The sequence below is a fragment of the Ketobacter sp. GenoA1 genome (genome assembly GCF_003671475.1).
Classification (GTDB): domain Bacteria; phylum Pseudomonadota; class Gammaproteobacteria; order Pseudomonadales; family Ketobacteraceae; genus Ketobacter.
This window is the reverse complement of record NZ_RCHM01000009.1, coordinates 633,769-691,439: the sequence shown is the minus strand read 5'-3', so window position 1 is coordinate 691,439 and position 57,671 is coordinate 633,769. Positions and strand designations below refer to the sequence as shown.

Here is a 57,671-nt window from a genome sequence, read left to right as displayed (position 1 = left end):
TCCACCATCGGCCGCACCCTGGCCCGCGCCCTGGAAGCACAATACTGCGCCGACATGATGGTGGACGACTGGACCGAACTGATGGGCAACATCAAGAACGGTGACACCACCACCGCCAACATGGAAAAGTGGGACCCAAAAACCTGGCCCAAGGAAGCCAAAGGCGTGGGCACCGTGGCCGCACCCCGTGGCGCACTGGGGCACTGGATCAAGATCAAGGACGGCCGCATCGAGAACTACCAATGTGTGGTACCCACCACCTGGAACGGTTCGCCCCGCGATCCTGCCGGCAACATCGGTGCCTTTGAAGCCAGCCTGATGAACACGCCCATGGAGCGCCCGGATGAGCCGGTGGAAATCCTGCGCAGTCTGCACAGTTTTGATCCCTGCCTGGCCTGCTCCACTCATGTGATGAGTGAAGACGGTCAGGAACTGGTTCGGGTCAAGGTTCGATAAACAGACTACGCGAGGAGAGCTGCCATGACGATCCAAGACACCGCCTACCGGTCCGAACCCGCCGTCTATGTGTACGAGGCCCCCATCCGCATCTGGCATTGGGTTAATGCGCTGGCCATTACGGTACTGTGTGTGACGGGCTACTTTATCGGTAGCCCGCTGCCCACCGTGGCCGGCGAAGCCAGCGACCACTTCCTGATGGGCTACATCCGCTTCGCGCATTTCGCGGCAGGTTACATTCTGGCCATTGGTTTTCTGTTTCGTATCTACTGGGCTTTTGTCGGTAACGAGCACGCCCGGCAATTGTTTCTGCCCCCATTGCTGAACCGGCATTGGTGGTCGGGCGTCCTGCATGAGGCGAAATGGTATGCGTTTCTCACCAAAGAGCCGCTGAAGTACGTGGGCCACAATCCACTGGCACTATTGTTTATGCATTTCATGTTGGTGTGGGGAACCGTTTTTATGATCTTCACCGGATTTGCCCTTTATGGAGAAGGCACCGGCATGGGCAGCTGGCAGTACCAGTGGTTCAGCAGTTGGATCATCCCCCTGTTTGGCCAAAGCCAGGATGTCCACACCTGGCACCACCTGATCATGTGGGTGATCATCTGCTTTATCATCATGCACGTGTATGTGGCAATTCGCGAGGACATCATGTCCCGCCAATCCATGGTGAGCACCATGATCAGTGGCTGGCGCACCTTCAAGGACAACCGGAAAACAGACGACGACATCTGATTGTTTTATCAGCCTTATTCCGTTACCTTCACCGGCCTTTCTGTAATACACTCCGCTAACAGAGGTGACCACTGGGCACCTCTGTAAATCGTGCACCTCTGTAAATTTTATAATCACAATAAATAAAGCGAGAACAATCGATGGAACGATTATCCAAAACGCCACGCTATGTGTATTCAACTTTATTCGCAATGGGAATATCCGCCTGTGGTGGATCATCCCTGTTGTGGGAGGCCACCTACGATTCCGCGGACGCCAACATCGCGGTGGATGCCGCACTGGATGCGCAAGGTAATCTTTATGTAGTGGGCAGTCACCGCGCCCAGCCACAGGATGCCAATTTCGATTACAGTGGCCTGATTGTTAAGTACAACAGCAGCGGCGACCTGGTGTGGCAAAACAGCCTGCCCGGAGTGACCCACGTTCACGACATCCTGCCCGTGGATGACAATCACATCCTTATTGAAACCACCAACGACTGGCTGACCGGAATACAACTCTCCGGCAGTTTCCACCTGGCATCGGCGGCCGATGGCAGCCCGCTGCAACAGCTCAGCAATGAAGATACAACTCTCTGGACAGAAGCAGCCCTGGATCAGGGTCGAATCATTCTGTTGAATCGATACCGATTGGATAACGATATTGCCAGTGAGCTACAGCAATTTGATGTGAACGGCAATCTCACCAACAATCTGCCGCTGACCGGCACTCCCTTGCAGATCGCCGCCATGCCGAACGGGGGCTTGTACTATCTGGGCGACAACGAATGGCAATCAGGCATGCGATTACATGCCCTGGATGAAAACCTGAACCTGATGTGGAGTTCTGTTGAACTCAGCAGCCTGAACGGGCTCTGCGGACGATTTGCCGGATTCAATCCGGTATCCATCACAACGGACAACAATCAGGATATCCTGATCAAGTGTTCCAGCGGCCTGGTGAAGTTGTCTGCGCAAGGTGCTTTGTTGTTTACTTCCGATTACTCCGATTTAATGCGCGCAGAACCCGATGCCAATCCTGAGTTACTGGAATTTGAATTGGAACCCAGCTTGATCACAGTCGATAACAACAACGACATTTTCATCAGCACCACCCGGGCCAATTACCTTGCGGGCCAAATCGGAAACCTGCAGACCGGCAACTTCAGCCTGTTGAAAAGCGATACGCTGGTGATGAAAATCAGCGGCGCAACCGGTGAGCGAATCTGGAGCGATGATGTTAACGGTTACCTGCTTGGCAGCGCCAATGGGGTCACCAGCGACTTCTACTATCCTCTGGCCATGTCCATCATCGAGGGTGAGCTGCAGGTCACCTTGCGGGGATTTCGGGGCAACTACACCGGTGTCGTCAGCGCTGACGACAGCGCCCTCACCTATTGTTCCGAGTTTACCGATCTCTACTATCCGTTGAACACCTGCGCACTGGATTCCGTTGCCAACGCCTACGCCAGGACCCTCTTTTTTGACTTGGGTGACGGCATGCGCCGCAACGGGCCCAGCTACAATGAAGATTATCCCAGCACCGCCCTGGTGGGCACCGACAACACCCTGTATATGATCGGTGACAGCACCTGGGAAGGCGCCAAACAGTACATTGAACTGAACGCGCTGGGACAAGCCATTCTGAGCGATGCCGGCTGGGCGGAGCAGCGGGACAGCGACAGCTCAATCTACATCAAGAAACACCAACTGTAAGCGGCAGCATCGGGGCAGGTTACGCCTGCCCCCGAAGCGGGCCCAGGTTCAGCGGCAAACCCAGTGATAAGCGAAGCATCACGCACAAACCACCCAATGCCTCGCTGTCGGCAAGCTCTATCCTTGCACCCAGAATATCCACTATGAGCTTGACGATGGCCAACCCCAACCCGGCGCCGGGCACATCCGTACCGGTCAAGCGGTAGAAGCGGTTGAATATCCGCTGCCGTTCAGACTCCGGCACGCCCGGCCCACTGTCTTCCACCATCACCACAATCTGCTCATCGGCCTGCCGGGCAGTCACCTTCACCTGACCCCCAACGGGAGAATACTTGATGGCATTTTCAATCAGGTTTTTCACTACAACAGACAACAACTGAGGCACGGACTGAACGGTAATGTGTTGCCTATCGCAATGCAGTTCCAACTGTACCTGCCTGGCGTCAGCCAGTGGATACAACGCAGCGATTTCTTCCCGCAACAAGGGCACCAGATCCACTGCCAGCGGCTCGTAAGGCAGTTCTGTCTGTTCCAGTTTGCTGAGTGTCAGCAACTGTTCCATCAGACGGCTGGCGCGATCAATGCCCTGGTTCAATTCCTGTAAATAATGTTCACACTCGGCACTGCTGCCGGCGTTCAAGGCATTTTGGACATTTACTTTCAACACCGACACCGGTGTACGCATTTCGTGGGAGGCCATCGCGGTAAAGCGCCGCTCCATCTCGATGGAGTGCCGCACCTGATCAAATAGATGATTCAGGGCCTGCACCACCGGCTGGATTTCTTCGGGCACGCTTTGCATCTGGATCGGGGTAAGATTATCTTTGCCCCGGCTGCGGATATTGCCGGCCAATTCACGCAACGGCTCCAGGCCATGCTTCAGAATCCAGAGCAACAAACACAGCAATACCGGCAGGCTCACCAACAGGGGAACCATATAACTGGCCAGGATTTCTTCCGCCAGCTCATCCCGTATATCCGCCCGTTCTCCGGCCGTGAAGCGATACGGCCCTTCTTTTAGGGTAAACAAGTACCAGAGGTAACCATCAACTCGCACAGTGGTATAGCCCTGCGCGGGCGCCTGGTTCAAACGCAGCATGGACTCATCCGATTCAAACAGCACCACTTCCTCTTTGCGCACCTGGAACAACACTTTACGCTCATAACGATGGCCATAGAGTGTACGCTCCAAATCGGAATCAACTTCAGGTGGCGCAACGGGCGGCGTGGCAACTGTGTCCGGCTGTTGCTCCAATGCGGCATGATTTTGGCCCACCCGCTTAAACGAGGATTTCAACAGCCTGGCGGTTTGTGCCAGTTCGGCATCAAACAACTCATCCACTTCATGGCGTGCCTCGAAATAGCTTGCCGTCATGGCCAGCAGAAACGCGGCGGTAAGCACCACGGATACAGCCACCATCAGGAAGCGCCGTATGGATCCCATCAGGCTTTCTCTACCAGATAACCGACACCTCGAATGGTGCGAATCAAATCATTGCTGAATTTTTTACGCAGATGATGGACGTGCACCTCGATCGCGTTACTGGCCACATCCTGCCCCATGTCGTACACCGCCTGTTCCAACTGATCCCGGGTCAGCACGCGACCGGTATTGGTCAACAGCTCCTGCAGCAGCATATACTCGCGCCGGGGCAGCGTGACGTCTGCGCCGTGATAAGTTACCCGCATGGCATCCGGGTAGAGCACGATATCGCGATAGAGGATGGTGCGATCAGCCCGTCCGCTGCGGCGCCGCAGCAAGGCCCGAATGCGGGCCATCAGTTCATTCGAATCAAAGGGTTTGGCAAGGTAATCATCGGCACCATGATCCAGCCCTCCCACCCGATCGGCGATGCTGTCACGGGCAGTCAGAATAATCACCGGTGTGGTGCAGCCGGCTTTGCGCATCAACTTCAGCACATCGGTGCCGTCCATGTCCGGTAAGCCCAGATCCAGCACCACCAGATCGTATTCCTCCTCATCCAGACACTGCAGGGCACTTTGACCGGCCGACATCCAGTCCACCGAGTAGCCCTGTTTTTTCAGCCCCGCCAGAACGCCCCGCCCCAGCATGGCATCATCTTCCACCAGCAATAAACGCATTAACCTGCCTTAATGTAATTTTTTCGCCACGATTTCCAACTTGGCCAGGATTTCCCGGCGGCGACCCTCATCGGCCAGCGGGCGATCAGCACGGGGGGCAGCCTGCATGGCCTTGTCAAAGTATACTTTAGCTTTGCGGTAGTCACCTTCCTCCAGCCAGTAATCGCCGTAAAAATAATTGCTGTCGATCCCTGCAGGGTCAATTTTTACCGCCTGTTCCAGCATTTCACGGGCTTTTTTATCGTCGCCGAAGGCAATGGGCCAACCGGGCACCTGATAATATAAACTGCCCAGTGACGTGTAGGCGGAACCCGCCAGCGCCTGCGGATCAATCCGCAGGGAACGCTCAAACAGCCCACGGGCTTCTTTCACCAGGCCCAACGCGCCCAGCCCGCCACGGGCACCGGCCCAGGTGGACACCACAATGCCTTTCCAGATCAATGGCTCCGCCCGATCGGGGTGGGCCTGAATCAGGCGCTCTGCCGCCACCGCCAGTTGTTCGAAGGCCTTCTCCCGTTGCGGTTCCGGTATTTCATAGTTGATGTGTGCCCAGCGTTGCTGGATCGACAGCAATTGCTGATCAAAATCAGTGGTTGCGGCCAGGGTGTGCAGCGAAATCAGCATCAATAACACACTTAAAAAGCAGTACCTTCCCATGACTCATGTCTCCTTTTTCAGATAGCGTTGAATGGTAGGGAGTTGTTTGATCAGGGCCTGATCCACCAGTTTGGAAAACACGCCGTTCACCACCACAAACAGCTTCTCAGGCCAGCCCAGGAACAGTTTCAATCGGTTGTGTTGCATCGCCTTCACAATCTGCTGCGCCACCCATTCCGGCTCGTCCATGGCCACCCCCAACGCCTGATTCATCGCGTTGACGGCGGGCCCGTTCATGCTGGTGCGGGTTGCCCGTGGCGCCACATAAAATACCCTGACCGGGGTATGGGCCAGTTCACGCCGCAGGGCTTCGGTGTAGCCACGCACACCAAATTTACTGGCACAATAGGCGGAAAATCCCGGATAACCGATGCTGCCAAAGGTTGATCCAATATTGACGATCGCAGCCTCCGGCCGCCGCCGCAACTGGGGCAGCAAGGCGGTGGTCAACAGCAGGGTTCCTTTCAGATTGATATCCAGGATTGACGCCAGTTGCGCGCTACTCACCTGATCGCAGGCAGCAAAACCATTGACCCCGGCTGCATTGATCAACACATCGATATCCTGATGTTTGGCCAGCACAGTGCGCGACTGTTCCAGCAATCCTTCTGCTCCCAGATCAAGTTCCACCGCCACCACTCTGGCACCACCATCAGCCAGCTCAGCCGCCTGCTGCTGCAGCGCAGAGAGATCCCGCCCGGCCAACAGCAACTGTGCACCCTGCTCCGCCAGCAATCGGGCAATCAGCCTGCCGATGCCGCCTGTTGCTCCGGTCAGTAACACTTTTTTATCACGCAACTGCATGGGATGAACGCTCCCTGTTGGCGGGGGTTTCCTGTGCCAGGGGAATACTGCGCAACATGTCGCCGTACAAACGGTAGACGATGTTGGCGCTGTGAATAATTGCCTGTTGATCCCCAGGCTGGGTTACCTTGTCCATCAGTGAGCGAAAGAACTCAAAGTGATCCTGATCCAGCTCACCATGGGAATACAGATAGCTGAATGCCTGATCCGGCAGTTCCAGTTTCTGTTGCACAATCTTTCCCATCTGGGTGGCCAGCTTGATACTGGTTCCTTCCAACACCATCACCATGCCGAAAAAGGCCATCGGGTTTTGTCTTTCGATTTGGTCGTACAGAAAGGACACCATCAGTTCGATGGAGAAATCAGGCACACCGTTTCTAACGGCTTCCTTGTCTCCTCCGCAGGCTGCAATGTCGTTCAGAATCCATTCCTGATGCCCGTATTCGTCTTCAATGTATTCCGCCAATGCTTTACGGACCCATTCCTTTTCCTGCGGCAAACGCCCTCCGCACGCCATCATCAACGGCACGGTATGTTTAACATGATGGAACGCCTGCTCAAGAAAATAGCGGTACCCGGTCAGTTGAAACCGGCCCTCGGGAACCGCTTCAATCACCGGCGCGGACAGTAAATACCCGCGGGCACGCTCTGTCTGTTGATTGAGTTGTTCAAAGAAAGACATAACAGGTTCTCCATTGTGTATGCGGTTACGATAGTGTTGCTGAATCCTGGATCGACAATTGCGGCCGTTGGCGGTTGCCAAGCCATTGGCGGGAGAAAAGGGTTCGTCGGCGGCCAGGGCCCGCCCCACCCGCGCATAATTCGGCAGACGCTGATTCACTTCTGCAATCGCCGCTGCCACGTCCGTCCACTGAAAGCCGGTACGCACCGTGATGACGGCCACGTTTTCCGGCATCGCCTCGCCAAACAGCGCTGCCTGAGCAATGGCAGGATGCGAACTCAGCTCCGCTTCCACCCACTCCGGGTTGACGTTGCGGCCATAGGCGGTGATGAACAGATTTTTCTTGCGGCCTTTGATGTAAACGAAGCCTTCTTCGTCCTGCCGGCCAAGATCACCGGTGGCAATCTCCGTGGTGGAGGGCGCTTCACCCAGATAGCCCAGCATGACAGCGCCGCGCACCCGGATTTCGCCTGAATCGTCGAACAGCAATTCCACGTGATTCAGGGGTTTGCCCACTGATCCCGCGCGCCGGGCCGCCGGCCGGTTCAGGCACACCACCGAACCGCATTCAGACAGGCCATAGCCCTCATAAACCGGCAGGTTCAATGCGGCAGCACGACATAATAAGCCCTGCGCCACCTTGCCTCCCCCCACCGCCACGAATTTCAGATGGGAGGGTACCGGCACACCTTTTTCACAGGCCAGCACCAGCGCCATCAACAACTGGGGAACCAGGATGCAGGCCTGGGGTTGAACCCGCTGCAACTGTTGTAAAAAGGCAAACACATTAAAGTGCGTGGCACCGTTAAAACCCAGCTGTGCCAGAGGCACAATATGCACGGTTACCTGCTGTAGTATCGGTGCATAAACTCCTGCCACGTTCTCCAGCAAGGTGGCAAAAGGCAACACGCTTAAGTGGCTCTTGATTGCCACGTCGGCCATGGCATCGGCTATGCCCAGGGCGGTTTTTTCCAGCGTTTGCAACCCCAGACGAACGCCTTTCGGGGTACCGGTGCTGCCCGAAGTGAAGGTGACTTTTTCATAGGATTGAATCGTGGCGGCCTTCGCTGGAAGCACGCCCAGGCGGATGCCCGGAGCAGAGCTGAGCGGAAGCACGGCATCGAGCGGGATCATCTCGGCAAAATGATCCACATCGGTTGTCTGCCCCAACACCAGGCTAATGTGGGCCTGAGCAATAACGTGATCCAACTGCTGTCGGGAAAAGAAGCCGGGAATGGGCACCACTCTCACCGCCAAGCCCAGCAGCGCAAGATCGCAGACCACCCAGGTCAGGCTGTTGTCCCCCACCAGGGCAATGGCCCGGCCTGCATGGTTCAATAGTGCCTGGCGCAGTTGAATCACCTGCTGATGCAACTGCCCCCAGTTCATGTCTGTTGACTCATTACTCAGCGCAACGCCGTCGGCGTGGTGTTGGGCCAGCCAACCCAATCGCTCAAGCAATAAGGACATGGTTCACCTCCACCCGCTGGTAAGCGCAACGCTGCAGCAAGCCCGACTGCCTGACCCGGCCCAACCCCTGCGCGATGTCACCCACCATGACAACGGGGCAATGGGCATAGTAAGAGCCCCAATCCGCCCCGGCATCGGCCAAGCAGGCCGGATCAGCCGGCGCAAGGGAAAGCGGACTTATACCCAGGCGGTGAAACACATTCACCACTTCCGTGGTACCGGTGCACGCCAGCCAACGGGCACCCCAATCCTGCAACACCGCACTCAGCACCGCGAAAAAACAACGACTGATGCCGCGGCTGCCACCGGCCAGATTACCCACCTCGATCACATCACGCCGCCGGCAACGGGATTGGCTCTCTCGACCGATGGCAGCTTCAATGGGTTGATTCAGATATTGCTCAAGGAACAGCTTTTCAGAATGGGCGCTGCGCACCCCAATGGCGGCCTGGATATCACCAGCCACCGTTTCCAGGGTGATCAGGGTCGGCAGAAACGAGTGGATACAGGCACCATGTGCCTGCCGGAAGCGCCGTGCGATAAAGGACTCAACTCTGGCCCGGCCTTCATGCCAGGGCAGGTATCCCACAACGCGCAGTGCCACGCCGCCCAAAGCGAGTTCGGCAAAGACTTGATCAGGGAGAACAGCAGTCACAACAGTACCCTCACAAAACTGGTACGGTCAGACTAAGGGCACAGGCTTAAAACAATCTTAAGAAAGCTTAAGGCAGGCTTAAGGCAGGGAATTCAAGGCTCAAATGGCGCTAAAACCGGCACGCCATCACACTCTTTCAGGATGGCGTGGGGTTTTCGGTTTCGGTTGGTTGCCTGCGTTCGTTATTTTATTTCGTTGTTTTATTTTGTTGTCTACAGTTGCGCCGCCAGCTCCGAGCCCTGACGGATGGCCCGTTTGGCATCCAGCTCAGCGGCGACATCAGCGCCACCAATAATATGAACAGTCTTCCCCTGGGCTTGCAGTGCATGGGCCAGTTCGCGCTGAGGTTCCTGCCCTGCACACACGATGATATTGTCCACCGGCAGGATACGGGGTTGGCCCTTGACCCTGATGTGCAGACCCTCATCATCGATACGCTCGTAAGCCACACCGGCAATCATTTCCACATTCTTCTTTTTAAGCTGGGCGCGATGTACCCAGCCGCTGGTTTTACCCAGGTTCTTGCCCAATGCAGATTCCTTGCGTTGCAGCAGATACACCTGACGGGGGCTGGGTGCCACCTTGGGCTCCACCAGCGCCGAGCGATGGGCCAGGTGGGTATCCACACCCCACTCTTCATACCATTGCTGTTGGTCATTAGAGGCATCACTGTGGGTGAGGTACTCACTGACATCAAAGCCGATGCCGCCGGCACCGATCACGGCGACGGATTTCCCCACCGGTTTCTTATGGGCAATCACGTCCAGGTACGACAGCACTTTGTCATGTTCCACCCCGGGAATACCCGGGGTGCGGGGCACGATACCGGTGGCTACGATCACTTCGTCGAATCCCTGCAGATCATCGGCTTTCACATAGGTATTCAGTTGCACCTTGACGTTGAACTTTTCCAACAGGGTGGAGAAATAGCGCAACGTTTCCGCGAAATCCTCCTTACCGGGAATCTGCCTGGCAATATTGAACTGGCCGCCCACCTTGTCATCGGCATCAAACAGCGTCACATCATGACCGCGTTCGGCAGCAACGGTGGCCGCAGCCAACCCTGCCGGCCCTGCCCCCACCACCGCCAGTTTCTTTTTATGGAGGGTTGGCAGATAACGCAATTCCGTTTCATGGCAGGCGCGGGGGTTCACCAGACAACTGGCCCGCTTGTTTTTAAACGTGTGATCCAGGCAAGCCTGATTACAGGCGATGCAGGTATTGATTTCGTCGGCCTTACCGGCTTCCGCTTTTGCCACAAAATAGGCATCCGCCAACATGGGCCGGGCCAGGGACACCATATCCGCCTGACCACTGGCAATGATATCTTCGGCCAGCTCCGGTGTATTGATCCGGTTACTGGCACACACCGGCACATTGACGGCCTGCTTTAGTTTGGCGGTGGCAAAGGCGAATGCACCCCTGGGCACCGAGGTGACGATGGTGGGAATACGGGCTTCATGCCAGCCGATCCCCGTGTTCAGGATGTTGACACCTTCGGCTTCCAGGCACTTGGCCAGGGCTTCCACTTCCTCCCAGTTCTGGCCACCGTCCACCAGGTCCATCAATGAAATCCGGTAAATGATGATGAAGTTGGGGCCCACCGCATTACGCACTGCGCGCACCACTTCCAAGGGAAAGCGCATACGATTCTCGGCGCTGCCACCCCACTTGTCGGTACGCCGGTTGGTGCGCTGCGCCAGAAACTGATTAATCAGGTAACCTTCAGAGCCCATAATTTCAATGCCGTCATAACCGGCAAACTGGGCCAGTTCGGCTGCCCGGGCATAATCATCGATGGTGCCCTGCACCTGCCTGGCGCTCATCTTCGCGGGTTTGAACGGAGTAATGGGCGACTTGATGCCGGAAGGCGAAACACTGTAGGGGGTATAGCCATAACGCCCCGCATGGAGCAACTGCAATGCAATCTTGCCACCCTCGTTATGAACCTTGGCGGTAACATGCTTGTGCAGCACAGCCGTGACTTTGCTGTTCATACTGGAGCCGTAAGGCAACAGATCGCCGCGCCGATTGGGTGAGTAACCTCCGGTGACGATCATGCCCACCCCACCACGGGCCCGCTCGGCAAAATAGTTGGCCAGTTTGTCGATATGGTAGAAGCGATCTTCCAACCCGGTGTGCATGGACCCCATCAACACGCGATTGCGCAAGGTGGTGAAGCCCAGATCCAAAGGCTTCAGCATATTTGGATAATGTTGGTTCATGTTATCTCCCTAAACAGGCCGTTCGTGGTTGCTGCTGCAATCCTAGCCCAGCTTGTTCCATTAGGCATTCGGGAATAGTAACCCGACTGCACAGTCTGATTGCCGTGACTTCGTAGATCGCCCCGCCCACAAAAAAGGCGGCCACTGGCCGCCTTCTCTGATTCCGCAACAACGTGCTTACTTCTCCAGAATCGCCGTCACACCCTGGCCGCCGGCGGCGCAGATGGAAATCAGGCCGCGACCGGAACCCTTCTCATTAAGCAACTTGGCCAGCGTGTGAATAATACGGCCCCCGGTTGCCGCGAACGGGTGGCCCGCCGCTAAAGAAGAACCCTTGATGTTGAGTTTGCTGCGATCGATGCTGCCCAGGGCTTTATCACGGCCCAGGCGCTCTTTACAGAACTTCTCGTCTTCCCAGGCTTTCAGGGTGTACAGAACCTGCGCCGCAAAGGCTTCGTGAATTTCGTAGAAATCGAAATCCTGCAAGGTGATACCGGCCCGGTCCAGCATGCGGGGCACGGCATAGGCAGGCGCAATCAACAGGCCTTCTTTCTTGCCCACAAAATCGATGGCAGCGGTTTCACAGAAGGTGATATACGCCAGAATCGGCAAACCGCGCTCTTTGGCCCACTCTTCGGTGGCCAGCAGCGCCGTCGACGCGCCATCAGTGAGCGGAGTGGAGTTAGCGGCTGTCATGGTGCCGTTCTCACGATCAAAGCAGGGCTTCAGGGAGGCCAGTTTTTCCAACGTGGTATCACCACGCAGGTTGTTATCCCGATCCAGGCCCATAAAGGGTGTCATCATGTCGTCGAAGAAGCCTTCTTCGTAGGCTTTCGCCATGTTCTTGTGGCTGGCAAAGGCCAACTCATCCTGTTCGTTGCGGGGGATATCCCACTCTTTGGCGGTAATCTGGCAGTGATCACCCATGGCCAGGCCCGTGCGCGGCTCTGAGTTTGCAGGGATCAGGGGCATCAGATGCTTGGGACGAATCTTGGCGATCAGTTTCAGGCGATCCTGATTGGTTTTCGCGCGGTTCAGATCCAGCAGAATCTTGCGCAAACCTTCGCTGACGCCGATGGGGGCATCCGAGGTGGTATCCACACCACAGGCAATCCCCACATCGATCTGCCCCAGGGCAATCTTGTTGGCCACCAGAATAGCGGCTTCCAAACCGGTGCCGCAGGCCTGCTGGATATCGTAGCAAGGGGTTTCCGGCGCCAGTTGGGTGCTCAATACGGATTCACGTACCAGGTTGAAGTCACGGGAATGCTTCATTACCGCGCCACCCACGACTTCGCCCATCAGTTCGCCCGCCAGGTTGTAACGATCCACCAGACCGTTCAGGGCGGCGGTCAACATATCCTGGTTACTGGCATAGGAATAGGCCGTATTGGAACGGGCGAAAGGAATTCGGTTACCACCAACAATGGCTACTTTACGAACATTATCTACTTTCATGAATGACGTCCTGTTGAATGCGCTCCCCAGACAGGGAGCATAACGTATTGAGTTGCTTACAATTTAAGAAATTGCATTGGGCTGCAAACGGCTCCGGGCCGGCGTCAACGTACGCAAACTTCGTGGGAGGCTAGTCTACCGGGACTATACTGTCTCGCATTGGCACAACTGACCAGCGGGCTCTTTACCCGGGTCAATTTAAATTTCAATGCAACTCCTTTAATATACGGGCCGACTACCGAACCGTACGGTGCACGCGTCGTTGTATGATTGCGCACCGCAACGGCCCGAAACTATATCACACAACGCACAAACACACAGGATCTGACCAATGGCCGATGTTTACGAATCCATGCTCAGCAGCAACGTTGGACGTTCTCTTCTTTCTTCTCTGAACCTGCCCGTTCCAACCCAACTGGAACGCCACTCCCAGGCTCAAACTTCTTTTGTCACCGGGAACGTTCTGGTTGGTGCTGCCCCAGGCGGTCGAATGGTTGAATCTATCGCCAGCACGCTCAAAGGCAGCAACGCCACAGTACAAACACCCAACAACGGCAGTGCTCAGGATGAAATCAAAGCCGCCGGTGAGAAAGCGGAGCTGACGCTCACTGCCGTGGACTCCTCCGCGGAAGCCGCCAAATTCAAAGCACTGGTGTTCGATGCCACCGGCATTGAAAACAGCCAGCAAACCCGCGAACTGTACAACTTTTTTCATCCGGTGATACGTAAGCTCAACGAGTGCGCCCGGGTGGTGGTAATCGGCCTGCCGCCGGAATCCTGCAAATCCAACCCCAGTCAACAGATTGCCCAGCGCTCACTGGAAGGCTTTGTTCGTTCAGTCGCCAAGGAAATCGGTAAGAAAGGCGCCACCTGCAACCTGGTGTACGTAGCCAAGCAGGCAGAAAAAGCCGCTGAATCCGCGCTGCGCTTCTTCCTGTCGCCCAAATCAGCGTTTGTGGACGCCCAGGTTCTGCGGGTGAGCAAAGCCAAAGCCGCGGAAGCGGAATTCAATTGGAACCAACCACTGAAAGATAAAGTGGTACTGGTGACCGGTGCGTCACGCGGTATCGGTGAGGCCATCGCCGGTGTTATGGCACGGGATGGCGCCAAGGTGGTGTGCCTGGATGTGCCGCAGGCCCAAGAGGATCTGCAGAAAGTGGCGGACCGTCTGAACGGCGGCCTGATCGCCATAGACATCACCGACCCCAAAGCCCCGGACACCATCGCCGCCACACTGAAAGCCGAATACGGTGGTGTGGATGTAGTGGTACACAACGCCGGTGTGACCCGGGATAAAACCCTGGGCGGCATGCCGGATAAGTTCTGGGATATGGTTATCGACATCAATCTGTCCGCCGAAGAGCGCATCAATGATGCCCTGCTGAACCAGGAAGTGCTGAAGGAAGGCGGTCGCATCGTTTGCGTATCCTCCATGAGCGGTATCGCCGGTAACTTCGGCCAGTCCAACTACGCGGTATCCAAAGCCGGTGTTATCGGCATGGTGGACGCCTACGCGCCGATCCTGGCCAAGAAAGACATCACCATCAACGCCGTAGCCCCTGGTTTCATTGAAACCCAGATGACCGCGGCGATTCCTTTCGCAACCCGCGAAGCCGGCCGCCGATTGAACTCCCTGAAACAGGGTGGACAACCGGTGGATGTGGCTGAAGCCATCGCCTTCTATGCCAGCCCGGCCTCCGCCGGTGTCAACGGCAACACCATCCGGGTGTGTGGCCAGAACCTGCTGGGTGCCTGATCCGGCAACCACAAAAAAAGCCGGCGCTTGAAGCCGGCTTTTTTTGTGGTGCTGAATTATTTCTGTTTGGCTTTACGATATTCCACCGGAGTCTGCCCCACCCAGCGTTTGAACGCCCGGTAGAACGTACTGGGTTCGGAAAACCCGGTCAGATACACAATCTCATCAATGGATTCGTCGGTTCTGGCCAACAGCTTTTTGGCCAGGTTGCAGCGATAATCCGCCAGCAGCTGATTAAAATTGGTGTCCACCTCCGCCAGCTTGGTACGCAGGCTGCGGGGTTTGATCTGCAAACGCTCGGCAACGGTTTCCAGATTGGCGTTGCCGGATTCCAGCAGTTCCCCGATCAGGCGGTTTACCTTGGCAATGAAATCCTGCTTTTCCAGTTTCGCCACATGCTCATTGGCCAACTGCTCATGCAGTTTCAGCAGCTCGGGTTCTGCATGGCTGGACGCCACATTCAGGCTGTCGGCGGTAAAATAAATGCGGTTACCGGCCTGCTCAAATTTTACCGGGCAGGGAAACACCCGCTTATACTCCTGGGGATTGTCCCCCATGGCGTGTTCAAAATGGATTTCCAGAGGCTGAAAGGCCCCTTCAGTGACGTAATCGAAAAACTTCAACACAGCGATCACCACACATTCAGTAAGGTGCCGGAACCCACCGGTAAAGCTGATATTCCCCACATACAGGCCGATTTCGTCCTCTTCCAGAGTTGCGTTAACCGCATCACTGAGCAGCCGCTGGTAGCTCAGCGCGCGCTTTAAGCCCTCGCCAAAGGTTTCGCTGCTGAGGAACAGGTATTCCAGCACCTGACCTTTGAATACCGGGATTTTTTCCCCCAGATGCAGGCCGATATCCGGATCATTGCTGACTTCTTCAATCACCGTCCAGAACAGATTTTGGGCAGAATGGGGGGTGCGCAGGTCTTTTTCGTCAAGCTGTTCATGCTTTAAGCCTATACGCTGCAAAACCACTGCGGCATCAATGCCTAAATCCTGCATAGCCTGGTAGGCGAGCCGAACCAGCACTCCAGAATCGGTGAAATCGCCCATGGATTACCTTCTGTTAGGGAAAAAATCAGGAAATTAACTGCATGAAAATCCGAATAAAACCGGATTAATGCCGTCAATGATAGACACCACCGCCCGCAAAGACAATAGCGTCTCTGCGGCCAATTGACTGCAATGACCATTAACAGTGCCCGCCTGGGCAATTACGCAGTACAATCAGGCCGCTACAATCGTAGAAATCTAAACTCAGGAATCTCAACACAGGATCGATTGATGATGGCAACCATAGAACTCGAGAAACCACCCTCTACCATGAGCCTCTACTACCGGGCGGTGACCTCCAAAAAGCCTGGCAAAATGCAAGGTGATACCCTGCCCACCATCAAAGCCCACCTGCGCGATGTGACCGCCGACCTGGGCAAGCTGGCAGAGTATCGCAACGTGTGTGGATTCCCGGTTTCCGGTAGCCTGCCGGTGACCTACCCACATATCCTGGCGTTCCCGTTGCACATGGAAATTCTGGTGAACCCACTGTTCCCGTTCCCACTGCTGGGATTGGTTCATGTGCGCAACGAGATCACCCAGTACCGCGCCATCGGCAACCAGGAAGCCATGGACATCGAATGTGAGCTGGTGGGGCCTGACGAAGTGGGCAAGGGGCTGGAATTCAGCATCATTACCCGCGTCAGCGTGGAAGGCAAACTGGTATGGGAGAGCGTCAGCACCAACCTGTTCCGCACCAAAACCAGCGTGGAAGACAAAAAAGACAAGAAAGAGGACACGTTCTCCGCCGACAACATGGATTACTGGTCGGTACCCGACAACATCGGCCGCCGCTACGCCAAGGTATCCGGCGATTCCAACCTGATTCACCTCTATGCCGTCACCGCCAAACTGTTCGGCTTCAAGCGTCACATTGCCCACGGCATGTGGAGCAAGGCCCGTGCCCTGGGTGCCCTGGAAGAGCAGCTGCCGAAAGGCCCCTTCAAAGTGTCGGTGGCGTTCAAGCTGCCGGTGTTCCTGCCGGCCAAAGTCCAGTTCCAGTACGCCAATACCGGTGACACCGTGGAGTTTCGGATCAAAGACCAGAATGGCGAAAAGCCTCATCTGTCCGGTCAGATCCAGAGCCTCTAGTGATTAGCGGGCGTGGCTCAGGAAGCGCCTGAGCCACGCTGCCCTGCCTTCCACAGCCCTTTCCTCTTGCCAACCGCAGCGGTACCATGGCCCTTTGACACTGTGCTTAAAACGGATTCCATGGAGCAAAACCGCCAACCTGTGACAGTATTCGGCGCGGCAATGACCAACGCAGAACTCCCCGCCGGTTACCATGTGGAGAATCTCACCACCCTGATGCAGGCGGTGGTGACGCAATACCGGGATCTGCTCACTGAGCACGAGCAAGGGTTGTGGCAACGGTTTCAAGGTTTGAGCGCAGCGGGCAAAAGCCTGTTTTACCGACTGCTGACCCGGCGCGGGCCGCTGCTCCGACAGGATAAATTGCAATACGCCGATATCCCGGATCTGAATGCCACCCTGACCGAGCTGGCCCGCTGCGACATGGCCAGCATCAATCACCCCGTGGATGCGGAATTGCTGCTGGCGTTGCTCACCCGACAGGAGCTGGTACAGCGCTTCAAGCCCACCGGGCACAACAAACTGAACAAACCGCAATTGCTCGCCCTCATTCTGGAGCAGACGGATCACACCCGGATTCTCACCACCATCCAACACGCCTTCCCCTATGTGCAAGCCCATTACCAGGATGCGTTTGCAATGTATCAGGTGTGTTTTTTCGGTAACAGCCACCAGAACCTGGCGGAGTTTGTGATTCGGGATCTGGGCCATGTGCAGTACGAGCAATACCGGCTGTGCCGGGACACCCGTTACTTTCAAACCCGCCAGCAAATCGAGCACCAGATTGTTTATTCAAATGCCCGCCAGCAGCTGGAAGACAAAATGTTTTTGCAGGATGCCGCAGCGCTGATTACGTTGGCGGAATCCCTGCCCAGGCCGGATCATCACCCCCATCTGCAGCGCCGCTACCAGAAAACCTTACTGACCATCGCCCGGCAGTTGGAACGTTTGCAGCGACCAACGGAAGCGTTGCGTTACTACAGGCTGTGCGACCGGCACCCAAGTCGGGAGCGGCAAGTGCGAATCCTGAAACAGCAGGGGGATCTGGAGGCAGCATTGCACCTGTGTCACGCCATTGAATCCAACGGCCAACACCCGGAGGAACTTGAATTTGTGCAGCGCGTTCTGCCACAGCTGAATAAGGCATTGGGGCACACAGCCGCGCAACAGACGAAACCGCCGGCGCACCGCAAGCCACCACAACGGGAATTTGAACTGACCTTTCCACAATCAGAACTTGCCGTGGAAATACAAGCTGCCGCTGCCCTGAGCGATGAGCAACACAGCTGCCACTATGTTGAAAACACGCTGTTCAATGGTCTGTTTGGCCTGTTGTTCTGGGATGTTATTTTTACCGCCATTCCCGGCGCCTTTGTCAACGCCTTCCAACGGGGCCCGCTGGATCTGAACAGTGAAGATTTTTATCCACGCCGACGTGAACCTATCGAGAGCCGTCTGCAGACCTTACGCTCTGCCTCGTGGCGGGAAATCGTGTTGCAACATTACGCCGCCAAATTCGGCCGCGCCAACGCGTTTGTTTACTGGGAAGGCCTGGGCCAGGAGCTGCTGCAATTGGCACTGCAGCGCATTCCTCCGCAACACCTGGAATCCCTGTTCCGGAGAATGCTGCGACACCCGGGCCTGTACCGCAATGGTTTCCCCGATTTAATCCGGTTTTCCCACCACAGCTACGAACTGATCGAAGTGAAAGCACCGGGAGACAAATTGCAGGCCAATCAAATTCGCTGGTTCAAACATTTCCAGCGCACAGGTATCCCGGCCAGTGTGTGCTGGGTCCGCTGGGCAGAAAGGCCGACATGAATCCGGGCCCGGACACACCACGGACGTTTCGCATCGCCATTACGGAGCTGGCCCACTTTTGCTGCCGCGAAGGCAGCGTCCTGTCCGGAAACGAGCGCACGCCAACGGCGCAACAGGGCCAGGAAGGCCATAAAAAACTGCAGGGGCAGAGGCCACCGCACTATCAGCAGGAAGTGAGCATCTCAAAAGCATTGCAGGGAAAGCACTGTGAATGGACACTCGCAGGGCGCATCGATGGCCTGTTAATGGATTCCGGTCAATCCGCACAGCCGCCACACATTCCCATCGTGGAAGAGATCAAAACCACCTACTGTACCGAAGCCGAGCTGCCCCCGGAACAACACCAGCTGCATCTGGCACAGGCCAGGCTCTATGCCGCTCTGGTGTGTGAGCAACAACAGCTGGAGCAGGTGGAGATTCACCTCACCTACCTGAACCTGAGTGATGAATCCGTGTTCCAGCACAGGGCGCTGTTCAGCGCTGACAGTCTCCAGGCATTCCTTTCCCGTTGCTGCCAGCAATACACGGAGTGGCTTGATCAACACTGCCTCTATCTGCAGCAGAGGGACCAAAACCTGAACCAGCTGCCGTTCCCGTTTGCCGCATACCGTGCCGGGCAACGCACACTTTCGGTTACGGTTTATCGTGACATCAGAGAACAAAAACAAGGGCTGTACCATGCACCCACCGGCCTGGGCAAAACCATGGCAACTCTGTTTCCCGCACTCAGGCAACTGGGGCAGGGTGTGGTGCGGCAGATCTGGTATCTGACGGCGAAAAACAGCGGGCATAACAGCGTCAGACAGGCACTTCAACAGCTCTCATCCGGACTGAATCCAAGGGTGATTTACCTGCAAGCCAAAGACAAGACCTGCACCACCTGCCCCCTTCACAGCCAGCAGAATTGCACAGCACAAAGCGGCTACTATGATCGGCTGCCTGCTGCCCGTTGGGAGTTTCAAACCCGGCCATGCGCCGACACAGAGGATCTGAACACCCTGGCGCAGCGCCACAAGCTCTGCCCTCATCAACTGGCCCGCGACCTGTTGCCCTGGGTGGACCTGGTGGTGGCAGACTACAACTACGTGTTTGACCCCTACACCCGGCTAAGTGATGCCCTGAACAAAAGCAGGCAGCTGTGCCTGCTGGTGGATGAGGCGCACAATCTGCCGGACCGGGCACGCACCATGTTCAGCGCAGCGCTGCAGGTCAAGAAGCTCGGCTCGCTGGCCAGTCAGATCACCGACAAACCGCTTAAGACCCGGCTGAAAAGCCTCGCCAGACAGTGCCGCGAACTGTGCCAACAGGAGCAGGCAAGTGCACTGGATTCCGGGCTGCGACACACTCTGCTTGTGCTCTCGGAACAGCTCAACGAATGGTTTTTGCAACAGAACTGGCTGCTGTTTCCGCAGGAGCTGTTCGAGTCGGTGATGGAACTGTGGCGCTTTGCCCAACGGGCACAAACCATCCACCCGGAAGATGCCATTCTGCTGGATCCACACGCGGAAAAAATTCAGATCTATTGCACCGACCCGGCACCAGAGCTGGAAAAAATTGCCGCGGGCTTTCATTCCAGCCACTACTTTTCCGGCAGCCTGTTACCCCTCCACTACTTTCAGCGCTGCATTACCACCAACCCCCAATGTACCCAACTGATTCTGGATAGCCCGTTCCCCCCGGCCCACCAGTGCACAGTGATCATCCCGCTGAACACCCGCTATCCGTCTCGCCCACAATCATTACCGCTCATCGGTGCTGTACTGCATACTCTGTGGCAATGCCGGCCCGGCCGCTACCTGCTGGCGGCACCCTCGTTCGAATACCTGGGCGACGCCATGGACGCGCTGCGGCAGCACCCGCAGATTCCCCTTCTGATGCAACCCAACAGCCCATCACCGGAGGAGCGCGCGCAATTTCTTGCGATGCTGCAACAAGACCGGTTCCTGGCGGGTGTGATCACCGGCGGCCTGTTCGCGGAAGGCATCGACCTGAAGCACAACACCCTGGATGGGGTCATCATCATCGGCACCTGTCTGCCGCCCCCCTCCCCGGAACGGGAACAGATCAAGCACCGGTTCGACGCTGCCAACCGGCAGGGATTCGATTTTGCCTATCGTTATCCGGCCATCAACCGGGTCATTCAAACCGCCGGCAGGCTGATCCGGGACGAGCAGGATCGGGGCATCGTTCTGTTACTGGATGATCGGTTTAACGAGCTCCGTTACCGGACACTGATGCCCGCCCACTGGCAGCCGCGGCTGGTGAAAAACCCGTGCCAGCTGGAGGCGGTACTGGATGCTTTCTACCGCAACTAACGTATAATCCCCGCATGCATAATCCCAACTTTTTGATAATTGATTCCGGTGTGGGTGGCCTGTCCATTTGGCATGAAATCCAACAGCTGATCCCCGACAGCCATGTTTGCTATGTTGCCGACAACGGCGCATACCCCTATGGTGCCCTGGATGAAAGCGTTCTGGTCCAGCGCCTGCTGGAACTGCTGCCGGGGCTGGAACAGCACTACCGGCCGGATATTATTGTCATCGCCTGCAACACGGCCAGCACCGTGGTGCTGGATCCGTTGCGGGCGCAAACCACCACACCCATTATCGGTGTGGTTCCGGCCATCAAACCCGCTGCCAGTCTCAGTGCGTCCAAACACATTGCCCTGCTGGCAACCCCGGGCACGGTGAAGCGCCCCTATATCGACCGCCTCATGTTGGATTTTGCCAATGGCTGCCGGTTAACGCGGCTGGGGTCCCCCGAACTGGTACACGAAGCAGAGCAAAAACTGCGGCATTTGCCGGTGAACGAAGACATCATCCGTGAGGTCCTGGCGCAACTGAAACTGGATGAACAGGACATCGACGTGCTGATTCTGGGCTGCACCCATTTTCCTATTTTGCACGATGAGATTCGTCGGCTGGTACCGGCCCCTATCCGGATCCTGGACAGCGGCGCTGCCATTGCCCGTCGGGCGCACCAGCTTTTGCAGCAAATGCCCGGCCCACAAGCCCACACTACCCCCCTTACCCGGAACGTTTTTTTATTCACCGCAGAGACGCCCCATGCCCACCGACTGGAAGCGGGAATCGAACGTTTTGGATTTGATAAAATCCGCTTTCTGGGGGAAACCACTACACAAAATGACCAAAAACCGGGTGCATCCTAAATGGGTTTGATATAAGTTTATAGCCATAATGATAACAATGGATCGAGCAGTCTTGCATGACGAATAAGCTGGCTCTGGTAGTCGATGATTCACGAATGGCCCGCCACGTACTCAGCAAAATGCTGACTGAGCAGGGAATCGACGTGGATTCCGTTGAGTCCGGGGAAGAAGCCCTCGGTTATCTCTGCGACAAGAAACCCAGTATGATTTTTATGGACCACACCATGCCCGGCATGGATGGTTTTCAGTGCCTGCGCGCCATCAAGAACGATCCACACACTGCCATGATCCCCATCATCATGTACACCTCCAAAGAAGGCGAGGTATACGAAAGTCAGGCCCGCGCCCTGGGTGCCGTGGATGTGCTGCCCAAAACCCTGAAACCATTAACACTGGCAAAAGTGCTGGAGCGGCAAAACTTATTGCCCCATCAGGCTCTTGCCAACGCGTCCACCGAGAAAGTGGGCCAGGCCGCCAACGATGTGGTCATCGTTGACAATGACCCTGCCGCGGAATCAGCCCGCCCCGCTCCCCCCCAAGCGGAAGATCACCCGGAACTGGAAGCCCTGGAAAACCGTATAGAGCTATTAACCAGTCAACTGCAGGGTATGTCGCAGCAAAACGAAGTCAGCCGAGGCCGCACCTCCCGCTTCCAGTATCTGGGCCTGGCATTGTGCGTGGCACTGATTGGCTGGCTACTGCTGAACAACAATCGATTGACGCAGGAAATGGCCGTATTGCAGGCGGACAAACGCCAGCTGGAAGAAACGGTAAGCCTGCAGTCGCAACTGAACGAAACCATGCGTAGCGAGCTGAGTGCGCAGATCGACTCGCAGTTGGAAATCAGCGATTCCCATAACCGCCGATTCTTTGAAAGTATCGAGTGGGCGTTAAACGAAGACGGTCAATTTGGCTGGGACGAAAAACCCTTTAATGACCAGCTTGCCACCACCCTGTCCCAACTGTCGCAAAATCTGCACAGCGTGGGCTTTGTGGGGGAAATCAGTATACGGAGCCACCTGGGGCGCTTTTGTCTGGTGACCGCCAGTAACGGTGAATCCGCACTGCCGGATTCCGACGCCACCTTAAGCAGCTGCGAAATCATTCAGTTCACCCCCTCATTGGCAGAATCCATGGGCACTGACCAGAGCCCGGGGTTCGAACGTTTCCTGGCGGCTTTCCAGTCTGAATATGGTGAGGATATCGAACTGAGCCTGTCCACCGCCGGCGATCGTCGCCCCCTGGCGCGTTACCCGGCAGAAGACCCCGACACCAACGCCGAGCGCTGGAACAAGGCAGCGGCTCGTAATCAGCGTATCGAAATATCCATCAATCCTTACTGATTCCCTCCTGCCGGGAGCATCCCGTGCTCACTCATTCCCGCCACCTGGCCCAATCTGACCACAAACTGACACCGCACCACCTGTCTGCGCGACAGGCAATCGCGGCATAGTGGCGTATGATTAGATAAATCAGCACGGCAATACAGGCAGGAGATCCTGAATGGGAAGTTATCAAGCCAACATGGGGCTCACCATGGAAGTAACGCCAAGGCAGATGGATTTCGACTTTCCCGATACCATTCCCCGCTATTGGTTCGACGATAATCCTTACATCACCCATTTCCTCAACGCGTTATCCTCGGTTTTTCCTGAGGGAGAACGTTTCTTCATTGAAACGGTACGCTACTATCAGGATCAGATAGAGGATCCGGAGCTGCAGAAGGCCATACGCGGCTTTATCGGACAGGAGGCCCATCACGGTAAACAGCATGAGGCCTACAACCAGCTGATCGAAAAACAGGGCTACCCTTTAAACGCGTTCGGCCGATTTGTTAAGAAGCGCCTGGCCGCCACCCGCGAATTCCTGCACCCCAGTCAACGGCTTGGTATCACCATCGCCTTGGAGCACTTCACCGCCATTTTGGCCCATCAGGCTTTGAGTGATCCCACATTCACCGCCAAGGCTCCCCAACCCTTCAAAAACCTCATCCTGTGGCATGCCATAGAAGAGACCGAGCACAAGGCCGTGGCCTATGACGTGTTTCAGGCGGTCTGTGGTGACAACCGGATTCGTCGGGGCACCATGTTCCGGGTTACGCTGTTTTTCTGGATTCATATTTTTGCACTGCAGGCTGTATTGCTGTGGAAAGACGGCGTGCCGATTCGCCCCGTTAAATTTATGCAGGCGGTTAACTATCTGGTGGGCAAGCCCGGCCTGCTGAGAAAAGTAGCCCGCGACTACCTGGATTACTACAAAGCGGATTTTCACCCCTGGCAACAGGATAACCGGGCGCTGATTGCCGACTGGAAATCGCGCTTTACTGATCTGGCAGCCCAGGTAAAAAGTTAGGTCCACCGTTTAACCCAGGCGTTCATTTACTTTACACTGCGGTAAATTCCCAACAGCAGTGAACCTAAACGAACGCCATGACCCAGCGTATCTCCGATCGGGAAACCGCTCTCGACACGGCTCGCAGCCTGCTTCAATCCTGCCAAAAGGTGGTGTGTTTTTCCGGAGCCGGCCTCAGTGCCGAATCCGGTATTGCCACCTTTCGCGATACCGAAACCGATGCCCTGTGGAGTCAATACGACCCCACCGAACTGGCGTCTCCTGAAGGCTTTGCCGCTCACCCTGAGCGGGTTATCGACTGGTATAACTGGCGCCGCAGACGGATCGCCCAGGCCCATCCCAATGCCGCCCATAGGGCGCTGGCGCAACGGCCTGATATTGTGCAAATCACTCAGAACGTGGATGATTTACTGGAGCGGGCAGGCTGCAAGCAGGCGTCCGTCATTCACCTGCACGGTAATATCACCCATGACCGTTGTCATCAGCGTTGCGGTTTTCAGCACAAGATCGATCTGGCCAACCCCCCTGGCCCGGGACGTTGCCCCATGTGCGATGCGCCGCTTCGCCCTGCTGTGGTATGGTTTGGAGAAACCTTGCCGCAATGGGCGTGGCAGCAGGCAGAAAAAGCCTGCCGCGAGGCGGAGTGTTTGTTAGTGATCGGCACCAGCGCCAGCGTCTACCCCGCCGCCGGGCTGATTCAGGTGACCAAAGCCATGGGTGGCAAGGTAATAGTCATCAACACCCATACCAGTGGTGCCAGCGCACTGGCGGATATGGAACTGATAGGGCCCTGCGGAGAATGGCTGCCCCGGCTATTGAGTTGAGGGTGTAAAGCGACTAAATTGTCACAATTCCTGATTAAACTCAGTAACTGTCTGGAAAAGCTGGGTATTCTGACTCAGAATGGAGATAACGGGCAACACCAGGTGGCTGCAGTAGCCAAAAGCAATCAGCATCCACCACGAGAGCATTCCAAAAGTATGCGTACTTGAAAACAGGTTGTGAACTATGCTGATAAACACCCGCATTCTGCGGCTAAACAAAGCTGGTGTCCCCCTGCAATGGCTTGATCGGGAGCAAGCCGCCACACTGCTGGTTAAAGGTCTGGTTTTGTGGTCACTGGGCGATACCACTCTCACCATCCGTGGCGGCCATAACCGCCAGGGATTGCGTTCGGTGCTGAATATTCCCACCATCATCGCCACCAATGGTGATGTTCACTATAACGATCATCACGTGCCCGCGGTCTGCAACCGGCTTCTGTTCCGGCGCGATCGCAACACCTGCATGTATTGCGGCGATCAATTCAGCCAGGATAAACTAACCCGCGACCATATCATTCCCCGCTCCAGGGGTGGTGGTGAAAGTTGGACCAACCTGGTAGCGGCCTGCCGCCGCTGCAATCAGCGTAAAAGCGATAAAACCCCGGAAGAAGCCAGCATGCCGTTAATGGCGGTGCCGTTCAAACCCAACAAAATGGAATATCTGGCATTGGCCAATCGCAATATTCTGGTGGATCAGATGGATTTTCTGCGCTCGGGATTTTCCAAGCACATGCGACACCATTAACTGCGGGCGTCAGGCTGGTGAGCCGTTGCGGTGCATAAAAGTCAGGGTGTCGTCAATGGAATAGGAAATGGACTGCTTCTGTACCGCTTCTTCCAGATAGTGGAATGACTCCTCGATGTAATCCACGTCATACTTATCAGTCAGATGCGAAATCGCATAACCGAAATGCAAATCGTATTGCTCTCCCAGGGCTACATTCCATTGCTCTACCCGCTCAATAACGCCTTCCGCCTCAAACTTATTGTGTAAAGGAAACAGCAGAACGGTCACCTCCCCCGACAGGCCTTCGGTGTGGGTTTTAAAGGGAAACACGGTGATACGGCTTTTAAACAGCGTCCGCAGGCAGTCCCCCAGGGCGATGTAGTCAGGCCGCCGCGTGGTTTTATCGATGACCATCACCGACACCACCAAAACCCGGCCCAACTCAGAATGGATGCGACGATCCAGATCACGAATGTCCTTTAGGTGCTTGTCCAGCTGGGGGATTTCCAAAAAACCACTTTTGTTGTTCACAATATTGATGCGCTTTTGCAGCCGCTGCTTCATCAGATCAAGGGTAATGTTGATGCGACTGCGCTCCGCTTTTTCATGGCGGTAGATTGCCGACATCGCCAGGGAAAACACAATGATCTCAAACACTGAGCCAATTTCTTTGCTGTGATAAATCAGAATATTGGAAGGCAGATAACCGAGAATGTTCAAGGCAAAAATACCGATGGACAACAGCAAAGCGGACCAACCAACCACAAAGTACCAACCCAGGAAGTAGCCATCCATAACGGACTTCACCCCCAGCGCCATCATGACCGTGGCAAAAGCCAGTGCCAGATAGGTAGCGTAGTTGGCATAATCGTTCAAGGTCACTATGGATACCGAACCAAGCAGAATTCCACCTGCGATCACACCCTGCCCCAACCAGTACAATCCGGAATTGTAGCGCCTGGCATTCAACAGGGTCATGGCAAAAGCCGTCCCAAAACTACTGTAAAAGCAGAAGAACAGGGTAATGGATGCATTGTTGAATCGTGGCGCATCCGGCCACAGGTAGGCAAACCCATGCCCATTGAGCGCGCTCACAAACAGCGCTGTTGAGAGCACATAGATGGAATAGTAAAAATACATTTTTTCACGAATGATCAGCCCGTTCATCAGGCTATACAACGCCATCACCAGCATCGTGCCGTAGTAGGCACCCCACATGATCAGGTTCCACTCTTCTTTTTGGTAAAACACCGACTCGGAATACAGACGAACCGGCATTTGCAGGGAATTGGAAGTGCGGGCATGAATGATCACACGTCGCCCATGCAAGGCGGGATCAACCAGAAAGCTGTAATCATCATCCCAGATCGGGCGGGAATCGAACGGAAAATCGGTACCCGTGATGATTTCCTGACTGACCTGGCCTTCCTCGTTGACAACATAAAATGCCAGATAGTCGATGGTCGGATAATGAATTTCCACGATGACATTGTCGCCCTCGGAGATCTGCACTAACGGAATTTCAAAGTAAAACCAGTGGCCGTGCGGAGAGGATCCATAGTTTACCCGGGAAGGTTCAGCCTGCCCCCAGTCATAGGCAATCGCATCCTCCACACTGGTAAGCTGGCTGGAATCCTGAGCGTGGCGGATATCAATGGAAAACGAGCTATCTGTGCTTCCATGATGGTTGGCCACCACCACAGGAAACACGATAGAAAACAATAGCAGCGCCATTAACCATCGCATGGCGCGGCTCCTGATCCTTTCAGAGCTGAGGACAATATTTTCCTCTTCAACAGAGTAAAGTAACGGTACTTTTCATTAGATACTGCTTAAGTTATATACCCGAATCCTGGTTTCCACAACAATTACAATAAATTAACCAACCTTTATTACAACCAAATTATGTTAGGGAAGGCTAGGGTAAGCAGTTTCTTGATGCAGTTCTCAGAATGTGGATACAAAAAAAGCCGCTTCCGTCTCTTCGGAAGCGGCTTTTTGCTGCGCGCGCAAAAATCAGAAGCTGTAGTTCAAGCCCACCATAAATTTGCGATCGGAGTTCTTGGTGCCTTCCGGTACTTCATCGGTATGCTTGATTTCATACGCCACGAAGCCGTGCAGGCTGCCATTAATCTTCACTTTGAGGCGGGTATAGGATTTGGTCACGGTCTTCTCTTCACCGATTTCGGTGCTGAAATCCTCGTCAAAGGTGGCGGTATCACTGATACGCCACAGGTAAAGGGCTCCCAGGCGTAATACCGCTTCCTCCACAACATCACCGGTTTCACTTACCTTGGATTCACGATAACCAACACCGGCGTCGGCAGAAAGCTCGTGTGCCTCAGTGTTCAATATATCGCGACCATAACCAAAGGTAACCGATGCTTCATAATCGAAACCGCTGAAGCGGTCGTCGGTGTATTCCAGCAAACCGAAGAAATAGGATTTCTCACCAAATTTGTATTCCGCCTTGGCGGACGCAAAGTACTTCTCCGCGGTGCGCACTTCTTCTTTGTTGCCGTTCTCATCTTCCTGCTCTGCGGTTTCGTTACTGGCTTCCAGTTTGTAGATATTGCGCCAGTCTTCCCCATCCCGTGTGGCACCACTGCGGAACGCCAGATTTGTGCTTTCGGTGTTACCAGAGCTGTCGATGTAGCTGAGGTTGGCTTCACCAGTCCACAATTTGCCGTCTTCCGCATCTTCGGCAGCAAACGCGGCCAAAGGTGCCAGGGCCAACGCCAAAAGAGTCATTTTATGCTTCATGTTCAGTATCCCCTAAAATACGAATGCCGGCGCAAAGCGCCGGCAAGATCAGCCAACGTCGATTATTTCATTACTTCTTTCTGCATCACCGCCACAACCCGTCGGTTGGCCTTGCGCCCTTGCGCAGTGTCATTGGAGGCAACGGGGTTTTCCTCACCATAGCCCACGGCCGTAATGCGGTCTGCAGCAATGCCATGCACACTCACTAAGTGCTTTTTCACCGCATCCGCCCGCTTCTGGGACAGCATTTTATTGTATGCGGCAGCACCCTGGCTGTCAGTATGCCCTTCGATTTCCACATTCAGGTCAGTGTGTTTGTTGAGGAACTCCGCCACTTGTTGCAGTTCGGGTTCATATTGATCCTGAATCACATCAGAGTTGGTCGGGAAGTTGATTTTCAGTTCGATGCTCTCAACCGTTACTTTCTGAACTTCACCCACACAACCTTTTGCATCCACTGTGGCACCGGCTTCAGTGTCAGGGCATTGATCCTTGTCATCGGTAACGCCATCACCATCGGAGTCCAGGGGGCAGCCTTTGGCATCTACGGCCACGCCGGCAGCAGTGCCAGGACACTGATCGTTCGCATCCACCACGCCATCGCCGTCACTATCAACCGGGGCAGTCTGAACTGCGGCAGGCGCCTCTTGTTTGGGGGCCGGTTCGCTCTCGCCCCCAAAGGCGTAGCTGATACCCAGCGTTGTCATCATGTCGGTGTCGTTGTCATCAACCCCGTAAATGCCCCGCAGATCCCAACGGGCAGACCAGGCTTCGCTGAAATTGAAACGCAATCCACCGCCCAGGTTCAACTGGGTTTCGCCGCCATCCAGGTTGGCATAGGGGCTGTCAAATTCAGCGTGGCCGATCCCTGCTCCCACATAGGGTTGTACAGTGCCACCCTTGGTGAAGTAGTAAAGACCGTCTACTTTCAACTGAGTCAGGTCAGTCTGCTGATCGCCGTCATTCCGAAACGCCGCAACTTCCGCCGCCCAGTTGGGGCCAAACCGGTACTCAAGGCCCAGTCCGAAACCATCTGCTTCGTCTGGAGCACGGTCATTGTCAAATTTGATATAGGAAATGGCAGGATTGATTACAATTTGCCCTTCCTTGTTTTCGGCAATGGCGGAGCCAGCAAGCAATGAGAGTGATATTGGCAGGATAATTCGCTTCATGTTCTTTCCCCTTTTCCTGTTGATGAGGCGCATACTATCGGGGTTTTTTTCAATTCTCCAGCCCACACAATCAAAAAAGGCCGCGATTTGCATCGCAGCCCTTCAGGTTCAACGTTAAATTGTTATTCCTTAGTCAATCTGCTGAATCCCAGCCAATTTTTTGGCATGCCACTTCTTCTTTTCAACATCCATGCCCCGCAATATCTGAATGCGCTGGGCCTGGGGGGATCCTGCTCCGTGCAGGGATTCCGTCAGGTAGCCCACGGCGTTACGACCCAAGGTCATGTTTTCGATCAGGCGCAGTATCCTGACCCGGTCAGCGGTGGGTATGTCTTCCCGCCCCTTGAAGTATTTCTCCAGCAGGGTACCGGTCTCTTCCGCTTCGAAATCCTGCTCTGAAGGCAAGGTCACCATCAGCCCTCCGGCCAGATCCTGTGCCAGACGGGCAATCTCATAGGGAAACCGGGTAACGTTATGCTTGCAGACGTTGGCCAGCATGGCATCATTGATCCAGGCTCCGGATGGCAGTTGGCTGGATTCATGGGCAGAGGCGATGCTGGAAGAATAGATCGTCTCGTTCAGATGAGTCATTTCCACCAGTTTGTCACGAATGTGAGAAACTTTTTCCAAACCATTGTATTCAGCAATGGTTGCCGCCGCTCCCACCATCACATCCCCAAGTCCGGTTTTGCAGACATAACTGGCGCGATGATAGGCCGTGAAGCGCTCCACCATGGGTGCGGCAAACTCGAATTCACCATCCATGAACACGTGCTCATAGGGAATGAATACGTTATCAAATACCGCCAGCACTTCCTGCCCCGCATACTGCGCGTTGCCTTTATCCACGTCACCGCTTTCCATCGCCCGGGTATCGCAGGATTGACGACCGTATATATAAGTCAGACCTTCTGCCTGTAAAGGCACTACCCCGATGATGGCAAAGTCCTTATCCTGTTCACTGAGACGCATGGTGGGCAGCACCATCATCCAGTGGGAATTCAATCCGCCGGTCATGTGAGCCTTGGCACCGCTGACAAACACACCTTGCTCATTGCGAGCAGTGACCCGCATAAACAAATCCTGATCCGCCTGTTCGTGCGGCGCTTTGCTGCGATCCCCTTTGGGATCGGTCATACCCGCGGCGATGATCTGATTGTGTTGTTGCAGGCGTTCCAGGAACGTCAGAAAACGGGTGTGGTATTCAGTGCCGTGAGCCTGATCGATATCGTAGGTAATGGAGTGCATGACGCTGATGGAATCCAGGCCTGCACAGCGCTGAAAACAGGTACCGGTAATCTGCCCCAGTTTGCGCTGCATGCGGTTTTTCAACACCAGATCCTGAGCACTGTGAGGTATGTGCAGAAACCGGTTCACCGGCTCACCACTGAGATGACTGGTGGCCGTGGCCAGTTCGGGTTCGTCCGCAGCCAGGTCATAGGTAGCCTTCAGGGCATTGATGGAAGGCCGGATCATGGGGTGATCCACCGGCTCCGCAACGGTTTCACCGAATAGAAACACTTTCAGGTGGCGGTTACGAAGACTCTCCACATAGTCAGCACCCGTGGCGATGGGTTTGAACTGACTCCAAATCTCTTCAACAGTGTACTGAGACCGCAGGTTTTTCTGCACCATATCATTCACAACTACATCCCTCTCAAAACAGGTCTTTATTACCAGGGTATCTTTAGTGGGTGCAGTAACGGGCCTATCCAGCCCAATTTATGACTGCACAGTCAGCGATATTAACATTACGGTGGGGGGATGTCGCCCCATTTGCAAACAGGGCAAGGGTAGTAACGCACACACCACCAGTGGATACCGGCGATGCGTGGAAATCCGGGAAGGAAATCTGAGAAGGGAATCCGTTTTCAGATCAGTTGGGTTCACCCACCGTCTGGGATTCCAGTGTCGATCGGTGTTTTTGCGCCAGACGAATGAACTTAGGCGTGAGCCCCGCATCTTCATAAATGGGGTCGCCGTATTCATCCCTGGCTACTTCTTTACCGGCTTCGTAGGGAAACGATTGACTCAATTCCCCTAACGCAAAACACAGTAAATCTGTCAGTATCTGTTCTTCCGAGCAATCAGGATACATTTCCTTGAGCGCCAGCACCTGAGCCGCTTCCTTAAGTGGTAGGTTGATTGAAAACTGTTGACGAGTACGCTCACCTTTGCTGGCTTTTTCCCAATGAGCAACCAATTCTTGAATACGCATCTTTGTCTCCCGAACCTGCACTACGACACTTTCAGTTTAGCCCGAAAATAAATGAGTTTTCAGGTAATTTTGCCAATAATTGTAAAACGATTTTAAAATGCCACCCGTTTGTGCAGAAGCCATCGCCGTTACAGGCCGCTGCCCAGAATTAATGCATTTCAAAGCCAGTCCAACCCAATTCTCTAACCATGGAAACCGGTATGACGATCAACATAGAAAAAAAAGACGCGGTCACCACCATCATTCTGAATCGCGCGGAGGCCCGCAATGCGGTAAACAGGCCCATGGCCGAGGCATTGGCCAACGCCTTTCGCGAATTTGACCAAGACGACTCCGCCAAGGTCGCTGTCCTTTATGGTGAGGACACCTTCTGCGCCGGAGCCGATCTTAAAGCAGTGGCGTCGGGTGAGGCGGCCAATCGACTGGCAACCGAAGGCGACGGCCCCATGGGACCAAGCCGTATGTTGCTGTCCAAACCCGTGATCGCGGCCATTGAAGGGCACGCGGTCGCGGGCGGGTTGGAACTGGCCTTGTGGTGTGACCTGCGGGTGGCCGCGGAAGATTCCATTCTGGGGGTGTTTTGCCGCCGGTTTGGCGTGCCGCTGATTGACGGCGGCAGCGTTCGGTTGCCTCGCCTCATCGGTATGAGCCACGCTCTGGACCTGATACTCACCGGACGCCCGGTGGACGCAAACGAAGCTCTGCATATGGGGCTGGTCAATCGGGTCTGCGCACCCGGCAGCGCCCGCACAACGGCAGAACAACTGGCCCGGGAAATTGCTCAGTTTCCACAATTCTGCCTGCAGCAGGATCGACTAAGCGCGTATCAACAGTGGAATCTACCACTGACCGACGCGCTCGATAACGAGTTCCGCCTGGGCATGGAAGTGATTCAAAGCGGAGAGACCGTTGCCGGAGCCACGCGCTTTTCGCAAGGCCATGGGCGCCATGGTGGATTTAAGGATACAACCGATAATGATCGCTAACAGGACAAGGATTCATTTGATATTCGCGTTCAAGCAGATAACATAGTCTAATCAACGACTTGCTCGGGAAAATAACGATGGCACTAACCACCGCCCTGGTAACCGGCGCATCCAGCGGAATCGGATACGAAATCAGTAAGCTCCTGGCCGAACAGGGGCACGACCTGGTGCTCGTAGCGCGCCGCGGGGATCGCCTGCGGCAATTGCAGACGTATCTGCAACAGGAATTCAACACCTCGGTGAAGGTGATGTCCATCGACCTCACGAGCCTGCAGGAAATTGATCGCCTGTATGCCACGCTGCAACAGGAAAATATCCCGGTGGATATTTTGGTCAATAATGCCGGCGTTGGAAACTGGGGGGCCTTTACGGCCGGTGATCCCGAGGCGCAATTAAATGAAATCCGGTTGAATGTGGTGGCACTCACCTACCTCAGCAAACTTTTTACCACCGATATGGTGCAAAGGGGATTGGGGAAAGTGCTGAACATCGCGTCTGTTTCGGGCTTCATGCCGGGCCCGTATATGGCGGTGTACCACGCCAGCAAAGCCTATGTACTTGCTTTCAGCGAAGCCCTGAACGTTGAGTTGAAAGGAACCGGAGTCAGCGTCACCGTCAGTTGTCCCGGGCCCACTGCATCGGAATTCCATCAGCAGGCCGGCACCACCGGGTCCTTGTTTTTGAAACTGCTGCCGATGATGAATTCAACCCAGGTGGCACGTATTTCCCTTGGCGCCATGAACAAGCGCAAGATGGTTATTGTACCGGGCACGTTCAATTGGCTGATGACCCAGTCATCTCGTATCACTCCCCGCGCCATTTTATTGTTTATTCTGAAACGGTTGATGAAACCCGTGCACTAACCCGCACGGTGCCGGGGTCAGGAACGCAGTTCGATTCTATTACGGCCATTATGCTTGGCCAGGTACAGCGCCTGATCAGCCGCTTCCACCATTTGTTCCACGGATTCGCCCTCTGCCAGGGGGGCGACGCCCACAGAAATCGTCACCGAAGGCAAGTCCTGGCCCTGTTCGGCTGTAATTTCACAACCAGCCACCGCTTTGCGCAGGCGCTCGGCGACGGCTTTTGCCTGTTTGGCAGGCGTGCAAGGCAAGATCACAATGAACTCTTCGCCACCATATCGAGCCAGCATGTCACTGGGGCGCAGGCTCTTGCGCATGGTTCGGGCCACCATTTGCAAAACCAGATCCCCGGACTTGTGGCCATAAGTATCATTGAAATTCTTGAAGTGATCCACATCAAGCATCAACACCGCCAATGGCAAGCTTTCCACCAGCTTATGCCCTTTCAGAACACTCATCATTTCCTGCAACCAGCGACGATTATGCACTCCGGTAAGCGCATCCACATTGGCGGCCTGTTCCTGTTCTTTTTCACGGGATTTGGATACAGCCACGATATCATTGCCCGAGCGCAGGCGATTGGATAAAAAGTAAAGCAGGTTCCGGCACAGGCTGTGGGACGAATCAATTAGTTGCCAAAGGGTATCACTCTCGATCACCACAACTTCGCATTGCTCGATGGCTTTGACATAGGCGGAGGGATTGCGGCCATCAAATACCGACATCTCACCAATGCATTCACCGCAACCCAATTCAATCAAGGGGCTTGCATCCAGGCTCTCCAGGGACACTGCCACCCGGCCTGATAGCAGCAGGTACATGCAATCATTACGAAACTCTGGCCGCAACAGAACATCACCCGCCTTGAGCAGGTCTTTGCGGCAACGATTAAGCAGGGGGCGAATCCGCTTTAGATCCACCTCATTGAAAATTCGAAACTGCCGAAACTGGGCATCTGAAACCACTTCACCCGTTTGTATCTTTGACGTTAGAGCCATAATGACCACTTTTAACCAGGAACATTAAAATAGTTGTCCCCAATTGATGTTACTGCAACTTTATTTGCAGCACTTTACGCAAATTTACGGATAAGTCTGCACTGCATTTGATAACCAGATCAATTTACAAGCAATCGGTCCAGTTCCTGGGTTAACTGTTTTAGCCTAACCGGCTTTCCCACCACCCCTTTCATACCCGCATCCAGAATACGCTGCCGATCCTCCTCCAGCACACTGGCGGTCATGGCGATGATGGGGGTATTCCGGTTCGGCCCATCGCCAGCGATGATCGAGCGTGTTGCCTCCAATCCGTTCAATATGGGCATTTCGATATCCATCACAATCAGGTCGTAGTGCTGTGTACTGGCCGCAGCCACCGCCGCTTCGCCATCAAATACGATATCCACATCCAAACCGATCTTGCTGAACATCTTCTGCGCCACACGCTGATTCACCACGTTGTCTTCTGCCACCAGCACCCGTTTCTGGTAGTTTTTACTAAGCAGGTCTACCTCCGATTCGTCCTCCACCGGGCCGGTCTCCCGCAGGGGCAGAGTGATGATGAAGGATGCTCCCTTATCGGCTTCGCTCTCCACTTCAAGATAGCCATCCATCAGATCAACGAGATTTTTGCAAATGGTTAACCCCAGCCCGGTGCCACCATAATTGCGGCTTATGGAAACATCCGCCTGTTCGAATGATTCAAAGATTTTATCGATGCGATCTTTAGGAATGCCGATGCCCGTATCATGCACTTCAATGATGATGTTGTAGCGATCATTTTCGATATGATCAAAGCCCACCTCGATATCCACACGGCCTTCCCGGGTGAACTTAATGGCATTGGTGATTATATTCATCAGAATCTGACGCACACGCATTGCATCCCCCAGAAGGTATTTGGGGGTGCCGGGTTCCAGCGTGGCTTTAATGGTAACGGTTTTATCCCTGGCAAAGGCTCGATTCAGCTCACAAACATCGTGAATCATCTGATGAAAATTGAACGCCACTTTATCCAGATGCAGATAACCAGCCTCTATTTTTGAGAGATCCAGAATATCGTTGATGATACCCAGCAGCGAATTGGAAGAACGCGCGATAAGATTGACCAGCTCGTCCTGTTCTTTGTCGAGGGGGGTATCCTGCAATAATTGCACGCTGGCAATCACGCCATTCATTGGGGTGCGAATTTCATGACTCATGTTCGCCAGGAAAACCGATTTCGCCCGCGATGCAATTTCAGCGGATTCCTTGGCGTGCAGCAGATGCCGATTAAGGCTTTCCAGCTTTTTAGTGAGGCGGGCCTGTTCCTCGAGTTTGATCGCCAGATCCTGATCCAGTTGATCACTGACCTTTTGATCCTGCCAACCGGATTCAATAATACTGTTGAATATGACTTCGGCGCGGTCTCGGTACAGCACCCCGAGGTAGTTTTCCAGTGTGTCCAGGTAGCGGCTTAGGTCCCCGATACTGGTCACTTTAACGGTTCCGTCATCATCACGCCCCAACCCGCTTTCCAGCAGCATGAAATCAATCACCTCGGAAGTGCAGGTTTCTTCCAACTTCTTAATATGGGCTTTAACCAGCCTGGACCAAATTGACATAGGGACGACATGCTCTTGAACTGCTTTTTTTAAGCCTAACAACGGATTGGGAATCCGGCAAACCCGCGCCGAAAAAGAAATAATCCTTATTTAAAAGCCTTATTTCAGTACCAAATAATCTAACGCGCCGTTGGTAAAGTAAAAAAGAAGTGGCATCCCTTATTGCGACCCGGGGTTAATCCAATGCTGCCCTTATGCTGCTGCACAATGGTCTTGCAAATGGCCAGCCCCAGCCCGGTGCTGCTTTCACCTGCGGTGGGCACAGAACTGATATCACTGTAGGCATTAAACAAGCGCCCTGATTCGTTTTCCGGAATGCCCACACCCTCGTCTTCCACCGACAGTGTGACCTGGTCCTGGCCCCGGCTCAACGACAACGTTACCTCAGTATCATTCCCGGAGTACTTGATGGCGTTGCTGATCAGATTGTCGATCACCTGCCCCAATCTTCCCTCATCCCCATGCACCCAGCAATCCTCTGTCGGCTGGATCACAAGCCGGATATTCTTTTGCTGCGCGGCAGTCTGATAGAAGCGCACCCGCTTACCCATCAGTTGCGCCAGATTGAATTCACTGGTGCGCAGTCTCAATTGGCCACTCTCAATAGCCGATACATCCAGCAACTCATTCAGCAGGCGCATCAAATCATCCCCGGCATGCTGTATTATGTCGAACAGTTCATCCCGCTTCGCTGCGCTGATTTTGTCTGATCGCAACATCCGACCGGCCATCGACATATTGCCCACCGGCCCACGAATATCGTGCGCAGCCATGCCCATCAACTTGTTTTTCTGGGCATTGAGTTCTTTCAGGCGAAAGAACTGCTCAATCAGCTCCAACGACCGGTTCACTCTGCAATGCAGCTCCTCCGGTGGAAACGGATACACCAGTACGTCGCTGGCACCACTTTTCACGAAATGGATGCCAACACTGCGATCATTGACATTGGAAATTCCGATGATGGCCAGCTCCTCAGCGCTGCTGGACTCACGCATCCGTGAAATCAATGAAAAGCTGGGAATATCTTCAATGCCGAAATCCACTATCACGGCGCGGAGACTTTTCTCCCGCGCCAGTAACGCCAAGGCTTCCTCACCATTTTGTGCCTCCAGCACCTGCAGGTTCTGCATGCTCAGCCAGCGACCTATCTGGTGGCGCTTTGCAGCATCGGAAGAGACCACCAGCGCCTGGATATCCCTGTTCTTCAGCAGACGGCCAACCATATTCACCACATAGGAAATATTGTAGGCCCCCTGTTTCAGTACATAATCGGCCACCCCTTTGCTGAGAATGGAATCCCGCAGTTTGTCATTGAGCTGAGCGGTGAACACAACCCCGGGAACAGACTCGGCCAATACCAGATCCACTGCTTCACCATTGGGCGCATCCGGCAGGTTCAGATCGATAATGGCCAGCACCAGGGTGCCACGATGTTGTTGCAGCGCCTCTTTGGTTTGTTCCAGGCTAAAGGCCGTCACCACCTCCAGATTCCATTCCGTCGCGATGGTGCGCGACAGAATCGCTGAAAAAGATTTGCTGTCTTCCACCAGCAAGATTTTTTCCATCCATGTACCCTGATACTTAATCCTGTACTTTGCTAAAGTGTAGACCCTGTTTTAACGCTTGCTGTATTGAGAGGCTTTCCGTTTGACAATAGATGATGTTGCCATTGAACCGGCCGCTACCATTATTCTTCTGAAAGATTCCCGGCAGGGGCCCAAGGTGCTGATGCAACAGCGAAATCCCGAGGCAGTCTTTGTGGGAGGTGCATGGGTATTTCCGGGTGGTAAGCTGGACCCCCACGATCGGGATCCAGCCTGGCTCAACTACTGCGACCTGGAGCCGGCCTCGGCCAATGCTGTTCTGGGGCTACCGGAAAACGGTCATGCCTACTGGATAGCGGCAATCCGGGAGCTGGTGGAAGAAGCCGGTATTTTGCTGGCTCACCACGCCGATAACAGGCAAGCCAGGGCTGCCCAATCCTTTCTACAGCAGCATCCTTCCGATTTCATACAGTTTTGTGTCCAAAATAAGGTGCAACTCAGTACCGGGGGCCTGCAGTATCTGAGCCACTGGATCACCCCAAAAGGCAACCCCAAACGATACGATACCCGCTTTTTCCTGTGCCGCTGGCCACCAGGACAGGAGCCCCGCCAGGACGATCATGAAGCCATCGCCACCGGCTGGGTTACACCGGCAGATGCCCTGGCTCGCTACGACACCGGCCAGTGGCAGCTGGTGCTGCCCACCATCGCCACCCTGCGCCAGTTGGCCCGCTATGACACCGTTGATGAACTGCTGCAAAATGAGGGGCAGGCAGCGCAGGCCAAAAAACGGTAAAATGGGTGCAATGTGTCAGACAAGGCGGTTCTATGAGTAAGCTGGTACACGGCGAAACCATTGTACTTTCCCCATTGATTCGGCGTATTACGGCGCCCAACCCCGGCATTATGACCGGGCCCGGAACCAACACCTACCTGGTGGGAAAGGGAGAGTGGGCGGTTATTGATCCCGGCCCGGCACTGCCGCAACATGTGGCCGCCATCGTTCAGGCCGCCGCCGATGCCCATGCCACCATCCGCTGGATCCTTTGTACCCATACTCATATGGATCACTCGCCGGCGGCCAAAGCCCTGCGTGAAGCCACCGACGCCCTGGTTATCGGTATGCCCGCCGCGACACCACAATCCCAGGACCCCGATTTTGCCCCGGATCAATGCTGGCAGGAAGGCGACTACATCAACAGTGACGACTTTGTCCTGACTGCCGTGCATACCCCCGGTCACGCCAGCAACCATCTGTGTTTTTACCTTGAGCAGGAGCGCATCCTGTTCACCGGTGATCACATCATGGAAGGCTCCACCGTGGTGATTGCGCCGCCGGATGGCGACATGAAGGATTATCTGGAATCGCTGGAGAAATTAAAGGCACTTGACCTGCACCTGCTGGCGCCCGCCCATGGCAACCTGATGGAGCACCCCCAGGGCATCATTGAGGGCTTGATCCAGCATCGACTGATGCGTGAATGCAAGGTGCTCGAAGGCATGCAGAAAACCGGCCCGGCAGACCTGGATACGCTGACACCGGTGGTGTACGACGACGTTCCGGACTACCTGCACCCGATCGCCCGCTACTCCCTGCTCGCCCACCTGGGGAAACTGCTGAAGGATGGTCGTGTATGTGAGGACAATGGCGCCTGGCGCCGGACCTAGCGCTTCTTGCCGCGCCCGGGCTTGGGCCCTTTGCTAGCACTGCTCTTTTTGCTTTTGGGCTGGTTTTTCCAGCCCATGGCGGTCTGGAACTGTTTCCGCAAATCCTTCGCCGCCTGCGCCTTGCGCTCATGCACAAATCGCTCTTTGGCACTGCCGAACTGCACTACGTTTTCGTCGTCAGACACGCGGGTGTGCCTCCTGTGATCAATGCTCACAGTCAAATGTAACCCCACTGCTCATGCTGATCAAGGCTGGCGGCTACTTACGCCACAGCCGCTGTGGTGATCGGAAAGGCAAATGTAATCAGAGTCAATATGAGGTAATATCGGGCGCCATTATGATACTGCCAGTGTTGGCAATGATGACCATTCAGGGGGTTGGTGGCGGATGATCCCGTCACCACAGACAGTAGGTGTTCAATGTCAGAAAAACCGAAAAGTACGCTCAAGCGGGTAAAAACAGGCGCTTTTGAGCGACGCTTCAGTATGGCTAGAGCGGGCCTGGTGGCGGGAACCATGCTGGCGGCACAATCGGCCGGCAACATGTTCACCCGCAAGGAAGAACGGGCAGGGAAACAGAAAGAGATCCTTTCCCGCCAGGCGCATTACCTGGCGGACGAAATCGGCAAACTCAAGGGCAGCATCGTTAAAATCGGGCAAATGATGGCGCTGTACGGAGAACACTTCCTGCCTTTGGAAGTGACCGAAGCCCTGCATACACTGGAAGACGACACCGCCGCTCTGGAATGGACCACCATCTACGAAGAGCTGGAAGATGAACTGGGCGCGGAAAAGCTGGCGCTGCTGGAAATTGAAGAGGAACCCCTTGGCGCGGCCTCGATTGGCCAGGTGCACAAAGCCGTCATCAAAGCCACAGGCGAAGAGATTTGTCTTAAAATACAGTACCCTGGCGTTGCCGAAGCCGTTGACAGTGACCTTGGCGCAGTGGAAAGCCTGTTGCGCATGCTGAAGATTGTCCCCATTACGGAAGAATTCCGCTCCTGGTTCCAGGAAATCCGCGAAATGATGTACCGTGAGGTGGACTACGCCCACGAACGGGAGAAAACCAAGCTGTTCCGCCAGCGGCTGGAAGACGATCCCCGCTTCATCGTACCCAGGGTGTACGATGAATTCTGCAGCAAACGGGTTATCGCCACCTCCTACGAGCCCGGTGCAGACATCGATGCCCCCGCCACCAAGGCCCTGTCTCAGGCACGTCGCAACACGATCTGCCGCTCCGCGCTGGATCTGTGCTGGAAAGAAGTGTTCCTGTGGGGAGAAATGCAGACCGACCCCAACTTCGGCAATTATTTTGTACGTTTGGGGGATGGCGCCAACGAACCCGACCGGATCGTACTGCTGGATTTCGGCGCGGTGCGGGAGTTTTCCGATAAAACACTGGAGCCGGGGCGAAAAATCGTCAAAGCAGCGTTTTTACACGATGAGACCTTACTCCTGGAAGGCCTGGAAACCCTTAGCCTGTTTAACAGCAACACCCCAGCCGAAGCCAAACGGGGGCTTGTGCAGTTGTGCTTCATGGCCATCGAGCCCTTTGCCGACCCGGAGCGGTTTCCACCGCCGTCCTACCTGTTGAACGACGCGCTGGAATACAAATGGGGCGAAAGCAACCTGCCGGCCCGGCTCAGCATGAAAGCAGGTCTCTCTGCTGCCGGAGCCAACCGGCACTTCACCATTCCCCCACGGGAACTGATGTTTCTGGTGCGTAAGATCATGGGGGCCTATACCTTCATGTCCGTACTGCAGGCCGAAATCAAGGGCTATGACGTATTGGCGCCTTACATTACCGACTGCTGATCCATGCAGGCCCCAAACCCGGTGCCGGCGCTGGCCGTCAAAAGAGCCCTAAGTTATTTCGCCCGGATGTGGACTCAGATCACAAAGTAGGTTCATCTCAGGGCGATTTTTCCGATCCGTTCCTATACTTAATCCATAACGGTGTTGCTTGCGGCAACATTTCATCCACCGCGATGCTTTTCGCGCCCGGCTCGATGACCAACGGCAATGGATACGGAACAACTCAAGCAATTCGAATTACTTCGTCATCTGAGCGATGATCAGCTGATCATGCTCATCAACATCAGCGAAACACTGAAACTCGGGGCCGGAGAACCCATGGTGGAAGCGGGTTCATCGGACCCTTTCGAGTATTTCCTGCTGGCCGGTGAACTGGACTTACGGGATCCGCACTCCGGCAGTGTCAAAACCATCGTTGCCGGCAGCCCCGAAGCCCAGGGGCCAATCGCCTCCAAGCGCCCCCGGGCCGTTCATATACAGGCCCACTCCAATGCAGCCGTATTGCAGGTAGAGCTGGCAGCGCTAAAAGAGCTACTGAAGCAAGCCCCTGGGAACAGTTACGCTGTACGCCAGGCCCTGCGCGAAGACCAACCGGAAGACAAGCAGTTGCTGCTGGATGTGTATGCCGATTTGCGCAACAACAAACTGGTGCTGCCCAGCCTGCCGGAAGTTGCCGTGCGTATCCGCAGGATGATTGACGACGGCACCAACAGTGCCAGAAAAATCTCCCAGGCAGTGAATACAGACCCCTCCATCGCCGCCAAGTTAATCAAAGCAGCCAATAGCCCGCTGTTCCGCGGCACCAAGGAATTCGAAACCAGCGCCCAGGCCATTGTCCGCCTGGGCATGCAAACGACAAAACAGCTGGTGACCACTTTCACCGTCAAAGAACTGTTTAAAGCCGGCACGCCGCTGTTGAAGCAACGCATGGACTCCCTCTGGCAACACAGCATGGAGATCGCCGCCATCTGCTATGTTCTGGCGAAAAACGTGCGGGGCCTGGACCCTGAACAGGGTCTGCTGGCGGGTCTGCTGCACGATATCGGGGTGGTCCCCATTCTGATGTACGCGGATCAGTATCCGGGGCTGACCGAAAATCCCCAGCAGCTGGAGAAAACCATTAAAGACCTGAAACCCGAGTTGGGCAGTGTGATTCTGAAGCGCTGGGGGTTTAATGAGGAGATGGTGGCCACTGCAACCAATTCAGAGAATTGGCGCTATCACCACGACGGAGAAGCGGATTTCGCCGATCTGGTGATCGTGGCCCATTTGCACCATATGATGCTGGATGAATCCAGGCACCAGAAGCTGGCCAAGGTACCGGCATTCCGGCGCCTGTTCCCGGGGGAAAACGACCCCGCCATCCTGAACAAGATTATGGAGCAGGCCAAACACCAGTTGGAAGATACCCGCCAGTTACTGGTTGCCTGAGCCGGGGCCTGCAAACAGGCCCCGCCGCCTTCTTACTGCAGTGGAATGGCGAACTCACCTTCTGTGACTTCACGCTTGTCGGCCCCCACATTGCCATAGGGGTATCCGGTAAACGAGAAGGTGCCGATCAACATGCCTTTACCATCCTGCAGGATTTTCAGCGTGCCGGGTTCTGCGCTTGAAGTACGGTACACCGTGCTCTCGCCCTGCTTTTGAATGAAGGCCTTGAAGTATTTCAGCTCGTAGGTGCTTTCACCCACGTATTCGTCCACGGTAAAACTCAGTTCGAACTCATCACCACTGGCCGTGATCTGCATGGCCCCGAATTCATTAATGTCTTTCTCTACCTTCAGGTTGGTGAGGTTATCACTGTACCCGCCCCATCCGTGCTTGAAGAAAAACTGACTGCCGTCGGGGCGAACGCCGCGCTTGGTACGGGGATCCTTGGGCTGGGCAGGCGGAGCCGGTTCCACTTCCGGCGCCGCGGTGGCGGCCGCATCAGCGGCAACTGCCGCGCCGGCTACCGCCTCGAAGGGAATCACCTTCGGCTTGGATTCCAGTGGCTTCGGAACCGGTTTCGGAGCCGGCTTAGGCGCGGGTTTGGGAGCAGGTTTGGGGACGGCGGCCACCACTGCGACTTGCTCTCCGGCCTTGTATTCACAGGGAGACTGTTTGCCATTCACTGTGCAGGTGCCTTTACCGTTGGGCAGGTAGCCCCCTCTGACAGGGCCAGAATACATATCGCCCCCGGCCATCACCACCGTGGCCCTGGCCGGTGGCTTGTCTGCTTTCCAGACGCCACGGGCGACGTTACCGTTCTTCATGGTGACCGTGAACTCGCCTTCACGCTGGTCATCCTTCCAGGTACCGGCATACTTCACGCCGGTATCCGCCCGTGTCAGCACGCCCTCACCCTGCTTCTGATCAGCGATGAACCCACCGGTGTAGGTGTCGCCATTGGCCCAGGTGTAGGTGCCCTGGCCGCTCATTTTGCCCTGCAACCACTCACCGGTGTAAGAGTCGCCGTTGGGCCAGGTTTTGGTGCCCTGGCCATGCTCACGGTTATTGCTCCAGCCACCTTCATACTTTTCACCATTGGACCAGGTTTGTGTGCCCTGTCCATTCTTACGGCCATCGACCCAGTCGCCCTCATACACATTCCCGTTGGTGTACTTGTAGGTACCTTTCCCATGGAAGCGATTGAAGGCATTACGCTCGCCCTCGTAGAGACCCGCTGCCATAACAGTCGAGCTCAACAGTAGGCCGGTAAACCCTGCGATCAGAAGCGTTCGAAAATTCATCGTGTTAATACCCAATCAGGCTGAAATGCATTGAATTAAAAAGAGTAAGTACTCAAAAAGTATATAAAAAAAGACTCAATAGTATATAGCAGAGGAAGCCGGTTTTTTGAAATTAACGGAGATAATTCAGGCGTTTTTATTGTTGTTTTCATGTAAATCCACAAGCACCGAAAGCGCTTCACTGATCCACTGAATGCTGCTTTCTTCGTATAGCTGACCCCGCCTCAGCGTCAGATACATCAGCTGTTGTTCGGCACTGAGCTGGCCTGCGGAGAAATAGGTTTCCTCCACCAACCGGTAATCCTCGAGCACCGCCCGATGCTCTTCAAGGCGTTGATTTGCTTCATCTATCAGGACACCCAGATATTTCGTGTCCGCCGCGAACAGTTTTACCAGAAACGGCTCATTGACCTTGGGTAATGGCAGCGGCTTGCGCATCCAGCTGTCCAGGATCTGCTCACCCAGCGGCGTGATTGCATAGACCTTCTTATCCGGCCTGCCATGCTGAGGCACCACTTCAAAGCTTACCCAGCCGTCTTCATGCAGTTTGGCCAGCGCCCGATACACCCGCTGGTGGCTGGTGTCCCAGAAATAGCCCAGGGGGCCGTCAAACCACTTGGTAATCCCATAGCCGGTCGCACTTTGCTTTTTCAACACCATCAATAATACGTGCTTCAGCGACATCGGAACCCTCTAACATCGAAACTCAAAATATCAACGCAGACGCATTATGCCTCATGTTGCATATTCGCACTACCCATGATAGCTTCATATGACTCATGATGCATACATGCGGAGAACGCCATGGATAACCAAAACTTTGATGCTATCGTCATCGGTTCCGGCCTGGGAGGCCTCACCGCCGGAGCGCTCTATGCCCAGCAGGGGAAAAGGGTTCTGGTGGTGGAGCGGCACGACAAGTTTGGCGGCGCCGCAACCGTGTATCAGCGCAAGCACCTTGAGATCGAAGTGGGATTACACGAACTCTGCGGTTTCGGTCACCTGGACCTGTTGCCCCAGGTATGGAACCAGCTCAAACTGGATGACCGCATTGAGCGCCTGCCGGTACCCAGTTTTTTCAGCGTTAAAAAGGCCGGCGGGCATCCTCAGCAGATCATGCCGGAAGGCTGGAATGAGGCGAAAGCGGCCGCCCTGCGCCTGTTCCCCCAGCACAAGCACGGCATTCTGCGCTACTTTCAAATTCTGCATGGGGTGCGCAACGATGTTTTCCGCTTTGTCACCAGCAACAAGACCAAATGGTGGTGGTTACGCAACGGCCCTATCCTGCCGCTGAAATTTCGCGCCATGTTTAAGTACAACAAAGTCACTGTCTCACAATTGTTTGAGGATCTGTTTGGTGACGAAGAGGACATCAAGTTTTACCTGGCTGCCAACATCGGCTACTACAGTGACCGCCCCCAGGAACTGTCCGCCCTGTTCTATGCCATTGCCCAGGGTTCGTATCATGAAGGCGGTGGGTACTACATCAAAGGAGGCTCACAGAAGCTGAGTGACGCGCTGGTGGACATCATCAAAGAACACGGTGGTGACGCGCTGATCCGACGCACGGTGACCAATATCCTGCTGGATGACAACGGCCGGGTGTCTGGTGTCCGCCACGAGAAAAACCTGACCATCGGCAAGCGCCGGGCCCCTAAAGATAAACTGCCACGCCAGGCCTATGCACCGGTGATCTTTGGTAATGCCGCTCCGGTGGTGCTTCAATCCATGCTGCCGCTGGAACACCAGCAAGCCTTTATGGCACCGTTCAACGGCAAACCGCTTTCTCCTGCCCTGTGGGTTCTGTTTGTGGGCATGGACCGCGATCCCAAAGCCTTCGGTGTGACCGAATATGCCACCTTTGTCATTCCTGAGCATTGCCGGACATTCGATGACTACGCCAATTTCAAAACCGCGTTCAGCGCTGAGCCGGGCCACACCATGCCCGGTTATGTGTTCACCGATTATTCCAAACTGGACACGGGTATGAACACCAAAAGCCGTTACTTTGCGGTGATGTGCGGAATCGATGATATGAACAATTGGCAACACCTGTCGGAAGCGGATTACTACGCCAAAAAAGCGGCCTGGGAAACCGCCCTGCTGAATGATCTTGATCGACAGTTTCCGGGGCTGGGCCGACATGTGGTATTTCATGAGATGGGCACCGCGCGCACCATGAACGAATACCTTAACACCCCCATGGGAGCCACCTACGGATTTGCCCAAAATGCTCCGTTTATACAATCCAAACCACCCACAACACGAACCGCCATCGCGGGTTTGTTCCTGGCATCGGCGTTTGGCAGTCACGGTGGGGGGTTTGTGGGCGCCATGCTGTCGGGCGCCAATGCCGCCAAGCAGGCAAAGAAATGGGCGGGTCAGCACCTCCCCAGCACAGGGGCAACCGCTAGCAAACAGGTGCTGGCGGAGGCCGCCACAAACTGACAGTCACACCAGGGCAGCGAGTCGCTCGCCACTGGAACTTTTATGGCAGCCGGCAATCCAAGCAGCATAATACATCCACCGGATCGGTACCGTGCTTAAAGGATTGCCAGCTGCGTTTACCCTTTTTCTGTTGGCTGTGCCGGTTGCTCTGTCAGCGGCCTCTGCGCAACAGGATGCGCCCCATATTCACGTTGCACTGATGACAGAAGTCACTCAGGTCAAACCCGACACGCCGTTCTGGGCCCTGATCTATTTTTCACCGGACCCCCACTGGCACACCTACTGGAAAAATCCCGGTGATTCCGGGCTGGCCCCCAAATTGAACTGGCAACTGCCACCGGGATGGCAGGCCGGGGAACCCCTCTTCCAAACCCCCACGGCCATCCCTTATGGTTCGGACATCAATTACGGCTATGAGGGAGACAGCGGTTTACTGGTTAAGCTCACTCCACCCAAATCGCTCCCCGAGACAGCGCTCACCCTGGGTCTGGATGCGCGCTGGCTGGTGTGCGCCGATGCGTGCATCCAGGGTAAAGGCCAATTCACACTGGATCTGCCGCCCACACCCACTCACATTCAACCTGCCGTAAAAGAACGTTTTCAGCAAACCCGTCAGAACGTACCAACTCCGGTGCAACAGTCCGGTCACTATCAGGTAACCGACCACCGGGTTGAAATCACCTTACCCGCTTTGGATATCACAGATCCAAACCTGCAGGTGTTTGTTGCGCCCAACCATATTGCGGCAACCCAACCGCTGCCCTCAATTATAAAACGCGCTGACAGGCTGCATATTTCCGCCCACCGCCACCCTTACTTCCATCAGGCCCCGGCGGTGATTGAAGTGGTCGTGCGTGGTACCAGGCAATCCTGGACATGGAATGCTTTGCGGCAATCAGGCCAGACCACACCACGGTAAGCTCACTCACAGGAGGCAATCCCATGAAGACACTGACTCAAGGAACGACACTCTGTCTATTATTTTTATTGGCAACGCTGAGCACGGCCGCCCCCAGGATCGGAGCCCCTGCGCCCGATTTCAGTCTGCAGGACACAGAGGGAAACACCGTCACATTGTCCGCATTAAATGGTAAATACGTGGTGTTGGAGTGGACCAATCACCTGTGCCCGTTTGTGGGCAAGCATTACGACAGCGGCAACATGCAAAGCCTGCAGAAAACTTACACAGACAAAGGCTACACCTGGCTTTCCATCATCTCGTCCGCGCCGGGCAAACAAGGCCATGTTACCGCCAACCAGGCCAATGAACTCACACGCAGCAGGAACGCCCACCCCACGGCGGTGTTGCTGGATGAACGTGGTACCGCGGGCAAAACCTATGACGCCAAAACCACGCCTCATATGTTCATCATCAATCCGCAGGGTACACTGGTCTACATGGGAGGGATCGACAGCATCGCCAGCGCCGACAAAGGCGATCTGGCGCAGGCCGTTAACTATGTTAAAGCAGCGTTTGATGATCTGGAAGCAGGCCAACCGGTACAGTCCCCCATCAATCCCCCCTACGGGTGCAGTGTTAAGTACTAGGCCCACCATTAGAAATATTTATCAGCCGCTTAAACATTATAAATTGTACTCCTGGTTGCGTTCACCGCTATTCTGGCCGTGGGAGTATTCACCAAGATCGTTGAACGCTCATCAGCTGTTATCGTTGCAACCAACCTTCGTAGTGCCCGCTCATTACTTCCAGGGACTGTCCCCAATAAAAAAACCATCGTCAGAGGATATGACAATCATGAGAAAGCACTCTACATCGTGGAAAGCCTTCACGGTCGCCACGCTATGCGCCCTAGGCGCAACTTCAGCCTTCGCCGCCAGCGCTGAAATGCCGGACAACCAATACTGGTGGCCCAATCGCCTCAGCCTGGAGCCCTTACGTGATTCCAGCCCATCTGCCGACCCCATGGGCGGCAACTTCAACTACAGTGATGCCCTAAAAAATCTGGACGTTGAAGCACTGAAAAAAGACCTCTCCGAACTGATGACCAGCTCCCAGGACTGGTGGCCTGCGGACTACGGTCACTACGGCCCGTTCTTCATCCGCATGTCCTGGCACGCCGCCGGTACCTACCGCACCATTGACGGCAGGGGGGGCGCCGATGGAGGCATGCAACGCTTCGCACCATTAAACGCCTGGCCGGATAATGCCAACCTGGACAAAGCCCGGCGCCTGTTGCTGCCCATCAAGCAAAAGTACGGCAACGCCCTGTCCTGGGCGGACCTTTTGGTGTTGGCCGGTACCGTTGCCATGGAGGACATGGGGTTCAAAATTTCCGGCTTTGCCTTTGGACGCGCGGATGAATGGGAACCGGAAGCGGTAAACTGGGGCCCCGAGGGCCAATGGCTGACGGATGAAAGACGGGATAAAGACGGTAACCTAAAAGGGCCTTTCGGTGCCACTGAAATGGGTCTGATCTATGTGAACCCGGAAGGCCCCCACGGCAATCCTGACCCGCTTGCCGCAGCCCGGGACATTCGCCAGGCTTTCGGCCGCATGGGCATGAATGATGAAGAAACCGCAGCCCTCATTGCCGGTGGGCACACCTTTGGTAAAACCCACGGCGCGCACAAGCCGGCGGATTGCGTGGGAGCCGATCCGGAAGCCGCAGCACTGGAACAACAGGGCCTGGGATGGCACAACAAGTGCGGCAAGGGCAACGCCGGCGATACCGTCACCAGCGGACTGGAGGGTGCCTGGACCATCAGCCCGGCAGAATGGACCCATAATTTTCTGCAAAACCTCTATGGCTTTGAATGGGAACTGACCACCAGCCCCGCCGGGGCGAAGCAATGGATACCCAAAGACGGCAAAGGCGCCGACATGGTGCCCGATGCCCACGATCCGCAAAAGCGCCATGCCCCGATCATGTTGACCACCGACCTGGCTCTGAAACGGGATCCGGCCTATCGCAAAATCACGCAGAAATGGCTCAAGAATCCGGCAGAGTTTGAGCAGGCTTATGCCCGCGCCTGGTTTAAGCTCACCCACCGCGATATGGGGCCTGTCTCGCGCTACCAGGGCCCCTGGCTGCCAAAAGAACAATACATCTGGCAGGATCCGGTACCGGCAGCCGATTATCAGCACATCAGCACCAAGGATGTGGCCCAATTGAAGAAGGCCATTCTCGATTCCGGACTGAGCACAGCGCAACTGGTGCGCACCGCCTGGGCGTCTGCCGCCACCTTCCGCGCAACCGACATGCGTGGTGGTGCCAACGGAGCCCGCATCCGTCTGGCACCGCAGAAAGACTGGGCTGTCAACAATCCCAAAGAGCTTGCCAAAGTGCTCGGCACACTGGAAAAAATCCAGAAAAAGTTCAACAAAAAAGCCGGCAAAACCCAGGTCTCAATGGCTGACCTGATTGTGTTGGGTGGCGCAGCGGCCATCGAAAAAGCCGCCGCCGATGCCGGTTACAACGTCAAGGTACCCTTCGTCGCCGGGCGCACGGACGCCAGCCAGAACATGACGGATGTGCAATCTTTTGCCTTGCTCGAACCCAAAGCCGATGGTTTCCGCAATTACCTGGCAGCGGGTTATCCGCGGCCACCGGCAGAAGCGCTGGTTGAACGCGCCGCGTTGCTTGATTTAACCGTACCCGAAATGACGGCATTGATTGGAGGAATGCGGGTGCTGGGCGCCAACGCCGACGGCAGCAAGCACGGCGTATTCACCGAGACTCCGGGCCAATTGAACAACGCGTTCTTCGTCAATCTGGTGGATATGTCAACGCAGTGGAAAAAATCAAAAACGCAAGGATTGTATGAAGGTCACGATCGCACCAGCGGCAAGGTAAAGTGGACCGCCACCCCGGTTGATTTGGTCTTCGGCTCCAACTCCGAACTGCGCGCCATTGCCGAGTTTTATGCTTCCGATGACGCCAAACAGAAGTTTGTTGACGATTTTGTTCTGGCCTGGACCAAGGTCATGACTGCCGATCGCTTTGACGTAAAATAACGCCGGCACAACATGCCCGACAAAAAAGGCGAGGTCCTGGGACCTCGCCTTTTTTGTCGCGATTAATGGCAGCGATCAGTACAGTTTGGCAATGGCAGCCCGATCAAAATCCGCCAGCTCATCCAGTCGATTCTGTTGCACTTTCACCGTCCATTCCGGATCCTGTAATAGCGCGCGGCCCACGGCGATCATATCGAATTCCTCATTTTCCATGCGTGCCAGCAATTCCTCCAGCCCGCGCTGGCCGATGCTGTCCATGGGGTTGGCCGACAAGGTGCCTTCCAGGAAATCCACATTCAGCCCCACACTGCCCACTGAGATGGCAGGTTTACCCGTGAGTTTCTTGGTCCAGCCCGCCAGATTCAGATCAGAACCTTCGAATTCCGGCTCCCAGAAGCGCCGCTGACTGGCGTGAAAAATATCCACACCCGCGTCCGACAGTGGCTGCAGAAAGGCTTCCAGCTGCTCTGGCGTGTGCGCCAATCGGGCGGAATAATCCTGCTGTTTCCACTGGGAAAAGCGGAAGATCACGGGGAAATCCGCGCTCACCCGCTGCCGCACTGCCTCAATAATATCAACGGCAAATTGGGAGCGCTTTGCAAAACTCCCTCCCCAGCGGTCGGTTCGCTCGTTGGTCACTTCCCAGAAAAACTGATCAATCAGGTAGCCATGGGCCCCATGCAGTTCAATGGCATCAAATCCCAAACGCTCGGCATCTTCCGCTGCCTGGGCAAATGCCTCGATGCAATCCAGCACCTCTTGTTCGCTCAAGGTATGCGCCTTGCGTTTGCCCGCTGAGCTGATGCCCGAAGGCCCCATACCGGGCACCTCAGGGTCCGGGCCCACGCCGGGGCGCCGCACGGCCCCCACGTGCCACAGCTGCGGGGCAATCTTGCCACCTGCGGCGTGCACGGCGTCCACCACCTGCTTCCAACCCGCCAAAGCTGCCTCGCCATGGAAGGCGGGCACCCCTTCATAACCATTGGCAGCCACTTGATTTACCGTCGTGCCTTCGGTAATGATCAGGCCCACATTGTTTTCTGCACGACGTCGGTAGTAAGCTACCACTTGATCATTGGGAACATAGCCCGGCGACATATTGCGTGTCATGGGCGCCATGACGATTCGATTGCGCAGTGTCAGGGATTTGCACTGGAAGGGTCTGAACAGGGTGGCAACGGACCGGCTGGGTGCCTGCTGGCTCATGGTTGTCTCTCTACTGCAATAGAATGGAGCCAGTATTCTAGAAGGGAAACCCCATCAAGTTGAAAGGGGATAAACGTCAATTACAGGGCAGTTATTGCCGAAATCGCCCTATTATGGCGATTAAAGATACCCAACACAAACCACCATCAAAAAACACTAATTACGGGAAACTCTATGTCGGTCAGTGTGAATACACCCTGTGGTGAAATCATTGGACTCCAGCGGGAAGGTTATCAGGAATTCAGGGGTATCCCCTACGCCGAGCAACCTATAGGCGTGGCCAGGTTCAAGGCTCCGGAACCCCTCCTGCCATTCGATGAGCCCTTCAAGGCAGACCGTTTCGGAGACTCTGCACCACAGGACAGAATCCCCCTCTTCGGCATCACTCAAACCAGCGAGGACTGCCTCTACCTCAATATCTGGACTCCGGCCTGCGATTCGAAAAAACGCCCGGTGATGGTGTGGATTCACGGCGGCGGTTTTCTCACAGGTTCCGGATCGCAACTCATCTACAACGGGCGTAATCTGGCAGTCAGTGGCGATGTGGTGGTGGTGTCCATCAACTACCGGCTTGGGGTGCTGGGGTTTCTCTACCTAAACGACCTCATCGCTGAAGAGCACAACATCAGCGCCAATAACGGTCTGCTGGATCAGCTGGAAGCCCTGCGCTGGATCAAAAACAACATCGCCAGCTTTGGCGGCGATCCGGAGGACATCACCCTGTTTGGAGAATCCGCCGGCGCCATGTCCATTGCCACCCTGCTGGCCTGCCCTGCCGCCAAAGGGTTGTTCAAACGCGCCATCCTGCAAAGCGGCGCGGCGGATCAGGTACTGACCCGCTCCGAAGCCACCGACATTGCCCGCAGGTTTCTTGAAGTCACCGACATTGATCCCTCCGCCCCGGAAAAGTTATGGCAATTAAGCCCGGATCAGATCATCAAGGCGCAACGCCAGCTCACCAAACTGTCCTTCAATCGTGGGCGCTACAGCCAGGAGGTGCGGCAGACCGGCATGGTGCTGCTGCCGGTGGTGGAAGGCAACATTATTCCACAAACGCCGCTGGCGGCCATTCAGAGTGGCGAGGCCAAGGATATTCCATTGATGGTGGGGTGTACCCGTGATGAATGGAACCTGTTCCTGAGCCTGCCCGGAGCTGAAGACCTGTTTTCCCCGACCAACGTCAATGAGGTGGAAAAATCCGACCTTATCGACCTGCTGGAAAAGAGCGTTCCCGGTATTGGGGAACGCGCCGCCAACCTTTATGAAAAAATGATCCAGACCAGCCGGCAAAACGCCACCCTGGCCGATGTCTACAGCGCCTTTGAAGGGGATCGCATGTTTCGTATTCCCACGCTGCGCATCGCCGAGGCCCACAGTGAGCACACCCAGAACATCTATATGTTTCAGTTCAACTGGGATAAAGGCAGCCTCGGTGCCTGCCATGCCAGCGACATTCCACTGGTATTCGGCTGCACGGAAAACCCGGCCGGGCAATATCTGTGTGGTACCGATCCCGGCGCCGGCAAACTGAGTATTCTGGTGCAGAATTGCTGGATTGCCTTTGCCCGCTCCTCTGACCCCAGTACTGACGGTGTTGGCAAATGGCACCCATTCGAGGAAGAAAACCGTCATGTCATGTGTTTCGATGACACTACTGCCCTGCATTCAGACCCGTTTGACTGTGCAGTGGAGTTATGGGAGGGCGTGCTGTAGTGGAATGGGCTGCAGGTAGTTCTCTCTGAAATTGCCACCCAACTTTGTTAGAATACCGCGCAGCCATTTTCCGGAGACCGTCAGTACCATGAGCGAACAGTTTTTTCACGTCGGCCAGCGCTGGTCCAACACCGCAGAAACCGACTTGGGGATCGGCATTGTCACCCAGGTGAACGAACGCACCGTCACCTTGTTCTTCCCCAGCACTGAAGAACTGCGCAACTACGCCCAGGCCAACGCGCCGCTCACCCGGCTGGAATTTCAGCCCCGGGACATGATCGAAACCGAGGATGGCACCAACTACCGGGTCCTGACCCGTCATGAAGAAGAAGGCCTCTACTTCTACGAGGCAGAAAGCGACAACGGGGAAGTAAAAATCCTCTGTGAAAGCCAGGTGCAGGGCAGCAGCAGTATGCCGGAGCCCCTCAAACGCCTTCTGCAGGGCCATTTCGAACATTACAAAACCTTCGGCATGCGGTTAAAAACCTGGGAACTGCAATCCCATTACGACCAGAACCCGGCCAAGGGTTTTATCGGCCCCAGGGTCGACCCCATCCCCCACCAGTTTCACATCGCCCAAACCGTATCCCGGCACGCCGAAGCCAGGGTCATGCTGGCGGACGAAGTGGGCCTGGGCAAAACCATTGAAGCGGGGCTGATCGCCCATCAACTGCTGATCAGCGGCAAGATCAGCCGCATCATAATCCTGGTGCCGGATTCTCTGGTGCACCAGTGGCTGGTGGAAATGCGCCGTCGTTTCAACATGCCGGTGCGGGTGCTGGACAACGATCAGTGTGAAGCCCTCTGTGAGCAGCAAGACACCGACAACCCCTTCATGCACGAACAGCTGGTGCTCTGCTCCATCCAGTTCCTGCTGCACAACCAGCGCTGGGCCAACGCGGCCCTCGACTCGCCCTGGGATTTGCTGATTGTGGATGAAGCCCATCATCTGGCCTGGCAACCAGAGGCACCCAGCCCTGCCTACAGTCTGGTGGAGGAATTCAGCCTCAAGGCGAAAAGCCTGTTGCTGCTGACGGCCACACCGGAAAAAGAAGGGCCGGAAAGTCACTTCGCCCAACTGCACCTGCTGGATCCGCTGCGTTACCAGAATTTACCTGCTTTCATCGAACAGCAAGCCAGATTCAACGACATCGCACTGATGGCGGAACGGCTGATCGACCACCAATCGCTGTCCGGCGACCAACTGAACCAGCTCAAACAACTGCTGCACGACGAATCCAGTCTGCAGCTCATTGAGCAACTGGAAAACAACCAGGAAGACAGCCACGCAGCCACCACCCTGGCCACCCGCTTACTGGATCAACACGGCACCGGACGCGCCCTGTTTCGCAACACCCGCGCCAGCATCAGCGGCTTCCCGCAACGCCAGCTCACCCGGGTGCGGCTGCAGGCCCCTGAGCTGTATACCCAACTGGGCCTGGCGAGTTTTCTGGACCAACTCTACCCGGAAATGCATGCCCCTGAAGTGGAATGGCTCGCCCAGGACCCACGAGTGGAATGGTTGCTGGAAACACTCAAGCAGAACCGCGGCCAGAAGTTCCTGGTGATCTGTCATCACAAGGACAGCGCCTGCGCCCTGCAAGCCCATCTGCACTTCAAAGGCGGCATTCAATGCAGCGCGTTCCATGAGGATCTGAGCCTGATCGAGCGCGATCGCAGCGCCGCCTGGTTCGCAGCAGAAGAAGACGGCGCCCAGGCCCTGATCTGTTCTGAAATCGGCAGCGAAGGCCGCAACTTCCAGTTCTGCCATAACCTGGTGATGTTTGATCTGCCCGGCAGCATTGACCTGCTGGAACAGCGCATCGGCCGCCTGGACCGGATCGGTCAGCAGGAGGACATCCAGATCTTCACCCCTTACCTGGCAGACACCCAGCAACAACATCTGCTGAACTGGTATGACGAAGGCTTCAACGCCTTTACCAAAACCGAAGCCTCCCACAGCGTGGTGTTCGAAAACCTGCAGGATGATTTTCACCAGGCCATCATCCATATGGATAATTCCGCTCTGGAACAGCTCATCAACACCACCCAAACAAAGATTGCAGAGCTGCACGAACGCTTCGTGCACGGACGCAACCGCCTGCTGGAACTGCACTCCCGCGGAGACGACAGCGTGGCGCCGTTGATTGAAGCTGTGCTGGAAAGTGATGACGACCCGAGCCTTGAATTTTACATGGAGCAGGTATTCAACGCCTACGGTGTCGAGGAAGAAGAGCTGTCGGAAAACATCGTGCTGATCCGACCCGGCACCTCACTGGAGCACAACAGCTTCCCTAATTTGCCGGAGGACGGCGTCAGCGCCACGTTCGAGCGCGACATCGCGCTGAGCCGCGAAGACATCGAGTTTCTCAGCCTGGATCACCCCATGGTGCGCAACGCCATGGACATGATCATCACCAGTGGCAAAGGCAGCTCAGTGATGAGCCTGCTCAAAAACAAGCAGATCAAGGAAGGCACCATATTACTGGAAGCCTTGTTCATCGTGGAGTGCCCCGCGCCTGCGGAACTGCAGCTGGGCCAGCTATTACCGGCCACACCGGTACGCCTGCTGCTGGACCAACAGGGCCGCGACATCAGCAAGGCGGTGACCACCGATGCCCTGGACAAACAGCTAAAACGGGTGAAAGGTGATTTAATCACACCGATGCTGAAAGAGATTCAGGATCCGGTATTGGCAATGCTCAATAAAGGCAATAGCCTGATGGAACAGCGCAAGCAGGCTCTGGTGGAAAACGCCCAACAGCGATTTCGCGATTACTGGGAAAACGAGAAGCAGCGCCTGCAGGCCTTAAGCCACCTGGACCAACAGGACAAGGCCATTCACAACGTGGAAAAGCGCCTGCAAAAAGGCCTGGCGTTACTGGCCAAAAACAGCCAGTACCGATTGGATGGCCTGCGCATCATGGTCACCATCTCCTGATCCATGACAGCCAAGGTGCAACCCGGAAATCCGCTGGACATCCTGTATGAGGACGACCAGCTGCTGGTGGTCAACAAGCCCGCTGACCTGCTCTCAGTGGCCGGCCGCGGCCCCCATAAGCAGGATTCCGTTCACACCCGTGCCCAGGCGCTGTACCCGCAGGCCCTGGTGGTACACCGCCTGGATTGCGCCACCTCCGGCGTGATGTTGCTGGCCAAAACCAAAGCGGCACAAAGTGAACTGAGCCGCCAGTTTCAAATGCGGGAAACCGCCAAGGAATACCAGGCCATCGCCTGGGGAGACTGCCCTGCAACATGCGGCGATATCCAGTTTCCACTCATCACTGACTGGCCCAACCGCCCCCGGCAGAAAATCTGTTACCAGCACGGCAAACCCTCTCTCACCCACTACCAGCTGTTGGAGCAAGACGGCCCCTGGAACCGGCTGCGACTGATTCCGGTCACCGGCCGTTCCCATCAACTCCGGGTACACTGCATGGCCCTGGGCCTGCCCATTCTGGGAGACCGGTTCTACGCCCCGGAACACGTTGTCGCCATGAGCCAGCGCCTGCTCCTGCACGCCCATCATCTCCGTTTTCAACACCCCACCGGCCGGCACAGCATCACCTGCAGCGCACCACTGCCGTTTTAGGCCATCCTCTAAAGCCACCCTCGCCCGGTGGGCCACCGTCGCCGGTTGCAGGCACCTGAAGGCCCCTGTAGCATCAGTATAACGATCACCGCGAAAGGGATTCCAAATGAGCCAGAAAGACCTGTTTATCTTTGGCGATGTACCCCTGCAAAGCGTCGAACTGATTGAACTGGAGGATGGTGAGATCCTCTGGGTACGCCATTTCTATGATGAGGATATGGCGCAACAGCTCTACTCCCGCCTGCAGGAAGAGATTCCCTGGCGCCAGGACAGCATTCGCATTGCCGGCAAGATGGTGCCTATCCCCCGCCTGCAGGCCTGGTTTGGTGACCCGGGCATGGTCTATACCTACTCCGGCCTCACCCTGGATCCGCAACCCTGGAACGATACGCTGCAACACATCAAGCAACAGATCGAGGATTACAGTGATACCCACTTCAACAGCCTGCTGGCCAACCTGTACCGGGATCAGCAGGACAGCGTGGGCTGGCATGCGGACAACGAACCGGAGCTGGGGCAAAACCCCGTCATTGCCTCCCTTTCCCTGGGTAGCGAACGGACATTTCAACTCAAGCACCGGCAGCACCCGGAACGAAAACTGGATTTGGACCTGCAATCTGGCGATCTTTTAAT

At 55.4% G+C, this 57,671-nt stretch carries 47 protein-coding genes (2 of these 47 only partly in view); 26 read left to right on the top strand and 21 right to left on the bottom strand.

Annotated elements, in window-relative coordinates:
- The 3 genes from D9N13_RS04455 to D9N13_RS04445 all read left to right on the top strand — a co-directional run.
- Window positions 1-456, top strand: partial view of a nickel-dependent hydrogenase large subunit gene (locus D9N13_RS04455; RefSeq protein WP_290586409.1) — the final stretch only. The gene continues 1,359 nt to the left of window position 1, outside the view; only the last 456 of its 1,815 coding nucleotides appear in the window; its start codon lies beyond the left edge, outside the window; it ends in the stop codon at window positions 454-456.
- A 24-nt stretch (window positions 457-480) separates the two neighbouring features.
- Entirely contained in the window at window positions 481-1,194 is a 714-nt protein-coding gene (gene cybH / locus D9N13_RS04450; protein ID WP_290586407.1) for a Ni/Fe-hydrogenase, b-type cytochrome subunit, read from the top strand.
- A 140-nt stretch (window positions 1,195-1,334) separates the two neighbouring features.
- Window positions 1,335-2,888 (top strand): hypothetical protein, encoded by a 1,554-nt coding sequence (locus D9N13_RS04445; protein ID WP_290586404.1) that lies wholly within the window; start codon window positions 1,335-1,337, stop codon window positions 2,886-2,888.
- Between the two features lie 19 nt (window positions 2,889-2,907).
- On the opposite strand, the gene D9N13_RS04440 is transcribed toward D9N13_RS04445, so the two are convergent.
- From D9N13_RS04440 to D9N13_RS04400, 8 genes are all read right to left on the bottom strand, one after another.
- On the bottom strand, window positions 2,908-4,332 hold the full coding sequence (locus D9N13_RS04440) for an ATP-binding protein (protein ID WP_290586402.1): 1,425 nt from the start codon (window positions 4,330-4,332) through the stop codon (window positions 2,908-2,910).
- Window positions 4,332-4,991 (bottom strand): response regulator transcription factor, encoded by a 660-nt coding sequence (locus D9N13_RS04435; RefSeq protein WP_290586399.1) that lies wholly within the window; start codon window positions 4,989-4,991, stop codon window positions 4,332-4,334. The genes D9N13_RS04440 and D9N13_RS04435 overlap by 1 nt, the downstream gene beginning before the upstream one ends.
- A 9-nt stretch (window positions 4,992-5,000) precedes the next feature.
- Entirely contained in the window at window positions 5,001-5,648 is a 648-nt protein-coding gene (locus D9N13_RS04430) for a tetratricopeptide repeat protein (RefSeq protein ID WP_290586396.1), read from the bottom strand.
- A 3-nt stretch (window positions 5,649-5,651) separates the two neighbouring features.
- On the bottom strand, window positions 5,652-6,452 hold the full coding sequence (locus D9N13_RS04425) for an SDR family oxidoreductase (RefSeq protein ID WP_290586393.1): 801 nt from the start codon (window positions 6,450-6,452) through the stop codon (window positions 5,652-5,654).
- Window positions 6,439-8,604: an AMP-binding protein gene (locus D9N13_RS24220; RefSeq protein ID WP_317622448.1), complete on the bottom strand. Its 2,166-nt coding sequence runs from the start codon at window positions 8,602-8,604 to the stop codon at window positions 6,439-6,441. The genes D9N13_RS04425 and D9N13_RS24220 overlap by 14 nt, the downstream gene beginning before the upstream one ends.
- A complete protein-coding gene (locus D9N13_RS04410) occupies window positions 8,588-9,259 on the bottom strand; it encodes a thermostable hemolysin (protein ID WP_290586390.1) in 672 nt (223 codons plus the stop codon). The genes D9N13_RS24220 and D9N13_RS04410 overlap by 17 nt, the downstream gene beginning before the upstream one ends.
- A gap of 212 nt (window positions 9,260-9,471) precedes the next feature.
- Entirely contained in the window at window positions 9,472-11,484 is a 2,013-nt protein-coding gene (locus tag D9N13_RS04405) for an NADPH-dependent 2,4-dienoyl-CoA reductase (protein WP_290586387.1), read from the bottom strand.
- Window positions 11,485-11,661: 177 nt separating this feature from the next.
- Complete coding sequence (locus D9N13_RS04400; protein ID WP_290586384.1) at window positions 11,662-12,942, bottom strand: acetyl-CoA C-acetyltransferase; 1,281 nt, start codon at window positions 12,940-12,942, stop codon at window positions 11,662-11,664.
- Window positions 12,943-13,273: 331 nt separating this feature from the next.
- Between D9N13_RS04400 and D9N13_RS04395 the strand changes: the two genes are divergently transcribed.
- A complete protein-coding gene (locus D9N13_RS04395; protein WP_290586382.1) occupies window positions 13,274-14,698 on the top strand; it encodes a 3-oxoacyl-ACP reductase in 1,425 nt (474 codons plus the stop codon).
- A gap of 56 nt (window positions 14,699-14,754) precedes the next feature.
- Here the strand turns inward: D9N13_RS04395 and D9N13_RS04390 are convergent, their stop codons facing one another.
- Window positions 14,755-15,753, bottom strand: coding sequence for an AraC family transcriptional regulator (locus D9N13_RS04390; protein ID WP_290586379.1), 999 nt, complete (start codon window positions 15,751-15,753; stop codon window positions 14,755-14,757).
- A 231-nt stretch (window positions 15,754-15,984) separates the two neighbouring features.
- On the opposite strand from D9N13_RS04390, the gene D9N13_RS04385 reads away from it, so the two are divergent.
- The 8 genes from D9N13_RS04385 (at window position 15,985) to D9N13_RS04350 (ending at window position 25,759) form a co-directional block, all read left to right on the top strand.
- Window positions 15,985-16,845 (top strand): MaoC family dehydratase, encoded by an 861-nt coding sequence (locus tag D9N13_RS04385; protein WP_290586376.1) that lies wholly within the window; start codon window positions 15,985-15,987, stop codon window positions 16,843-16,845.
- Between the two features lie 162 nt (window positions 16,846-17,007).
- On the top strand, window positions 17,008-18,666 hold the full coding sequence (locus D9N13_RS04380) for a VRR-NUC domain-containing protein (protein WP_290586372.1): 1,659 nt from the start codon (window positions 17,008-17,010) through the stop codon (window positions 18,664-18,666).
- The gene (locus D9N13_RS04375; protein ID WP_290586369.1) at window positions 18,663-20,981 is read left to right on the top strand and encodes an ATP-dependent DNA helicase; all 2,319 of its coding nucleotides are present in this window, start codon (window positions 18,663-18,665) and stop codon (window positions 20,979-20,981) included. The genes D9N13_RS04380 and D9N13_RS04375 overlap by 4 nt, the downstream gene beginning before the upstream one ends.
- Before the next feature lie 14 nt (window positions 20,982-20,995).
- On the top strand, window positions 20,996-21,838 hold the full coding sequence (murI, locus tag D9N13_RS04370) for a glutamate racemase (protein WP_290586366.1): 843 nt from the start codon (window positions 20,996-20,998) through the stop codon (window positions 21,836-21,838).
- A 56-nt stretch (window positions 21,839-21,894) separates the two neighbouring features.
- Window positions 21,895-23,181 (top strand): response regulator, encoded by a 1,287-nt coding sequence (locus tag D9N13_RS04365; protein WP_290586363.1) that lies wholly within the window; start codon window positions 21,895-21,897, stop codon window positions 23,179-23,181.
- Between the two features lie 160 nt (window positions 23,182-23,341).
- The gene (locus D9N13_RS04360) at window positions 23,342-24,190 is read left to right on the top strand and encodes a metal-dependent hydrolase (RefSeq protein WP_290586360.1); all 849 of its coding nucleotides are present in this window, start codon (window positions 23,342-23,344) and stop codon (window positions 24,188-24,190) included.
- Between the two features lie 77 nt (window positions 24,191-24,267).
- A complete protein-coding gene (locus D9N13_RS04355; protein WP_290586357.1) occupies window positions 24,268-25,014 on the top strand; it encodes an SIR2 family NAD-dependent protein deacylase in 747 nt (248 codons plus the stop codon).
- Between the two features lie 184 nt (window positions 25,015-25,198).
- Window positions 25,199-25,759: an HNH endonuclease gene (locus tag D9N13_RS04350; RefSeq protein WP_290586353.1), complete on the top strand. Its 561-nt coding sequence runs from the start codon at window positions 25,199-25,201 to the stop codon at window positions 25,757-25,759.
- A gap of 9 nt (window positions 25,760-25,768) precedes the next feature.
- On the opposite strand, the gene D9N13_RS04345 is transcribed toward D9N13_RS04350, so the two are convergent.
- The 5 genes from D9N13_RS04345 to D9N13_RS04325 all read right to left on the bottom strand — a co-directional run bounded on the left by D9N13_RS04345 (window position 25,769) and on the right by D9N13_RS04325 (window position 31,894).
- Window positions 25,769-27,487: a 7TM diverse intracellular signaling domain-containing protein gene (locus D9N13_RS04345; protein ID WP_290586350.1), complete on the bottom strand. Its 1,719-nt coding sequence runs from the start codon at window positions 27,485-27,487 to the stop codon at window positions 25,769-25,771.
- Between the two features lie 270 nt (window positions 27,488-27,757).
- Complete coding sequence (locus D9N13_RS04340) at window positions 27,758-28,504, bottom strand: YdiY family protein (RefSeq protein WP_290586348.1); 747 nt, start codon at window positions 28,502-28,504, stop codon at window positions 27,758-27,760.
- Between the two features lie 62 nt (window positions 28,505-28,566).
- Window positions 28,567-29,676 (bottom strand): OmpA family protein, encoded by a 1,110-nt coding sequence (locus tag D9N13_RS04335; RefSeq protein ID WP_290586346.1) that lies wholly within the window; start codon window positions 29,674-29,676, stop codon window positions 28,567-28,569.
- Window positions 29,677-29,805: 129 nt separating this feature from the next.
- Window positions 29,806-31,311 (bottom strand): 4-hydroxyphenylacetate 3-hydroxylase family protein, encoded by a 1,506-nt coding sequence (locus D9N13_RS04330; protein WP_290586634.1) that lies wholly within the window; start codon window positions 31,309-31,311, stop codon window positions 29,806-29,808.
- A 241-nt stretch (window positions 31,312-31,552) separates the two neighbouring features.
- Window positions 31,553-31,894: a hypothetical protein gene (locus tag D9N13_RS04325; RefSeq protein ID WP_290586343.1), complete on the bottom strand. Its 342-nt coding sequence runs from the start codon at window positions 31,892-31,894 to the stop codon at window positions 31,553-31,555.
- A 200-nt stretch (window positions 31,895-32,094) separates the two neighbouring features.
- On the opposite strand from D9N13_RS04325, the gene D9N13_RS04320 reads away from it, so the two are divergent.
- Complete coding sequence (locus D9N13_RS04320; RefSeq protein ID WP_290586341.1) at window positions 32,095-32,880, top strand: crotonase/enoyl-CoA hydratase family protein; 786 nt, start codon at window positions 32,095-32,097, stop codon at window positions 32,878-32,880.
- A gap of 77 nt (window positions 32,881-32,957) precedes the next feature.
- Entirely contained in the window at window positions 32,958-33,743 is a 786-nt protein-coding gene (locus tag D9N13_RS04315) for an SDR family NAD(P)-dependent oxidoreductase (RefSeq protein WP_290586338.1), read from the top strand.
- Between the two features lie 17 nt (window positions 33,744-33,760).
- On the opposite strand, the gene D9N13_RS04310 is transcribed toward D9N13_RS04315, so the two are convergent.
- From D9N13_RS04310 to D9N13_RS04300, 3 genes are all read right to left on the bottom strand, one after another.
- Complete coding sequence (locus tag D9N13_RS04310) at window positions 33,761-34,741, bottom strand: GGDEF domain-containing protein (RefSeq protein ID WP_290586336.1); 981 nt, start codon at window positions 34,739-34,741, stop codon at window positions 33,761-33,763.
- A gap of 119 nt (window positions 34,742-34,860) precedes the next feature.
- A complete protein-coding gene (locus D9N13_RS04305) occupies window positions 34,861-36,345 on the bottom strand; it encodes an ATP-binding protein (protein ID WP_290586333.1) in 1,485 nt (494 codons plus the stop codon).
- Between the two features lie 119 nt (window positions 36,346-36,464).
- Window positions 36,465-37,910 (bottom strand): ATP-binding protein, encoded by a 1,446-nt coding sequence (locus D9N13_RS04300; RefSeq protein WP_290586330.1) that lies wholly within the window; start codon window positions 37,908-37,910, stop codon window positions 36,465-36,467.
- A gap of 82 nt (window positions 37,911-37,992) precedes the next feature.
- Between D9N13_RS04300 and D9N13_RS04295 the strand changes: the two genes are divergently transcribed.
- Both D9N13_RS04295 and D9N13_RS04290 read left to right on the top strand, forming a co-directional pair.
- Window positions 37,993-38,685 carry an NUDIX hydrolase gene (locus tag D9N13_RS04295; protein WP_290586327.1) on the top strand — a complete coding sequence of 231 codons (693 nt, stop codon included), beginning with the start codon at window positions 37,993-37,995 and terminating at the stop codon, window positions 38,683-38,685.
- 32 nt (window positions 38,686-38,717) lie between these two features.
- Window positions 38,718-39,557, top strand: coding sequence for an MBL fold metallo-hydrolase (locus tag D9N13_RS04290; protein WP_290586324.1), 840 nt, complete (start codon window positions 38,718-38,720; stop codon window positions 39,555-39,557).
- Here the strand turns inward: D9N13_RS04290 and D9N13_RS04285 are convergent.
- Entirely contained in the window at window positions 39,554-39,742 is a 189-nt protein-coding gene (locus D9N13_RS04285) for a hypothetical protein (protein ID WP_290586321.1), read from the bottom strand. The two genes, D9N13_RS04290 and D9N13_RS04285, sit on opposite strands and share 4 nt — an antisense overlap.
- Before the next feature lie 234 nt (window positions 39,743-39,976).
- On the opposite strand from D9N13_RS04285, the gene D9N13_RS04280 reads away from it, so the two are divergent.
- Window positions 39,977-41,371 carry an ABC1 kinase family protein gene (locus D9N13_RS04280; RefSeq protein WP_290586317.1) on the top strand — a complete coding sequence of 465 codons (1,395 nt, stop codon included), beginning with the start codon at window positions 39,977-39,979 and terminating at the stop codon, window positions 41,369-41,371.
- 207 nt (window positions 41,372-41,578) lie between these two features.
- Window positions 41,579-42,802, top strand: a complete 1,224-nt coding sequence (locus D9N13_RS04275; RefSeq protein WP_290586315.1) for an HDOD domain-containing protein — start codon at window positions 41,579-41,581, stop codon at window positions 42,800-42,802.
- 32 nt (window positions 42,803-42,834) lie between these two features.
- On the opposite strand, the gene D9N13_RS04270 is transcribed toward D9N13_RS04275, so the two are convergent.
- A complete protein-coding gene (locus tag D9N13_RS04270) occupies window positions 42,835-44,103 on the bottom strand; it encodes an MORN repeat-containing protein (protein WP_290586311.1) in 1,269 nt (422 codons plus the stop codon).
- 126 nt (window positions 44,104-44,229) lie between these two features.
- Entirely contained in the window at window positions 44,230-44,787 is a 558-nt protein-coding gene (locus D9N13_RS04265; RefSeq protein WP_290586308.1) for a PadR family transcriptional regulator, read from the bottom strand.
- A 120-nt stretch (window positions 44,788-44,907) separates the two neighbouring features.
- Between D9N13_RS04265 and D9N13_RS04260 the strand changes: the two genes are divergently transcribed.
- From D9N13_RS04260 to katG, 4 genes are all read left to right on the top strand, one after another.
- The gene (locus D9N13_RS04260; RefSeq protein ID WP_290586305.1) at window positions 44,908-46,551 is read left to right on the top strand and encodes a phytoene desaturase family protein; all 1,644 of its coding nucleotides are present in this window, start codon (window positions 44,908-44,910) and stop codon (window positions 46,549-46,551) included.
- A gap of 91 nt (window positions 46,552-46,642) precedes the next feature.
- On the top strand, window positions 46,643-47,470 hold the full coding sequence (locus D9N13_RS04255) for a protein-disulfide reductase DsbD domain-containing protein (protein ID WP_290586302.1): 828 nt from the start codon (window positions 46,643-46,645) through the stop codon (window positions 47,468-47,470).
- A 23-nt stretch (window positions 47,471-47,493) separates the two neighbouring features.
- Window positions 47,494-48,099 carry a redoxin domain-containing protein gene (locus D9N13_RS04250; RefSeq protein ID WP_290586300.1) on the top strand — a complete coding sequence of 202 codons (606 nt, stop codon included), beginning with the start codon at window positions 47,494-47,496 and terminating at the stop codon, window positions 48,097-48,099.
- A gap of 298 nt (window positions 48,100-48,397) precedes the next feature.
- Window positions 48,398-50,527, top strand: a complete 2,130-nt coding sequence (gene katG, locus D9N13_RS04245) for a catalase/peroxidase HPI (RefSeq protein WP_317622461.1) — start codon at window positions 48,398-48,400, stop codon at window positions 50,525-50,527.
- Window positions 50,528-50,602: 75 nt separating this feature from the next.
- Here katG and D9N13_RS04240 read toward each other — a convergent pair whose 3' ends face one another.
- Complete coding sequence (locus tag D9N13_RS04240; RefSeq protein ID WP_290586295.1) at window positions 50,603-51,733, bottom strand: NADH:flavin oxidoreductase; 1,131 nt, start codon at window positions 51,731-51,733, stop codon at window positions 50,603-50,605.
- A 174-nt stretch (window positions 51,734-51,907) separates the two neighbouring features.
- Here D9N13_RS04240 and D9N13_RS04235 point away from each other — a divergent pair, with 174 nt between their 5' ends.
- The 4 genes from D9N13_RS04235 to D9N13_RS04220 form a co-directional block, all read left to right on the top strand.
- A complete protein-coding gene (locus tag D9N13_RS04235) occupies window positions 51,908-53,446 on the top strand; it encodes a carboxylesterase/lipase family protein (RefSeq protein ID WP_290586293.1) in 1,539 nt (512 codons plus the stop codon).
- An 88-nt stretch (window positions 53,447-53,534) separates the two neighbouring features.
- Window positions 53,535-56,387 carry an RNA polymerase-associated protein RapA gene (gene rapA, locus D9N13_RS04230; protein WP_290586291.1) on the top strand — a complete coding sequence of 951 codons (2,853 nt, stop codon included), beginning with the start codon at window positions 53,535-53,537 and terminating at the stop codon, window positions 56,385-56,387.
- Between the two features lie 3 nt (window positions 56,388-56,390).
- Entirely contained in the window at window positions 56,391-57,038 is a 648-nt protein-coding gene (locus tag D9N13_RS04225) for a pseudouridine synthase (protein WP_290586287.1), read from the top strand.
- 106 nt (window positions 57,039-57,144) lie between these two features.
- Window positions 57,145-57,671: the 5' portion of an alpha-ketoglutarate-dependent dioxygenase AlkB family protein gene (locus tag D9N13_RS04220; RefSeq protein ID WP_290586285.1), read on the top strand. 127 nt of this gene lie beyond the right edge of the window; the window shows 527 of its 654 coding nt (coding positions 1-527); its start codon is at window positions 57,145-57,147; its stop codon lies beyond the right edge, outside the window.

Bases quoted from the DNA above. Each gene is read 5' to 3' on its own strand.
- cybH (WP_290586407.1), top strand. From the start codon at position 481: ATGACGATCCAAGACACCGCCTACCGGTCCGAACCCGCCGTCTATGTG.
- D9N13_RS04445 (WP_290586404.1), top strand. From the start codon at position 1,335: ATGGAACGATTATCCAAAACGCCACGCTATGTGTATTCAACTTTATTC.
- D9N13_RS04440 (WP_290586402.1), bottom strand. From the start codon at position 4,332: ATGGGATCCATACGGCGCTTCCTGATGGTGGCTGTATCCGTGGTGCTT.
- D9N13_RS04435 (WP_290586399.1), bottom strand. From the start codon at position 4,991: ATGCGTTTATTGCTGGTGGAAGATGATGCCATGCTGGGGCGGGGCGTT.
- D9N13_RS04430 (WP_290586396.1), bottom strand. From the start codon at position 5,648: ATGGGAAGGTACTGCTTTTTAAGTGTGTTATTGATGCTGATTTCGCTG.
- D9N13_RS04425 (WP_290586393.1), bottom strand. From the start codon at position 6,452: ATGCAGTTGCGTGATAAAAAAGTGTTACTGACCGGAGCAACAGGCGGC.
- D9N13_RS24220 (WP_317622448.1), bottom strand. From the start codon at position 8,604: ATGTCCTTATTGCTTGAGCGATTGGGTTGGCTGGCCCAACACCACGCC.
- D9N13_RS04405 (WP_290586387.1), bottom strand. From the start codon at position 11,484: ATGAACCAACATTATCCAAATATGCTGAAGCCTTTGGATCTGGGCTTC.
- D9N13_RS04400 (WP_290586384.1), bottom strand. From the start codon at position 12,942: ATGAAAGTAGATAATGTTCGTAAAGTAGCCATTGTTGGTGGTAACCGA.
- D9N13_RS04395 (WP_290586382.1), top strand. From the start codon at position 13,274: ATGGCCGATGTTTACGAATCCATGCTCAGCAGCAACGTTGGACGTTCT.
- D9N13_RS04390 (WP_290586379.1), bottom strand. From the start codon at position 15,753: ATGGGCGATTTCACCGATTCTGGAGTGCTGGTTCGGCTCGCCTACCAG.
- D9N13_RS04385 (WP_290586376.1), top strand. From the start codon at position 15,985: ATGATGGCAACCATAGAACTCGAGAAACCACCCTCTACCATGAGCCTC.
- D9N13_RS04380 (WP_290586372.1), top strand. From the start codon at position 17,008: ATGACCAACGCAGAACTCCCCGCCGGTTACCATGTGGAGAATCTCACC.
- D9N13_RS04375 (WP_290586369.1), top strand. From the start codon at position 18,663: ATGAATCCGGGCCCGGACACACCACGGACGTTTCGCATCGCCATTACG.
- murI (WP_290586366.1), top strand. From the start codon at position 20,996: ATGCATAATCCCAACTTTTTGATAATTGATTCCGGTGTGGGTGGCCTG.
- D9N13_RS04365 (WP_290586363.1), top strand. From the start codon at position 21,895: ATGACGAATAAGCTGGCTCTGGTAGTCGATGATTCACGAATGGCCCGC.
- D9N13_RS04360 (WP_290586360.1), top strand. From the start codon at position 23,342: ATGGGAAGTTATCAAGCCAACATGGGGCTCACCATGGAAGTAACGCCA.
- D9N13_RS04355 (WP_290586357.1), top strand. From the start codon at position 24,268: ATGACCCAGCGTATCTCCGATCGGGAAACCGCTCTCGACACGGCTCGC.
- D9N13_RS04350 (WP_290586353.1), top strand. From the start codon at position 25,199: ATGCTGATAAACACCCGCATTCTGCGGCTAAACAAAGCTGGTGTCCCC.
- D9N13_RS04345 (WP_290586350.1), bottom strand. From the start codon at position 27,487: ATGCGATGGTTAATGGCGCTGCTATTGTTTTCTATCGTGTTTCCTGTG.
- D9N13_RS04340 (WP_290586348.1), bottom strand. From the start codon at position 28,504: ATGAAGCATAAAATGACTCTTTTGGCGTTGGCCCTGGCACCTTTGGCC.
- D9N13_RS04335 (WP_290586346.1), bottom strand. From the start codon at position 29,676: ATGAAGCGAATTATCCTGCCAATATCACTCTCATTGCTTGCTGGCTCC.
- D9N13_RS04330 (WP_290586634.1), bottom strand. From the start codon at position 31,311: ATGGTGCAGAAAAACCTGCGGTCTCAGTACACTGTTGAAGAGATTTGG.
- D9N13_RS04325 (WP_290586343.1), bottom strand. From the start codon at position 31,894: ATGCGTATTCAAGAATTGGTTGCTCATTGGGAAAAAGCCAGCAAAGGT.
- D9N13_RS04320 (WP_290586341.1), top strand. From the start codon at position 32,095: ATGACGATCAACATAGAAAAAAAAGACGCGGTCACCACCATCATTCTG.
- D9N13_RS04315 (WP_290586338.1), top strand. From the start codon at position 32,958: ATGGCACTAACCACCGCCCTGGTAACCGGCGCATCCAGCGGAATCGGA.
- D9N13_RS04310 (WP_290586336.1), bottom strand. From the start codon at position 34,741: ATGGCTCTAACGTCAAAGATACAAACGGGTGAAGTGGTTTCAGATGCC.
- D9N13_RS04305 (WP_290586333.1), bottom strand. From the start codon at position 36,345: ATGTCAATTTGGTCCAGGCTGGTTAAAGCCCATATTAAGAAGTTGGAA.
- D9N13_RS04300 (WP_290586330.1), bottom strand. From the start codon at position 37,910: ATGGAAAAAATCTTGCTGGTGGAAGACAGCAAATCTTTTTCAGCGATT.
- D9N13_RS04290 (WP_290586324.1), top strand. From the start codon at position 38,718: ATGAGTAAGCTGGTACACGGCGAAACCATTGTACTTTCCCCATTGATT.
- D9N13_RS04280 (WP_290586317.1), top strand. From the start codon at position 39,977: ATGTCAGAAAAACCGAAAAGTACGCTCAAGCGGGTAAAAACAGGCGCT.
- D9N13_RS04275 (WP_290586315.1), top strand. From the start codon at position 41,579: ATGGATACGGAACAACTCAAGCAATTCGAATTACTTCGTCATCTGAGC.
- D9N13_RS04270 (WP_290586311.1), bottom strand. From the start codon at position 44,103: ATGAATTTTCGAACGCTTCTGATCGCAGGGTTTACCGGCCTACTGTTG.
- D9N13_RS04265 (WP_290586308.1), bottom strand. From the start codon at position 44,787: ATGTCGCTGAAGCACGTATTATTGATGGTGTTGAAAAAGCAAAGTGCG.
- D9N13_RS04260 (WP_290586305.1), top strand. From the start codon at position 44,908: ATGGATAACCAAAACTTTGATGCTATCGTCATCGGTTCCGGCCTGGGA.
- D9N13_RS04250 (WP_290586300.1), top strand. From the start codon at position 47,494: ATGAAGACACTGACTCAAGGAACGACACTCTGTCTATTATTTTTATTG.
- katG (WP_317622461.1), top strand. From the start codon at position 48,398: ATGCCGGACAACCAATACTGGTGGCCCAATCGCCTCAGCCTGGAGCCC.
- D9N13_RS04240 (WP_290586295.1), bottom strand. From the start codon at position 51,733: ATGAGCCAGCAGGCACCCAGCCGGTCCGTTGCCACCCTGTTCAGACCC.
- D9N13_RS04235 (WP_290586293.1), top strand. From the start codon at position 51,908: ATGTCGGTCAGTGTGAATACACCCTGTGGTGAAATCATTGGACTCCAG.
- rapA (WP_290586291.1), top strand. From the start codon at position 53,535: ATGAGCGAACAGTTTTTTCACGTCGGCCAGCGCTGGTCCAACACCGCA.
- D9N13_RS04225 (WP_290586287.1), top strand. From the start codon at position 56,391: ATGACAGCCAAGGTGCAACCCGGAAATCCGCTGGACATCCTGTATGAG.